At 57.1% G+C, this 56,953-nt stretch carries 54 protein-coding genes, 1 pseudogene and 1 riboswitch (2 of these 56 cut by a window edge); of the genes and pseudogenes, 33 read left to right on the top strand and 22 right to left on the bottom strand.

What is annotated here, in order from left to right:
- The 3 genes in view from CUN67_RS19130 to CUN67_RS19120 are tightly spaced (each overlapping or abutting the next) and all read right to left on the bottom strand, a layout consistent with a single transcriptional unit that may run on beyond the window.
- Positions 1–39 carry the start of an ABC transporter permease gene (locus CUN67_RS19130; protein WP_208716845.1) on the bottom strand. Its footprint begins 861 nt before the window's first position, so only the first 39 of its 900 coding nucleotides appear in the window; the start codon lies at positions 37–39; the stop codon falls past the left edge of the window.
- On the bottom strand, positions 36–1,046 hold the full coding sequence (locus CUN67_RS19125) for an ABC transporter permease (protein WP_208716844.1): 1,011 nt from the start codon (positions 1,044–1,046) through the stop codon (positions 36–38). The genes CUN67_RS19130 and CUN67_RS19125 overlap by 4 nt, the downstream gene beginning before the upstream one ends.
- Entirely contained in the window at positions 1,046–2,641 is a 1,596-nt protein-coding gene (locus CUN67_RS19120) for an ABC transporter substrate-binding protein (RefSeq protein ID WP_208716843.1), read from the bottom strand. Before CUN67_RS19120 ends, CUN67_RS19125 begins: the two co-directional genes overlap by 1 nt.
- A 201-nt stretch (positions 2,642–2,842) precedes the next feature.
- Here CUN67_RS19120 and CUN67_RS19115 point away from each other — a divergent pair, with 201 nt between their 5' ends.
- Together CUN67_RS19115 and CUN67_RS19110 are read left to right on the top strand one after the other, a co-directional pair.
- Complete coding sequence (locus tag CUN67_RS19115; RefSeq protein WP_208716842.1) at positions 2,843–3,907, top strand: dipeptidase; 1,065 nt, start codon at positions 2,843–2,845, stop codon at positions 3,905–3,907.
- 2 nt (positions 3,908–3,909) lie between these two features.
- Positions 3,910–4,824 carry a LysR family transcriptional regulator gene (locus tag CUN67_RS19110; protein ID WP_208716841.1) on the top strand — a complete coding sequence of 305 codons (915 nt, stop codon included), beginning with the start codon at positions 3,910–3,912 and terminating at the stop codon, positions 4,822–4,824.
- A 407-nt stretch (positions 4,825–5,231) separates the two neighbouring features.
- Here CUN67_RS19110 and CUN67_RS19105 read toward each other — a convergent pair whose 3' ends face one another.
- Positions 5,232–6,584, bottom strand: a complete 1,353-nt coding sequence (locus CUN67_RS19105) for an MFS transporter (protein ID WP_208716840.1) — start codon at positions 6,582–6,584, stop codon at positions 5,232–5,234.
- A gap of 173 nt (positions 6,585–6,757) precedes the next feature.
- Positions 6,758–7,660, bottom strand: a complete 903-nt coding sequence (locus tag CUN67_RS19100; RefSeq protein ID WP_208716839.1) for a GntR family transcriptional regulator — start codon at positions 7,658–7,660, stop codon at positions 6,758–6,760.
- Between the two features lie 135 nt (positions 7,661–7,795).
- On the opposite strand from CUN67_RS19100, the gene CUN67_RS19095 reads away from it, so the two are divergent.
- Positions 7,796–8,824 carry a zinc-binding alcohol dehydrogenase family protein gene (locus CUN67_RS19095; RefSeq protein WP_208716838.1) on the top strand — a complete coding sequence of 343 codons (1,029 nt, stop codon included), beginning with the start codon at positions 7,796–7,798 and terminating at the stop codon, positions 8,822–8,824.
- Between the two features lie 45 nt (positions 8,825–8,869).
- Here CUN67_RS19095 and CUN67_RS19090 read toward each other — a convergent pair whose 3' ends face one another.
- Positions 8,870–9,787, bottom strand: a complete 918-nt coding sequence (locus tag CUN67_RS19090) for a nucleoside hydrolase (RefSeq protein ID WP_208716837.1) — start codon at positions 9,785–9,787, stop codon at positions 8,870–8,872.
- A 133-nt stretch (positions 9,788–9,920) separates the two neighbouring features.
- Positions 9,921–9,996: riboswitch (Fluoride riboswitch) on the top strand.
- Between the two features lie 91 nt (positions 9,997–10,087).
- On the opposite strand from CUN67_RS19090, the gene crcB reads away from it, so the two are divergent.
- A complete protein-coding gene (crcB, locus tag CUN67_RS19085; RefSeq protein ID WP_208716836.1) occupies positions 10,088–10,465 on the top strand; it encodes a fluoride efflux transporter CrcB in 378 nt (125 codons plus the stop codon).
- A 107-nt stretch (positions 10,466–10,572) separates the two neighbouring features.
- On the top strand, positions 10,573–11,388 hold the full coding sequence (locus tag CUN67_RS19080; RefSeq protein ID WP_208716835.1) for a sugar phosphate isomerase/epimerase family protein: 816 nt from the start codon (positions 10,573–10,575) through the stop codon (positions 11,386–11,388).
- Here the strand turns inward: CUN67_RS19080 and CUN67_RS19075 are convergent.
- From CUN67_RS19075 to CUN67_RS19065, 3 genes are all read right to left on the bottom strand, one after another.
- Entirely contained in the window at positions 11,385–11,990 is a 606-nt protein-coding gene (locus CUN67_RS19075; protein WP_208716834.1) for an alpha/beta hydrolase, read from the bottom strand. The genes CUN67_RS19080 and CUN67_RS19075 overlap by 4 nt on opposite strands.
- An 11-nt stretch (positions 11,991–12,001) precedes the next feature.
- Complete coding sequence (locus tag CUN67_RS19070) at positions 12,002–12,943, bottom strand: glutathione S-transferase family protein (RefSeq protein ID WP_208716833.1); 942 nt, start codon at positions 12,941–12,943, stop codon at positions 12,002–12,004.
- Between the two features lie 99 nt (positions 12,944–13,042).
- Positions 13,043–13,942 (bottom strand): LysR family transcriptional regulator, encoded by a 900-nt coding sequence (locus tag CUN67_RS19065; RefSeq protein WP_208716832.1) that lies wholly within the window; start codon positions 13,940–13,942, stop codon positions 13,043–13,045.
- 125 nt (positions 13,943–14,067) lie between these two features.
- Here CUN67_RS19065 and CUN67_RS19060 point away from each other — a divergent pair, with 125 nt between their 5' ends.
- A complete protein-coding gene (locus tag CUN67_RS19060) occupies positions 14,068–15,183 on the top strand; it encodes a GNAT family N-acetyltransferase (RefSeq protein ID WP_208716831.1) in 1,116 nt (371 codons plus the stop codon).
- Here the strand turns inward: CUN67_RS19060 and CUN67_RS19055 are convergent.
- Positions 15,180–17,012, bottom strand: a complete 1,833-nt coding sequence (locus CUN67_RS19055) for an ABC transporter ATP-binding protein (RefSeq protein WP_208716830.1) — start codon at positions 17,010–17,012, stop codon at positions 15,180–15,182. The genes CUN67_RS19060 and CUN67_RS19055 overlap by 4 nt on opposite strands.
- Positions 17,013–17,074: 62 nt before the next feature.
- Here CUN67_RS19055 and CUN67_RS19050 point away from each other — a divergent pair, with 62 nt between their 5' ends.
- From CUN67_RS19050 to CUN67_RS18995, 12 genes are all read left to right on the top strand, one after another.
- Positions 17,075–17,572 carry a GNAT family N-acetyltransferase gene (locus CUN67_RS19050; RefSeq protein WP_208716829.1) on the top strand — a complete coding sequence of 166 codons (498 nt, stop codon included), beginning with the start codon at positions 17,075–17,077 and terminating at the stop codon, positions 17,570–17,572.
- 378 nt (positions 17,573–17,950) lie between these two features.
- Complete coding sequence (locus CUN67_RS19045) at positions 17,951–19,345, top strand: MFS transporter (RefSeq protein ID WP_208716828.1); 1,395 nt, start codon at positions 17,951–17,953, stop codon at positions 19,343–19,345.
- The gene (locus tag CUN67_RS19040) at positions 19,326–20,285 is read left to right on the top strand and encodes a 2-hydroxyacid dehydrogenase (RefSeq protein ID WP_208716827.1); all 960 of its coding nucleotides are present in this window, start codon (positions 19,326–19,328) and stop codon (positions 20,283–20,285) included. Before CUN67_RS19045 ends, CUN67_RS19040 begins: the two co-directional genes overlap by 20 nt.
- Positions 20,286–20,396: 111 nt before the next feature.
- The gene (locus CUN67_RS19035) at positions 20,397–20,705 is read left to right on the top strand and encodes a type II toxin-antitoxin system RelE/ParE family toxin (RefSeq protein WP_208716826.1); all 309 of its coding nucleotides are present in this window, start codon (positions 20,397–20,399) and stop codon (positions 20,703–20,705) included.
- A gap of 39 nt (positions 20,706–20,744) precedes the next feature.
- Positions 20,745–21,074, top strand: coding sequence for a HigA family addiction module antitoxin (locus CUN67_RS19030; RefSeq protein ID WP_208716825.1), 330 nt, complete (start codon positions 20,745–20,747; stop codon positions 21,072–21,074).
- An 87-nt stretch (positions 21,075–21,161) separates the two neighbouring features.
- Positions 21,162–22,328 (top strand): HD-GYP domain-containing protein, encoded by a 1,167-nt coding sequence (locus CUN67_RS19025; protein WP_208716824.1) that lies wholly within the window; start codon positions 21,162–21,164, stop codon positions 22,326–22,328.
- A 108-nt stretch (positions 22,329–22,436) separates the two neighbouring features.
- Positions 22,437–22,526: a K(+)-transporting ATPase subunit F gene (kdpF, locus tag CUN67_RS19020; RefSeq protein WP_084877689.1), complete on the top strand. Its 90-nt coding sequence runs from the start codon at positions 22,437–22,439 to the stop codon at positions 22,524–22,526.
- Positions 22,526–24,205, top strand: a complete 1,680-nt coding sequence (kdpA, locus tag CUN67_RS19015) for a potassium-transporting ATPase subunit KdpA (RefSeq protein ID WP_208716823.1) — start codon at positions 22,526–22,528, stop codon at positions 24,203–24,205. Before kdpF ends, kdpA begins: the two co-directional genes overlap by 1 nt.
- Positions 24,206–24,212: 7 nt before the next feature.
- Positions 24,213–26,261, top strand: coding sequence for a potassium-transporting ATPase subunit KdpB (kdpB, locus tag CUN67_RS19010; RefSeq protein WP_208716822.1), 2,049 nt, complete (start codon positions 24,213–24,215; stop codon positions 26,259–26,261).
- An 11-nt stretch (positions 26,262–26,272) separates the two neighbouring features.
- Entirely contained in the window at positions 26,273–26,845 is a 573-nt protein-coding gene (gene kdpC, locus CUN67_RS19005; protein WP_208716821.1) for a potassium-transporting ATPase subunit KdpC, read from the top strand.
- A gap of 113 nt (positions 26,846–26,958) precedes the next feature.
- Positions 26,959–29,634: a two-component system sensor histidine kinase KdpD gene (gene kdpD, locus CUN67_RS19000; RefSeq protein ID WP_208717273.1), complete on the top strand. Its 2,676-nt coding sequence runs from the start codon at positions 26,959–26,961 to the stop codon at positions 29,632–29,634.
- A 54-nt stretch (positions 29,635–29,688) separates the two neighbouring features.
- Entirely contained in the window at positions 29,689–30,186 is a 498-nt protein-coding gene (locus tag CUN67_RS18995) for a TIGR00645 family protein (protein WP_084877678.1), read from the top strand.
- A 45-nt stretch (positions 30,187–30,231) separates the two neighbouring features.
- Here the strand turns inward: CUN67_RS18995 and CUN67_RS18990 are convergent, their stop codons facing one another.
- Positions 30,232–31,161 (bottom strand): LysR family transcriptional regulator, encoded by a 930-nt coding sequence (locus tag CUN67_RS18990; protein ID WP_208716820.1) that lies wholly within the window; start codon positions 31,159–31,161, stop codon positions 30,232–30,234.
- 93 nt (positions 31,162–31,254) lie between these two features.
- Between CUN67_RS18990 and CUN67_RS18985 the strand changes: the two genes are divergently transcribed.
- The 4 genes from CUN67_RS18985 (at position 31,255) to CUN67_RS18970 (ending at position 35,311) form a co-directional block, all read left to right on the top strand.
- Positions 31,255–32,463, top strand: coding sequence for an MFS transporter (locus CUN67_RS18985; RefSeq protein WP_208716819.1), 1,209 nt, complete (start codon positions 31,255–31,257; stop codon positions 32,461–32,463).
- 53 nt (positions 32,464–32,516) lie between these two features.
- Complete coding sequence (locus tag CUN67_RS18980; RefSeq protein WP_208716818.1) at positions 32,517–33,860, top strand: cation:proton antiporter; 1,344 nt, start codon at positions 32,517–32,519, stop codon at positions 33,858–33,860.
- Positions 33,861–33,892: 32 nt separating this feature from the next.
- The gene (locus tag CUN67_RS18975; RefSeq protein ID WP_208716817.1) at positions 33,893–34,240 is read left to right on the top strand and encodes a hypothetical protein; all 348 of its coding nucleotides are present in this window, start codon (positions 33,893–33,895) and stop codon (positions 34,238–34,240) included.
- Positions 34,241–34,414: 174 nt separating this feature from the next.
- Positions 34,415–35,311, top strand: coding sequence for an alpha/beta hydrolase (locus CUN67_RS18970; RefSeq protein ID WP_208717272.1), 897 nt, complete (start codon positions 34,415–34,417; stop codon positions 35,309–35,311).
- Positions 35,312–35,319: 8 nt separating this feature from the next.
- Here the strand turns inward: CUN67_RS18970 and CUN67_RS18965 are convergent, their stop codons facing one another.
- Positions 35,320–36,234, bottom strand: a complete 915-nt coding sequence (locus CUN67_RS18965) for a bestrophin family protein (RefSeq protein ID WP_208716816.1) — start codon at positions 36,232–36,234, stop codon at positions 35,320–35,322.
- Between the two features lie 238 nt (positions 36,235–36,472).
- On the opposite strand from CUN67_RS18965, the gene CUN67_RS18960 reads away from it, so the two are divergent.
- Positions 36,473–37,117 (top strand): hydrolase, encoded by a 645-nt coding sequence (locus CUN67_RS18960; RefSeq protein ID WP_208716815.1) that lies wholly within the window; start codon positions 36,473–36,475, stop codon positions 37,115–37,117.
- Here the strand turns inward: CUN67_RS18960 and CUN67_RS18955 are convergent.
- Positions 37,105–38,007: a LysR family transcriptional regulator gene (locus CUN67_RS18955; protein WP_208716814.1), complete on the bottom strand. Its 903-nt coding sequence runs from the start codon at positions 38,005–38,007 to the stop codon at positions 37,105–37,107. The genes CUN67_RS18960 and CUN67_RS18955 overlap by 13 nt on opposite strands.
- 95 nt (positions 38,008–38,102) lie before the next feature.
- Between CUN67_RS18955 and CUN67_RS18950 the strand changes: the two genes are divergently transcribed.
- From CUN67_RS18950 to CUN67_RS18940, 3 genes are all read left to right on the top strand, one after another.
- Positions 38,103–38,924 (top strand): SDR family oxidoreductase, encoded by an 822-nt coding sequence (locus CUN67_RS18950; protein ID WP_208717271.1) that lies wholly within the window; start codon positions 38,103–38,105, stop codon positions 38,922–38,924.
- 45 nt (positions 38,925–38,969) lie between these two features.
- Positions 38,970–40,106 carry an epoxide hydrolase family protein gene (locus CUN67_RS18945; RefSeq protein ID WP_208716813.1) on the top strand — a complete coding sequence of 379 codons (1,137 nt, stop codon included), beginning with the start codon at positions 38,970–38,972 and terminating at the stop codon, positions 40,104–40,106.
- 71 nt (positions 40,107–40,177) lie between these two features.
- Entirely contained in the window at positions 40,178–41,194 is a 1,017-nt protein-coding gene (locus CUN67_RS18940) for a zinc-dependent alcohol dehydrogenase family protein (RefSeq protein ID WP_208716812.1), read from the top strand.
- A gap of 90 nt (positions 41,195–41,284) precedes the next feature.
- Here the strand turns inward: CUN67_RS18940 and CUN67_RS18935 are convergent, their stop codons facing one another.
- The 3 genes from CUN67_RS18935 to gorA all read right to left on the bottom strand — a co-directional run bounded on the left by CUN67_RS18935 (position 41,285) and on the right by gorA (position 44,969).
- Positions 41,285–42,064, bottom strand: a complete 780-nt coding sequence (locus tag CUN67_RS18935) for an L-threonylcarbamoyladenylate synthase (RefSeq protein WP_084877658.1) — start codon at positions 42,062–42,064, stop codon at positions 41,285–41,287.
- A gap of 321 nt (positions 42,065–42,385) precedes the next feature.
- Complete coding sequence (locus CUN67_RS18930; RefSeq protein ID WP_208716811.1) at positions 42,386–43,318, bottom strand: nucleoside recognition domain-containing protein; 933 nt, start codon at positions 43,316–43,318, stop codon at positions 42,386–42,388.
- A 298-nt stretch (positions 43,319–43,616) separates the two neighbouring features.
- Positions 43,617–44,969, bottom strand: a complete 1,353-nt coding sequence (gene gorA, locus CUN67_RS18925; RefSeq protein ID WP_208716810.1) for a glutathione-disulfide reductase — start codon at positions 44,967–44,969, stop codon at positions 43,617–43,619.
- A gap of 123 nt (positions 44,970–45,092) precedes the next feature.
- Here gorA and rnz point away from each other — a divergent pair, with 123 nt between their 5' ends.
- On the top strand, positions 45,093–46,004 hold the full coding sequence (gene rnz / locus CUN67_RS18920) for a ribonuclease Z (RefSeq protein ID WP_208716809.1): 912 nt from the start codon (positions 45,093–45,095) through the stop codon (positions 46,002–46,004).
- A 6-nt stretch (positions 46,005–46,010) separates the two neighbouring features.
- On the opposite strand, the gene CUN67_RS18915 is transcribed toward rnz, so the two are convergent.
- Entirely contained in the window at positions 46,011–46,853 is an 843-nt protein-coding gene (locus CUN67_RS18915) for a 23S rRNA (adenine(2030)-N(6))-methyltransferase RlmJ (RefSeq protein WP_208716808.1), read from the bottom strand.
- A 19-nt stretch (positions 46,854–46,872) separates the two neighbouring features.
- On the opposite strand from CUN67_RS18915, the gene CUN67_RS18910 reads away from it, so the two are divergent.
- From CUN67_RS18910 to rsmJ, 3 genes are read left to right on the top strand one after another with little or no spacing between them, the layout of a single operon-like run.
- On the top strand, positions 46,873–47,061 hold the full coding sequence (locus tag CUN67_RS18910) for a hypothetical protein (protein ID WP_208716807.1): 189 nt from the start codon (positions 46,873–46,875) through the stop codon (positions 47,059–47,061).
- Positions 47,058–49,100, top strand: a complete 2,043-nt coding sequence (prlC, locus tag CUN67_RS18905) for an oligopeptidase A (protein ID WP_208716806.1) — start codon at positions 47,058–47,060, stop codon at positions 49,098–49,100. The genes CUN67_RS18910 and prlC overlap by 4 nt, the downstream gene beginning before the upstream one ends.
- A gap of 8 nt (positions 49,101–49,108) precedes the next feature.
- Positions 49,109–49,858, top strand: a complete 750-nt coding sequence (gene rsmJ, locus CUN67_RS18900) for a 16S rRNA (guanine(1516)-N(2))-methyltransferase RsmJ (RefSeq protein WP_208716805.1) — start codon at positions 49,109–49,111, stop codon at positions 49,856–49,858.
- Between the two features lie 44 nt (positions 49,859–49,902).
- On the opposite strand, the gene uspA is transcribed toward rsmJ, so the two are convergent.
- Positions 49,903–50,340, bottom strand: coding sequence for a universal stress protein UspA (gene uspA, locus CUN67_RS18895; protein WP_208716804.1), 438 nt, complete (start codon positions 50,338–50,340; stop codon positions 49,903–49,905).
- 421 nt (positions 50,341–50,761) lie between these two features.
- Between uspA and uspB the strand changes: the two genes are divergently transcribed.
- Entirely contained in the window at positions 50,762–51,097 is a 336-nt protein-coding gene (gene uspB / locus CUN67_RS18890; RefSeq protein WP_208716803.1) for a universal stress protein UspB, read from the top strand.
- 46 nt (positions 51,098–51,143) lie between these two features.
- Here uspB and pitA read toward each other — a convergent pair whose 3' ends face one another.
- Positions 51,144–52,643 carry an inorganic phosphate transporter PitA gene (pitA, locus tag CUN67_RS18885; protein ID WP_208716802.1) on the bottom strand — a complete coding sequence of 500 codons (1,500 nt, stop codon included), beginning with the start codon at positions 52,641–52,643 and terminating at the stop codon, positions 51,144–51,146.
- A gap of 241 nt (positions 52,644–52,884) precedes the next feature.
- Here pitA and CUN67_RS18880 point away from each other — a divergent pair, with 241 nt between their 5' ends.
- A complete protein-coding gene (locus tag CUN67_RS18880; RefSeq protein WP_208716801.1) occupies positions 52,885–54,069 on the top strand; it encodes an NAD(P)/FAD-dependent oxidoreductase in 1,185 nt (394 codons plus the stop codon).
- 28 nt (positions 54,070–54,097) lie between these two features.
- On the opposite strand, the pseudogene CUN67_RS30425 reads toward CUN67_RS18880, so the two are convergent.
- From CUN67_RS30425 to CUN67_RS18870, 3 genes and pseudogenes are all read right to left on the bottom strand, one after another.
- Positions 54,098–54,199 (bottom strand): annotated as a pseudogene (locus CUN67_RS30425) (EamA/RhaT family transporter); the annotation flags it as partial.
- A gap of 16 nt (positions 54,200–54,215) precedes the next feature.
- Complete coding sequence (locus CUN67_RS18875) at positions 54,216–55,613, bottom strand: APC family permease (protein WP_208717270.1); 1,398 nt, start codon at positions 55,611–55,613, stop codon at positions 54,216–54,218.
- 149 nt (positions 55,614–55,762) lie between these two features.
- Positions 55,763–56,596, bottom strand: a complete 834-nt coding sequence (locus CUN67_RS18870) for a helix-turn-helix domain-containing protein (protein WP_208716800.1) — start codon at positions 56,594–56,596, stop codon at positions 55,763–55,765.
- A 178-nt stretch (positions 56,597–56,774) separates the two neighbouring features.
- On the opposite strand from CUN67_RS18870, the gene CUN67_RS18865 reads away from it, so the two are divergent.
- Positions 56,775–56,953, top strand: the start of a protein-coding gene (locus CUN67_RS18865; RefSeq protein ID WP_208716799.1) for a tyramine oxidase subunit B. It continues 961 nt past the right edge of the window; only the first 179 of its 1,140 coding nucleotides appear in the window; the start codon lies at positions 56,775–56,777; its stop codon lies beyond the right edge, outside the window.

Genomic DNA, 56,953 nt, shown 5'->3' with positions numbered 1-56,953 from the left:
GGTGTCATCCAGCAGCCAGTCACGAGAGAAAAAGATCATTTTACGCGCGGGTCCCAAAGTCGATAGAGAATGTCAGCCAGCAGATTGAGCAGCACATACACGGTGCCCACCAGAAGGGTCGAGCCGACCACCGGGTTCATATCGGCGTTCATTAGCGAGGTGGTGAGATACTGCCCAAGGCCCGGCCAGGCAAAGACGTTTTCCGTCACCACCGCGCCTTCCAGCAATCCGGCGTAGGTCAGCGCCAGTACCGTCACCAATTGCACCGCCACAGTGGGAAAAGCATGTCGCCAAATCACGCGGCGCGAAGACAAACCTTTGGCGCGCGCGGTGATGACAAACTCGCCGCTCAGGGCGTTGAGCATAAAGGTGCGCGTCATACGCGTGATGTAAGCCATGCTGAAATAGGCGAGGATCAATACCGGTTGCACCATATGCGCCAGCGCATCGCGGAAGGCGTCATATTCCCCCGCCAGCAGGGAATCAATGGTGAGGAAGCCGGTGACCTGCGGCACCATATCCTGCCAGATGATGTCCTGCCGCCCCGGCCCCGGCGCAATGCCCAGCACCGCGTAGAACACCAGCAGGCTCAGCAGCGCCAGCACGAACACCGGCAGCGAATGACCGGCGAGGCAAATCACGCGGATGGTCTGATCCACCCAGCTGCTCTGGCGCACCGCCGCCCAGACGCCAAGGGGAATGCCGATCAGCGCGGCGATAATAATCGCGGCGGTCGCCAGCTCCATGGTGGCAGGGAAGAAACGGGCGATATCGGTGGTGACCGGGTTGGAGGTCAGAATCGATTTGCCGAGATCGCCATGTAACAGCTGATTGAGGTAATGACCAAACTGGATGTAAAGGGGCTGATCCAGCCCCATCTCCGCACGCACGCGCTCCACCACCGACTGAGGTGCGTTATCACCGACCGCTGCCAGCACCGGATCGGTGGGCATCACGCGGCCAATGAAAAAGGTCAAAACCGACAGGCCAAACAGCGTCAGCACCAGGCTGCTCAGGGTGCTGACGATTTTCTTCAGTAACGGCATCAGGCTTTTTTCACCTGGTCATACGGCCACTGTTCCAGCACCGTCATGTGGACATCACTGATATTTTTGGTACAGGCAATGTTGCGCGTTCGCTGCATCATGTAGATAAACGGACTCTTCTCGCGTCCCAGTTGCTGAATCTGGTGATACAGGGCGATACGTTTGGCCGCGTCGGGTTCGTGCAGCGCCTGCTCGGTCAGCTTGTTGAACTCATCGTCAGACCAGCTGCAACGCCAGGCCAGGGTGCGGTTGCGTGCGTTGTCGCTGTTGTCGGTGTTGACGCAGAACGCTTCGGTGTTGGAATTGGGATCGAAATAATCCGCGCCCCACACGGTAAGGGCCAGCTGATGCTGACGGGCGCGCATCTTGGTCAGTACCTGGCGGTTTTCGGCGGCGATCAGCGACACTTTGATGCCAATCGCACCCAGCTGGGTCTGAATCGCCTGGGCGATATCCGGGTACGGCTGCACCGAGTAGTGATCAAGGGTGATTTCGAAACCATCCGGATAACCTGCTTCCGCCAGCAGCGCTTTGGCTTTGCTGAGATCTTTATGGAACGGGGTATCGTCCAGCGCTGCCGGGAAGCCACTTGGCAGGAAACTTTGGTGGGTGGTAAAACTCATCGACAGAATGTTTTTCTGGATGCTGTCATAATCCAGCGCCCATTTCAGCGCCTGCCACACCTGCGGCTTTTTCAGGTATTGGTTATTGGTGTTGCACGACATCAGCATAATCGCCGAGAGCGACTGATTGACCAGCGTCACTTTCGGGTCGTTTTTCACCTGCAACAATTGTTCGGTGGTCAGGTCATAGGCCGCATCCACATCACCTTTTTGCACCATCAGCGCCTGCGCTGCCGGGTCGGCGATATGTTTCAGGATCACGCGTTTGATTTTGGTCTCGCCAGTAAACTGCGGGCTGAGTTCCAGAATCACCGTTTCGCTGGCGTTCCAGGTGCGCAGGGTAAAGGCACCGGAACCGGCGCTGTGCTGTTTCAGCCAGCCGTTGCCGAAGTCATTGTTTTGCTGGTTCGCCAGACAGGCTTTCTTCGACACGATGCTGCCGACGGTGGCCGACAGGCAATACAACAGGAACGTCTCGGCGGCCGGCGCACCCAGTTTCATCTCCACGGTGTGGGTATCTTTCGCCGTCACCAACTGGGTGACGTTGTCTTTGGTGAAGCCAAACTGGTTGATAATAAATGCCGGGCTTTTATCCAGTTTTACGATACGTTCGATGGAGAAGGCGACATCTTCGGCGGTCACCGGTGAGCCATCGGCAAATTTTGCCGCCGGATCGAGATGGAAGGTGTAAACGCTATTGTCGCTGCTGGCATCCCAGCTTTTTGCCAGCGAGCCAATCACTTTGTCGGCCTGCTGCGGATCGGGCATCACCAGCTTCTGATAGAGGTTGCCGCAGATCTGGCCGCCGATGGCTTCAAAACTTTCGTGCGGATCGAGGCTGGTAATGTTGTCCAGCTGCATGGCCATGACCAGCATGCTGGGCGGGGTGGCACCGAAGGCAGAATTGAGGCTGAGATACGAAAGGAACGGTACGGCGGTGCATCCTGCAAGAAAACGTCTTCTGGTAACCATGCAAACTCCCAACTTGTTGATTATTAAAATAAAATATTCTATTTTTGCTGTTTTTTGTCTTGACTTTCCCGCCTGGCAGGGGGATTAATAACAGGCATTAAGCCTTTTGTTTCACGCCCAGGCGCTTGCCTTATTTTGGTGCATTTTGCTCCGCCAGCTGGCAGCGCTTGCGCTTTCTCCTGCACATGAAACGGGTACAACATGTCTGACTTGCGTAACGCCAACCGACTTTCCATCCCGGTTTTTGATGGTCATAACGATGTCCTGAACAAACTGTGGCAACACCATCAGCCTGACGCGGTAAATGCTTTCCTGAATGGCACCGAATCGGGGCAGATGGATTTTCCCCGCATCCGCCAGGGAAATATGGTAGGTGGGATTTTTGCCACCTGGGTGCCATCACACCCGCTAGTTGCAAGAAGTGCGCCAGACCTCTCAGAATTTCCTGAAGAAATTATTGGCACTGCGCGCGATGCCACCTTTTCCATGCTGGCGTTGTTACTGCGTATTGAGCAGGCGTCGCAGGGGCAGGTGAAGATTTGTCGCAGCGTGCGTGAGATTCGTCAGTGCATGGCCAACAACGTGCTGGCCGTGGTGATGCATATTGAAGGGGCGGAAGCGCTGGATACCCACGGCGAGCTGCTGGATATTCTTTACGCCAGCGGGTTGCGCACCCTCGGCCCACTGTGGAGCCGTCCTAATCAGTTTGGCGATGGGGTGCCGTTCCGCTATCCCTCTTCGCCAGATATTGGCAACGGCCTGACGGCGGCGGGCAAGCAGCTGGTGCGCGACTGTAATCAGCGCCGCATCATGGTTGACCTGTCGCACATGGATGAAAAAGGGTTCTGGCATACCGCCGAAATCAGCGATGCGCCGCTGGTGGCGAGCCACTCCAATGCTCATGTGTTAAGCGCCCAGTCACGTAACCTCACCGATCGTCAGCTGGCGGCCATCGCTGAAACCCAGGGGTTTGTGGGGGTTAACTTTGCGGTGCCGTTCCTGCGTGAAGATGGCGATCGCCATGCCCCGACCACGGTCGATGCCATCGTGCGTCATGTGGAGTATCTGCTGGAAAAAGTGGGTGAGGACGGAGTCGGTTTTGGTTCCGACCTCGATGGTGCAACCATGCCGGGCGATATGAAAGATGTGGCGGGTTTCCCGCTGCTGGTGGATGCCCTGGCGGCGCGAGGCTATTCGCAGGCGTTGCTGGAGAAAATTTGTTACGGCAACTGGCTGCGGGTACTCGAAGCGACCTGGGGTGAATAATCATGCGATTGCGACATATTGAGGTGTTTCAGGCGATAGTGCAGAGCGGCAGCATCAGCGGTGCCGCGCGCCTGCTCAATGTCTCGCAGCCGAATGTCAGCCGGGTGCTGAATCACGCCGAGCAACAACTCGGTTTTGCGCTGTTCGAGCGGCGGGCGCAGGGAATGATTGTCACGGCGGAGGGGCGGCGTCTGCTGCCGGAAGTGGAGGAGCTGTATCAAAGGTTGCAGGCGATTACGCAACTGACGGAGCAGCTGCGCCGTGGCGAGGGACAGACGGTACGCGTGGGAGCGGCTCATGCGTTTGGTCAGATGGTGCTGGCTCCGGCGCTGGTGACCTGGCGACAGCAGGCCGCATCGGTCAGCGTGGAACTGGTTACCGAACATTTCAGCACCCTGTGCCGTAGCATTCTCGAAAATCAGCTCGATTTCGCGCTGGTATTTGGTCAGCAGGTGGATGCCAACCTGCTGGCCGAGCCGCTGTTTCAATCCTCGATGGTGGCGTTGCTGCCACGGGATCACACCCACAACGAACCGGTCACGCTCGAATGGCTGTGTGCCAATAATCTGCTGATGATGCAAAGCCAGGACCCGCTGGGACGGGTGCTGCACCGGGCGCTGCGCGATAAGGGGCTGACACCGGCGGTATCGCTGTCGATCAAAACGTATTCCGTGATTGCCGATATGGTGCTGGCGGGCGGCGGCGTGGGGGTGGTGGATCTGTTCACTGCCTGTCGCTATGCCGACCAACTCAAGCTGCTGCCCGTGGCGCAGCCGTTGCCGTTTGAGGTGATGCTGATCAGCCGCCGCGACCGCCCGCAGTCACAATCCACCCTGCAACTGAAACAGGTGATTCGTGATAAGTTGTGGGAGATTGCACGGCAGTGCGAGTCGAGGTTTTTTACGGTGAAACCGTAGGGGGCGTTTCGTTCGCTACGAGGTTATTTCGTTCGCCACAGACTGAGGCAGTTTCAGTTCGCCGGTGCGGCGACCGAGCAAAGGGCGCCCTGGGCCGCGCCCTTTGCATTCCCTGGCCCTGCGCCGCCTTCCTCGCCGCTTCGCGGTGCCTTCGCTTACTCACGCTTCCGACGGACCGGCGTCGATTCGCTCCTGCTCAACGCCGCCTTTCGCCGCATCCATGCGGCTCATCCTGGAATCGTTCCCTCGCTCAGCGAGTTCGGATGGCGCTCCAGCCCCGCTGCACGACTTTTGCTTTCCGTTGATTTATCCATTGCTTTTTTGCGCGATTAATCTGCACGCTGTCGTAGCGGCGCGATTTATCGCGCAATTCAGATAGCACGGGGGCTTACGGACAGAACCTAAAATCATACCCCATCGGTAATCGGCTTACGCACCAGCAGCAGATACGCCAGCGCCCCCACTACCGTCACACCGGCACAAATCATCAGCGCCAGGCTGAAAGATTTCGTGGTATCCAGCACCCAGCCGGTGATCACCGGAGCAAACGAAGCAAACACAAAGCTGGCAAAGTTCTGGATACTGCCGACCGAAGCGGTCATACGGGCGGTAACGTTAGCGTGAATCAAACCCCAGCAGGATGTACCGGCAAAATGGATACAAAACAGCGCCATGCCGATTAACGTTACCGCACTGGTGGTGTCGGTAGCGCGGGTCACGAAGGCGGTGAATGCCGCAGACAGCAACATGCCGCAGACAATACTCACTTTACGCACCTTCACCGCGTCCATACCACGACGTACCAGCGCATCCACCACATAACCGTTCAGCAGCATACCCGCCGCACCGAACAGGAACGGAATCGCCGCCAGTAAACCGGTGCTTTTCAGGTCGAGGTTATAGGTGGATTGCAGGTAACCCGGCAACCAGGCGATATACAGCCACGCAGTGTAGTTGATGCCGCTGAAACCAATCATCATGCCCCACATGGTGCGCTGCTTAAACAGCCCGCGCCACTCGGCAAAGCTGATCGGTTCTTTACGTGACGCGACGCTGCCCGCCTGCAAATAGTGGATCTCTTCTGCGCTCAGCTTGCTGTTGTCACGGTTGCGATAAGCCAGATACCAGCCGATGGCGAGGAACATACCCAGCACACCGATAGTGACAAACATGCCACGCCAGCCCAGCACCAGCATCATTGCCGCCAGAATCGGCGGGGCGATAGACAGGCCAATCATCGACGCGGCGTTAAACATCCCCATCGGCATGCCGCGATCTTTAATGTTGAACCAGTCGTTAATCACCTTCACGCCGCACGGGTTCATCGGCGCTTCGCCAATGCCGAGGCCGATGCGCACCAGGATAAACTGGGTAAAGTTATGCACCATCCCCGCTGCCGCCTGGAACAGCGACCAGAAGAACATCCCCAGTGCCAGCATGATGCGTGGACCTTTGCGATCCAGCAGCGCACCACACGGCAGCTGCGCCAGACCGTAAGCCAGCGAAAACGCCGACAGCAGCACGCCAATCTCGGTGGCTGACAGACCCAGCTCACCGCGAATGGTCATATTGGCCACCGACAGCGAACTGCGGTCGAGATAGTTAATGACGGCGGCAAACAGCAGCAACAACATCGCTGTCACCTGAATCTTTTTGATGCGCGGTGAGCGCACCACATCGCCACGAGCGGGGACGAAATCACGTCTATCTGCGGCTGGGGCTGGCGCTGTCTCGCGACCACGCGCTGATGTATTTTCCATTGCAACCTCCCGGAGCTGGGTACTTATCGTTATCAGGCAGTGTGGGATTCTGTGGTCGCCAACTGATGCGACCTCAACAGATGGGTCCGAGACTAGAAGCAAAGGTGACAGGATGTTGCAAAGATGTTTCTGATTCGTGCGGGAGATAATGCTTTGTGGTTTTTAATCGGTTTTTAATTGTACTGACGGATTGAACGGATCATCGAGCTTTTCGCGGTGCCAAGGTGGGCGTGCAGGGCGCACAGGGCTTCCACATCCTGGCGGCTAATCAGCGCGGTGAGAATCGCCATATGTTCTTCGAGAGCCACAATGTTTCGCTGTTTCAGATCGCTTTCATCCCATTGATAATGCGAGTGAAAAATCACTGAGATAATCTCCAGTGACTGATTGAAAAACGGGTTATTAGCGGCGGAGAGGATCAGCGAATGCATCTCCTTATCCAGTGCAGCGAAGCGGCGATAATCGCTGGCGATGGTGTCACGCATCGCACGATGGCGGTCAAGTAAATCGCGCGCCTGAATCCAGCGCTCGTCATGCGACGCCAGATTGAGAAAGCGGTTCAGCGCGTGGGTTTCTAACATTTCCCGCAGTTCAAACAGTTTTTCCGCGTAATCCTGATCGAACTTCTTCATGCGCCACTGGCCGCGTTTTACCGGCTCCAGCAGGTTATAGCGCATAAACCGCAACAGAAATTCCCGCACCACCACCGGGCTGACTTTCACCCGCTGCGCCAGTTGCAACTCGGTAAAGGTATCGCCGGGCATCAGCAGCCGCTGGTTGATCAGATTAAAAAACGTCTGCTCAAATTGCGCTGCCTGTTGCTCGATGGGCGGAGTGAGGGCATTGAAACCGTCTTCGTCGCCGGGATCACGCACGATGACGTAAGTCTCATCCACCTTTTCCAGCACACCCCGTTGATGCAGGTAATGCAGGGTATGGCGCACCGTGGTGCGGCTGATATTGAACATTTCCGCCAGCGCCGCCTGCGGTGGTAAGGGCGAACGAATATGGCGCTGGGCAATGCCTTCCAGCATTTGGTTGATCACGTTCTGGCGCAGATTCTGGCTTCGGCTCATGGCAGGCTCCGGTTTTTTATTTATTAAAAACCATCGAAAGCCCAAAAAAATCGTGTTGCTTCACACTTCCGTGCGCGCAACAAGCCGTTAACATCGATTTTCGCCATAACTGCGACATCAGCACAGGAGAAACCTATGACAAGCATGAAAACCCTGGTGGTAATGGAACCCCGTAGCATGGTGTGGCAGCAGCGTCCCAGACCCACCCCCGCAGCACACGAGGTCCTGATCAAACCCATTACCGCCGGGATTTGCGGCACCGATATTCACGCCTGGGCGGGTAATCAGCCGTTCTTTAGCTATCCGCGCGTGCTTGGCCATGAGCTGTGTGGCGAAGTGGTGGCTCTGGGCAGTGGGGCCAGCGGTTTTACCCCCGGACAGCGTGTGGCGCTGATCCCTTATGTTTCCTGTCAGCAGTGCGATGCCTGCCAGAGCGGCAAAACTAACTGCTGTGAAAACATCTCGGTGATTGGCGTGCATCAGGATGGCGGCTTCTGTGAATTTCTGAGCGTGCCGCAAAACAACTTACTGGCGGTGGATGATGTGGCGGTGGAAGCGGCAGCGTTGATTGAACCTTTTGCCATCAGCGCCCACGCGGTGCGTCGTGCGGCAGTGGCGGCAGATGAACAGGTGCTGGTGGTTGGAGCCGGGCCGATTGGTCTCGGGGTTGCCGCCATCGCCGCCGCTGCGGGGGCACAGGTGGTGGTCGCCGATACCAGCGAGCAACGTCGGGCGCATGTCACGCAACATCTTAATCTGACCACCATCAACCCGCTGGACGCAGATTTCGACGCCAGCCTGCGCGCGCAGTTTGGTGGCCGACTGGCGGCAAAGGTGATTGACGCCACCGGCAGCCCGGCGGCGATGAACGGTGCGGTGAAACTGATTCGTCACGGTGGCACCATCGTGTATGTCGGCCTGCACAAAGGCGATTTGGTGATCCCGGATACCGAGTTCCACAAAAAGGAAACCACGCTGATGGGCAGCCGTAACGCCACACGCGAAGATTTCGATAAAGTGCGCGAACTGATGGCAACCGGTCAGCTACGTGCCGACATGATGCTCAATCGTCATTACGATTTCTCCACCCTGGCGGAAACCTTTGAACCTGACGTGATCAACAACCGCGAGTTAATCAAAGGCGTTATCCACTTCGCGCGTTAAGCCAGGTCGGCATAAAGGTACAAACCGGGCACCTGGGATCCGGGATTATGCCTGCAAGGTGGCGAAAAAATGCTGGCGCACCGCGTCAGCTTCTACCCCCAGACACAGGCGCTGCGCGCGCAATCCGGCGAAAGGATCGTGGCGTGAGGCGAGGGCGTTCAGGCGACGCAACGTCTGGCCGCTGCTGATGCCCTCGGTCACCACCCGTACCGGTGCTTCCGTCAGGTGGAAAGCATGCGGCAACGCCAGCCAGGAAAGGGTCAGCGTGTCGTGCAGCGCCATACCATCAAATCCTTCTTTCTCCAGGCTATACGCCAGATACGGTCGGCAGATGGCGCTCAGTACCGGCTGATTAAGCTGGTGCACTTCTGCGCCGGTAATCAACACCTTATGGGTGACATCCAGCGGCACCATCACCACTGGCAGCTTTGACGCCAGCACCTGATCAGCGGCATGTGGGTCTTTCCAGATATTAAATTCCGCGAAAGGCGTCACGTTACCGCTGTGACCGTCGGTGCCAAAAGCGCCACCCATAATCACCAGTTCTTTCACCAGCGGAATAATATCCGGGGCCTGGTTAATCGCGCAGGCGATGTTGGTCAGCGGGCCAATCGCCACCAGGGTGATGGCGTGAGGACGGGCGCGCACGCTATCGATGATGAACTGCACCGCGCTGGGGGCCTGGTCGCTATGGTTATTGGTAAAGGCATCCCCCAGACCATCTTCACCATGCAGACGCGCCGGTGCCGATGGGGCCAGCGCCAGCGGACGTGAGCAGCCGCGATAAACCGGTGCATCAATCCCCATTTTCTCGCAAAACAGCCGGGCATTTTTTACCGCCTGGCCGACCGCCACATTGCCAAACACCGTGGTGATGCCCAGCAAATGCTGGGTGCGCGCGGCATAGGCCAGCGCAAAGGCGTCATCCACGCCGATATCAGTATCAAAAATCAGGCTGCGCATTGGGATCTCCCGTTCGTTTCTGGCAAGGTAAAACAAAAATGGGTGATTGCGAAGGCGCTATTTACGTGGCGTTTTATCTAACACCTTGTTGCCGGTCACATATTGTCTGCCAGCAACAGCCAGCGTATTATCATCCGCCTAAGGTGATGGCGTGCCACCTTTCCCAACCGCCGTTCTGGTAACAGACGGCTGATGACGCCTGACAACACTCGTATCCCTGCGCGGGAGACGGCGGTGTGTCAGGCGTTTTTCTGTCCTGCCGCGGCCCTGCGCGTTCCACATCTCAGGAGCTTCATAAATATGTTTAAGTCGTTGTTGGCAGTTATGCTCGGCGGTGCCGTTGGTTGTTCATTACGCTGGCTGATCTCGCTTCGTTTTAATACTTTGTTCCCGAATCTGCCGCCTGGCACCCTGCTGGTTAACCTGGCGGGTGGATTTATCATTGGCGCAGCGATGGCGTATTTTATCCGCAACCCACATCTCGACCCGACATGGAAGCTGCTGATTGTTACCGGCCTGTGCGGCGGCCTGACCACGTTTTCAACCTTCTCAGCAGAGATTGTGGTGCTGCTGCAAAGCGGTAAATACCTGTGGGCGATGTCGAGTGTGATGGTGCATGTGATCGGCTCCCTGTTGATGACCTTCGCCGGTTTCGCCGTCGTCAATCTGCTGGGATAAACGGGACGCTTGAAATAACCATTAAGAGGTAGATACTGGTCAGAGTTCTGTGCGCGTGACGCACAGAATTTGTCACCGATTTATCCGGACGATTAAGGAGCCCGTTGATGAGTAGTCACCCCAAATTCCTTAACCTGGTGTTGTTAAACGGTGAGCCAGAACAGAAATTGCGCGCGGCGCGTGCGGCTGGCTTTGATCAGGTTGAAATCTGGCGTGAAGATGTACAGGCCAGCGCGCAGGGGACGCTGGCGCTGGCGCAATTGGCCGCAGAGCAGCAACTCCGGTTTACCAATTTGCAGGTATTACGCGATTTCACCGGTGCACCGGATCGCGAACGCCAGCAAAAGCGCGAAGAATTGCGTCAGTTTATTCAGATTGCCCAGGCCCTGGGCTGCGACACCATTCAGGCTCCGGCCACCACGCGGGAAGATTGTCTGGCTGAGCGTATTGATGAAGATCTGCGCTGGATGGCCTCGGAAGCGGCACGTCACAAGATGCGCATCATGTATGAGCCGATGGCGTGGTGCAGTGTCGATAACACCCTGCCGCTGGCGTGGGAACGGCTGCAACGGCTGGATCAACCCAATATCGGCCTGGTGGTCGATTTGTTCCACATCTGCGCCCTGGGGGGCGACGCTGCCCAGCTCGATGGTATCCCCGCCGATCGCATCTATGAAGTTCAGCTGTGTGATATGGCGGCGCTGCCGCCGCCGAATAAAGACGCCATTATCGATATGGCACGCCACCAGCGTTTACTGCCTGGCGACGGTATCATCGAGGTGGAGCGTTTTGTCGATAAGTTGAAAAGCGCAGGCTATAACGGCCCGGTCGGCATTGAAGTGTTTAACGATACGCTAAAAGCGCAGCCACCGGGCGTGGCTGCACAACAGGCCTGGGCAGCGCTGAATCGCTACTGGCCTTAATCCTGCAGGCATTGGGCGATAAACGCAGCTGCTTCCATCGCGCCCTGTGACGAAATGGTATGGCCGGTGGTCGGTTCGAAGCGGGTTTCGATTGTCACCCCTGCGGAGCGCAGGCGCTGTGCGGCAGATTCGCTTTCGGTCCACGGAATCACGCCGTCAGCATGGCCGTGGATCAGCAGGGCTGGCGTCTGCGGCTGCGGCGTTAACGCGCCATCGAACGCCAGGCGGCCAGAAAATGCCACCACGCCCGCCAGCGGATGACGGCCTGATGCCAGCGCATCGAGTGCCATGATCGAACCCTGCGAGAATCCCACCAGAATCACTTTATCCCAGGCATCGGTAAACCCATGCTGCGCCATCAGCGGTTGCAGCGTGGCATCAAACGCGGCCCGTGCTTCGCGCACTCGCGCCGGACGATTTTCCGTGGTAACGCCGTTCAGGCTGAACCACTGATAACCCATTCCGTGTTCGAACGGCATCGGGGCATTCGGCGAGGCGAACGCCACATCCGGTAACACGCTGGCCCAGTGCTGGCCAAGTCCCGCCAGGTCAGCACCATTGCTGCCAACGCCGTGGAGAAAAATCACTAACGCTTTTGCCATCTTGCGGCTCCTTAAAAACCGTATTCCGCCATATCCGGGCCAGCCGGCACAATACCATTCGGATTCAGTGCCTTGATTGAATAGTAACCCTGTTTGATATGGTCGATATTCACTGTCTGACGCACGCCTGAAACCGCCAGCATACTCTTCAGGTAACGATTGAGCTGTGGATAGTCGCGCAGGCGACGCAGGTTGCATTTGAACAGCCCGTGGTAGGCGGCGTCAAAACGGATCAGCGTGACAAACAGGCGGATATCCGCTTCCGTCAGCTGCTCGCCCAGCAGGAAGGTACGCCCGTCGCTCAGCCGTTCTTCCAGCTCATCCAGCTGGCTGAAGACATCATGAAACGCCTGTTGGTAGCTGATTTGCGTGGTGGCGAACCCCGTGCGATAAACGCCGTTATTCAGACGTGGATAGATCGATTCGTTCAGGGCGTCGATCTCGCTTTGCAGATCCGCCGGATAAAGATCGATGCTGTTATCGGCCAGGGATCCAAAGCCGCTGTTCAGCATACGCAGAATATCGGCGGATTCATTATTCACGATGGTCTGCGTCTTTTTATCCCACAGCACCGGTACGGTGGCGCGGCCAGTGAAATCGGCAGCGGCGCGGGTATAGAGTTCGTGCAGATATTCGGCGTTGTTCAGGGTATCGCGGTTGGCACCGGGATAATCGCCGAAATGCCAACCCTGCTCACCGAGCTGCGGTTCCACCACCGAGACGCTAATCACCTGCTCCAGCCCTTTCAGGCTGCGGGCAATCAGGGTGCGTGAGGCCCACGGACAAATCAACGCCACATACAGATGGTAGCGATCTGGCTCAGCGGCAAACCCGGTCGAGCCATCGCTGCTGATCCAGTGACGAAAACTGGATGTCTGACGGACAAAGCCGCCCTGTTTATCGGTGGCCTGAACCGGGTGCCACTCTGCGCTCCACTTACCGTTTACCAACATCGCTCTGCTCCTCTGTGGTGATGCTGGTTAGCTTACTCTCTGAGCGGATGGGTGATAATCCGGGCAAACTGGCTTTGATTACTTCCATATTGGAAGGAATCAGCCCGGTGGATGATGGCGGAAATGATCGGCCAGGAAGTCGATCAACAGGCGGATTTTCTGCGCCAGATGGCGGGCGGACGGGTAAAGGGCAAACAGGCCGAGCGGTGGAATGGCGAAAGCATCCAGCAGCGAGACGATCTCACCACGTTGTAATGCGGGCGCAGCGATAAAACCCGGCAGGCGCGCAATGCCCAGCCCGGCCAGCGCGGCCTGCATACAGGCTTCGGTATTGGAAAAACACAGCCGTCCGCGAATCGGCATATTGACGCTATCACCGCACGGCGTGACGAACGGCCAGTGCCAGGGATCGCGGAAATTGGTGTCGCTGATGCATTGATGGGCCGCCAGATCGCGCCAGTGCTGCGGCGTGCCATGCTGTTGCAGATAGCCGGGTGAAGCCGCTATGCGTACCGGCACATCACCGAGGCGACGGGCAATCAGGCTGCTGTCGTCCAGCTTACCGATGCGAATCGCCATATCGAACCCTTCATCGACGATATTCACGGCACGATCGGAGAAGTTCACATCCAGTTCAATCAACGGGTAGGTTCGGGCAAACTCCACCAGTACGCTGGCGAGCACGGCGGTGCCAAAGGTGCCTGGCGCACTGATTTTCAGGCGACCAGTTGGGGTGGTGGCGCTTTCACGCACCGTAGCATCCAGCGTATCAAAGGCTTCCAGCAGGCTTTTCACCCGTTCGTAATAGGCCCGGCCCACTTCGGTGGGAGACAACGCACGCGTGCTGCGTTTGAACAGCTGCACGCCAAGCTCCTGCTCCAGTCTGGAAACCAGCTTCGAGGCCTGGCCGCTGCTGGTACCGAGCCGTGCGGCGGCACCGGCGAAACTGCCCACTTCCAGCACGGCAACAAACATGCGGTCACAATCAAGACGATCCATGGCGCTTCCTGACGACATAAAGAGCCTGAGTATAAAACGGTTGGCATTCGGTGCGCTGCACCTTTTCCCCGTCAGCAAAACCTGTTTGACTACAGGTTCGCCTTAAATCTGGCCGGGAGCCGTGGATGTCTTTGCTTCACCTGTCATCGCTGGCGGACGTCAGCGCCGCTACCTGGGATGCGTTATTACCTGATGATCAACCGTTTTTACGCCACGCTTTTCTGCTCACGCTGGAAGAGAGCGGCAGCGTGCGGCCGGAAAGCGGCTGGCAGCCGGATCATCTTATCTGGCGTGAACAGGGAGAAATCCGTGCAGCGCTGCCGGGTTATCGCAAACGCAACTCCTGGGGCGAATACGTGTTTGACCACGCGTGGGCCGATGCCTGCCAGCGGGCGGGTATTGCTTATTATCCCAAATGGCTTGGCGCGATTCCGTTCAGCCCGGTGACCGGCGCTCGGCTGCTGGGCGATGCCGCCAGCGTAATTGCCCAATTGCCGGATTATCTGCATCAGCACGGGCTCAGCAGCGCCCATATCAACTTCACCACGCCGCACGCCAATGGGCTGCTGGAACAGGCTGAGGACTGGTTGCCGCGTCTGGGTATCCAGTATCACTGGCACAATCGCGGCTACCGTGATTTCCAGGATTTTCTCGATACCCTGATGTCGCGCAAGCGTAAACAGCTGCGCAAAGAGCGCGAGCAGGTTGCCAGCAGTGGTTTCGCCTTTGAGTGGTATCGCGGCGATCAGCTGCGCGAAGATCAGTGGGACTTTGTCTACACCTGCTACGCCAACACCTATGCGGTGCGCGGCCAGCGGCCTTACCTGACGCGTGATTTCTTTAGCCTGCTTGCGGAACGCATGCCGCACAGCATCCGCGTGTGCATCGCCTCATTACAGGGGCAGCAGGCGGCGATGGCGTTCTGTCTGGTGGATAACAACACCCTGTATGGCCGCTACTGGGGCTGTCTGGCGGAGTTTGATCGGCTGCACTTCGAAACCTGTTTTTATCAGGGCATGGATTTCGCCATCGCGGAAGGGTTACAGCGTTTTGATGCGGGTGCGCAGGGCGAGCACAAGCTGGTCCGGGGCTTTGAGCCACAGCTGACCCACTCCTGGCATTATCTCAGCCATCCGGGGTTGCGTGCTGCGGTGGATGATTTTCTGCAACAGGAACGGGCAGGGATGCGCGCCTGGGCGGTTGAGGCGCGAGAATCCCTGCCATACCGGCGCGGCGATTAATCCACGCCGACAAAACCACCGGTCTGATGTTGCCATAAGCGCGCATACAAACCCTGCTGGGTCAGCAATTCGCGGTGGTTGCCCATCTCGACAATTTCACCTTTCTCCAGCACCACCAGGCGATCCATTTTGGCGATGGTGGAGAGGCGGTGGGCGATGGCAATCACCGTTTTGCCCTGCATCAGGGTTTCCAGGCTCTCCTGAATCGCTGCTTCCACTTCGGAATCCAGTGCCGAGGTGGCTTCATCCATAATCAGAATCGGTGCATCTTTCAGCAGCACCCGGGCAATGGCGATACGCTGACGCTGGCCACCGGACAGTTTCACGCCGCGTTCACCGACATGCGCATCCAGCCCGGTGCGGCCCTGTGGGTCAGACAGCAGCGGGATAAATTCGTCGGCACGCGCGCGGTGAATCGCCTGGATCAGCTCCGCTTCGGTGGCATCCGGTCGGCCATAGAGCAGGTTTTCCCGGATGGAACGGTGCAGCAGCGAGGTATCCTGGGTGATCATGCCAATCTGGCCGCGCAGGCTTTCCTGGGTCACGTTGGCGATGTTCTGGTCATCAATCATAATGCGACCGCCGTTAAGGTCGTACAGCCGCAACAGCAGATTCACCATGGTCGATTTCCCGGCACCCGACGGGCCGATCAGACCAATTTTCTCGCCTGGTTTGATATTGAGGTTGAGGCGATTGATCACCTGTCGACCGCCACCATAATCAAAACGCACATCTTCATAGCGGATCTGCCCGCGCGTCACCTGAAGTTTCTTCGCGGCGGGCGCGTCCTGCACGCTGAGCGGCTGAGAGATGGTGTTCAACCCATCCTGCACCATGCCGATATTTTCGAAGATGCCATTCACCACCCACATGATCCAGCCTGACATATTCACCAGACGAATCACCAGGCCGGTCGCCAGCGCAATGGCACCGACGCTAATCAGCGACTGGCTCCACAGCCACAGCGCCAGCCCGGAGGTGCTGACAATCAGCAGGCCATTCAGGCTCGACAGCGTGATATCCATGCTGGTGACCATCCGGCTGGCCTGCTGGGTTTTGTCGGTTTGCTCCTGAATCGCCTCGCGCGCATAACGTTTTTCGAGGTCGTTGTGGGCGAATAACTTGATGGTGGCAATGTTGGTATAGCCATCGACAATGGTGCCCATCAGTTTGGAACGTGCTTCCGATGAGGCCACGGAACGTTGCTTCACGCGTGGCACGAAATAACGCAGCGACAGGCTGTAAGCCACCAGCCAGATAATCAGCGGGATCATCAAACGCCAGTCGGCTTCGGCGAACAGCACCAGCGATGTGACGGCATAGATCAGCACATGCCAGATGGCGTCCACCAGTTGCACCGCAGAATCACGCAGCGAGTTGCCGGTTTGCATAATGCGCTGGGCGATGCGCCCGGCAAAATCGTTCTGGAAGAAATTCAGGCTCTGGCGCAGCACGTAGTTGTGATGCTGCCAGCGAATCATGCTGGTCATGCTGGGGTTGATGCTCTGATGCACCAGCAGGTCGTGGACGGCAATAACGATGGGCCGCAGAATCAGCGCCACGACGCCCATCCACAGTAAAATCGGCCAGTTGTCGCTAAACAACGTGGCGGGGGTCGAATGGTTCACCAGATCGATAATACGGCTGAGATAGCTGAACAGCGCCACTTCGATCAGCGCCTGCGCCAGCCCGACAACCAGCAGAGCGATAAAACTCGGCCACACCTGGCGCAGATAGTAGAGATAAAACGGCCAGACAGTGGAAGGGGGCGAATCCGTTGGTGCATCCTGGAAAATATTGATAAAACGTTCAAAACGGCGATACAGCATAGCGTCACTCTTTCCGTCTCATAGAGTCTTTCAGCTTAGTGCAACTTAGGGAGAAAACCGATATGGAATTGCTTATCCGTGGTCGTGAACCGCGCGATGCGGCAGCTTACCAGCGCCTTTACAGCCAGCCGGAGGTCTATCAATGGACCACGCAATTGCCCTATCCCAGTGTGGCGACCTGGGAGAAAAAGTTCGAGAAAATGGATGCGGACGGTTTTATTGCCTTTGTGGCCGAAATCGACGGCACCATGGTGGGAGAACTGACGTTGTTTGTCGAGCATCGCCCCCGCACCCGCCACGGCATCAGCTTTGGTATCAGCGTTGACCCGGCTTTCAGCGGACGCGGTATCGGTGAGCAACTGATTCGTACCGGCATTGATTACGCCTTTAACTGGCTGGGCGTGCAGCGCATCGAGCTGGAAGCGTTTCATGATAATCACCGCGCGCTGCGTCTCTACCAGCGTATCGGTTTTGAGCATGAAGGGGTACGGCGCAAAGCCTGTCTGCGCAATGGCGAATATCACGATATCGTGATGATGTCGCTGCTGCGCAATCCCTGATTTTTTTGCGCGATAAATCGCGCCGTTACGGATGGTGCGGGTCGTAGCGGCGCGATTGTGCGGGTTGTAGCGGCGCGATTTATCGCGCATCTGTTTTCATTCAATTAGTTCCCACATAGTTATCTAACGAAGTATTTTCCTCGACCTGGCGCACACTCCGTTACTTTGCTGCATGGAAATTCAGGGTTCTGTGCAGCACCGCACTCCCCTTTGTGGCATGCGCCAAATATGGCGCGAAATTCACCGTGCAATTCCCCCATCCGCACAATGACCTCTACCTGCCTGGCTCTCTATATTTTCTGCACAGGGAAAATTAAGCGGTATTCCTGAAAACATCATTTCGGGGCAGGAGGCTCCCACAGCCAGGGAATTCACCTTATGTCGCAAGCAAAAAATCTTAACCGCACCAGTCATGTCCGCATCTGGATGCTGATGTTGATCCTGTTTCTTTCGGTGGTGGCCTATGCCGACCGCTCGATCCTGTCGATCTCCGGATCGGCAATCAAAGAGGAATTTGGCCTGTCGGCGATCCAGCTGGGTCTGATCCTCTCCGCCTTTAGCTGGGCTTATGTGATCGGCCAGATCCCCGGAGGCTTGTTTCTCGACCGCTTCGGCACCAAAAAAGTCTACGGTGTGACGCTGGCGCTCTGGTCGCTCTCCACCATTGCGATGGGCTTTGTCGGCGAGTTTTCCAGCGGGATGACGGCGGCGCTGGTGCTGATGTTTGGGCTGCGATTTGTTCTCGGCCTGATTGAAGCCCCCAGCTTTCCGGCCAACGCGCGCGTGGTGATTATGTGGTTCCCCAGCGCAGAACGTGGGCGGGCATCGTCGCTGTTCAGTTCGGCGCAATACTTCGCTGTGGCCATCTTCTCACCGCTGTCGGGCTGGCTGGTGTCGCGTTATGGCTGGGAGTGGCCGTTCTTTGTGCTCGGCGGTATTGGCGTGCTGGCGGTGTTTGTCTGGTCGGCCTTTATGCGCAGTCCGAAGCAGCACCCACAGGTGTCGGCCAACGAACTGCGTCATATTGTTGATGGCGGCGCGCTGGTGGATATCGATTCCGCGCAGACACTCAAGGCACGCCCGGCGCTGAGCAAAGCCATGTTCAAAAAGCTGCTCAGCAACCGCATGTTGTGGTGTGCCTATATCGGCCAGTATTGCATCATCGCGCTGAGCTACTTTTTTATTACCTGGTTTCCCATCTACCTGGTACAGGCGCGGGGCATGAATATTCTGGATGCCGGGTTTGCCACCATCGCCCCGGCGTTGTTCGGCTTTGCGGGAGGGATTTGCGGCGGATACATTTCGGACAAACTGCTGGCGCGCGGCTGGAGCATCTCCTGGGCGCGCAAAACGCCTTATATCGTCGGAATGCTGATGGCGGCGACCTTAATCCTTGCCGCCGTGATCCCGAGCAATGCGGGCATTATCGCCATCATGTCATTTGCCTTCTTTGGCAAAGGCGTGGCGGCCGGGGCGGGAACCTGGACGGTAGTCAGCGATACCGCCCCGAAAGAAGCGGTGGGCCTGGCAGGCTCCATCTTTAACGGCATCGGGAATATCGCCGGTTTCCTTACCCCACTGCTGTTTGGCATCATCGTGGGTGTGACCGGCAGCTACAGCATCGGCCTGGTGTTTGTTGGCGCGCACTGCGTGGTGGCCGCCTTGCTGTTCTGGCTGGTGATGGGACCGATTGAGCGTGTCGGTGAGGAGCAGGAATCAACCGCCACATCCTATAAAAAACAGGGGAAAGAAGATGGTATCAAAGCAGTTTAACGTGCTGATGAAGGGGCCGTTATTACCCGCGCGTTTACAGGACAATCTGGATGCGCAATTCACCACTTATCGCCTGTGGCAGCAGGATGATCAGGCCGCCTGGCTGGCGCAGCACGGTGCGGAAATTGACGCGCTGGTCACCAGCGGTAACGCCCTGATGGGGGCCAATGCTGAATTGATCAATCAACTTCCCAACCTGAAAGTGATTTGCAGCAATGGTGTCGGGTATGACGCCATCAACACCGCTGCGGCGCAGGCGCGTGGCATTGTGGTGACCAACACCCCTGGCGTGCTCAATGCCTGCGTCGCCGACACCGGCATGGCGTTGTTGCTGGATGTCGCCCGCCGCATCAGCGCGGCAGACCGCTACACACGTGCCGGAAAATGGCAGAGCGAGGGGCGCTATCCGCTGTCAACGAAAGTAGGCGGCAAAGTGTGCGGCATTGTCGGGCTGGGTGGCATTGGCAAAGATCTGGCGAAGCGCGCGCAGGCGTTTGATATGGACATTCATTACTACAACCCGCGTTCACGCCCGGATGTGCCTTATACCCGTCATGATTCCCTGTTGTCGCTGGCACAGCGGGCAGATTTCCTGGTGCTGACGCTGCCAGGCGGTGCCGCGACGCATCATCTGGTGAATGCTGAGGTGTTGCGCGCGCTGGGGCCGCAGGGTTTTCTGATCAACATCGCGCGTGGCAGCGTGGTGGATGAGCAGGCGCTGATCGCCGCGCTGGAGGCTGGTGAGATCGCCGGAGCCGGGCTGGATGTCTTCGAACAGGAACCTGCGGTGCCGGAAGCGCTGCGCCAGCGTGATGACGTGGTGATCACCCCCCATCTTGCCAGCAGCACCCATGAAACCATGGCGGCAATGGCGGACCTGGTGTTCGAAAATCTGCTGGCGTTTGCTCAGGGCGAAGCGGTGCTGACGCGGGTAGTGTGAAGGAAATCTGGAATCCATCTCGACAATTCGCTATGATGTTAAATGTTGCACTTGTGCACTGTGCGTGAGTGCAATAAATTCCTGCCAGGTTTGCACAAAGCAGGGATTAACATGGCGGGTTCAATTCAGAATTTCAGGGACGAATGGCTGCAATTATTTTTTGTGTATGGGACTTCGCACAAATGTATTCCCGCCAATATTGAGACTGCGCTCGCGCGCAAACTCGACATCATCCATGCAGCAAAAAGCCATCTGGATTTACGCGCACCGCCAGGTAATCGTTTTGAAATGCTGCAACCTCCGTTGCAGCGGTATGCATCGATTCGTATCAACGGGCAGTATCGCCTCATTTTTCAATGGACTGATGGGAAAGCATGGGATCTGTATCTCGACCCGCACCGTTATAAACATCATCGATAAACGCTGGGGCAGGCCAGGCGTGATGGAGAGAGGAATGCAATGAAACAGGCAATGCGTAAACCAACCAGCGTAGGTGATGTACTTCAGTACGAATTCCTTGAACCTCTGGGCCTCAGGGTAAATGATTTGGCTGATATGCTGAATGTGCACCGCAACACGGTGAGTGCTTTGGTGAATAACAATCGCAAGCTGACTACGGAGATGGCCTATCGGCTGGCGGTGGTTTTTGCCACCTCGGTTGATTTCTGGCTGAATCTGCAACGTCACCTTGATCAGTGGGAAGTCGAAAACGATGCGCGTACTCAGGAAGAATTGAGTCGGGTCACGCCACTGGAAACCTTTCTCGCGCAACGACATCAGGTAGCGTGACGCTACAAATCGCACAAAACCGCCTGAAGAAATTTTGTTCAGCTGCCGATATCTCTCTACCACCCACTGATATTAAGGAGAGATATCGTGATAAAGCTGATTACCGTTGACGAACTGCGGCCGGGGATGTTTGTCCACAAACTGGAGGTTTGGTGGATCAAAGACAAACGCATTCGCAACCAGATGCTGATCACTGATAAACGCCAGATCGCCTGGATCCGCAACGAAGGGATCATTGAGGTATGGATCGATCTTGATAAATCGGTGCAGGCACCGCAAAAGCCCCCTGAACCGAGAAAAGCGATCCCGCAAACCCCCTATTTTCAGGAAATTAACCAGGCACAGGCCATCTTCACTCAGGGCAAACCCCGGGTGCTGGCGATGTTTAACGAAGCGCGCCTCGGGCAAGGCCTTGACCTCAACTCGACCATTAACCTGGTGGATGAAATCGCCGGGTCACTCACCCGTGAACCCACGGCACTGCTCAGCATGGCACGGCTGAAGAATCATGATGATTATACCTACCTGCATTCGATGGCGGTGTGTGGCCTGATGATCTCGCTGGGCAAAAAACTGGGGCTGGATGAACACCAGCAACGGCGGGTCGGCATGGGCGGTTTGTTGCATGACGTTGGCAAAGCGGCGGTGCCACTGGAAATTCTCAATAAGCCGGGCAGACTCACCCCGGAAGAGATGACGATCATGCGCCAGCACCCGATTGTCGGTGCGCAAATGCTGATGGAAGCCGATGCCGATGAGGATTTGCTGGATATCACTCTGCATCATCATGAAAAAATGGACGGCAGTGGCTATCCGCATGGCTTGAAAGGTGAGGAGATCACCCTTTACTCGCGCATGGCTGCGGTGTGCGACGTGTATGACGCCGTGACCTCAGACCGACCCTACCGTAAAGGCTGGACCCCTGCCGAAGCGATGCACAAGATGCTGAGCTGGCACGGTCACTTCGATAAAAAATTGCTGCAAACCTTTGTTCGATCCATCGGCATTTATCCGGTGGGATCGCTGGTGCGACTGGCTTCCGGACGGGTGGCGTTGGTGGTGCAGGCGGGAGAACAATCGCTGCTGAAGCCAAAAGTCCATGTCTTCTGGTCACTGCATGCGCAGCGCGAAATCAAGCCAGAAGAACTCGATCTCGGCAATAGCTTTTGCACTGACAGCATCACCGGTGCGGAAGACAGCGGCCTGTGGCAAAACGTCGATCTTAATCGTATCTGGGCGCTGCAAAGCGCCTGATTTTCGACCATTTTTATACTTTTTTTACGCCCGACATCCGCCTTTTTACCCCTTCTTTATATCGCCACGCGCATGCTTGCAGCACAACCAAATCCTCTGGAGGTCGCTGTGAGTGTGGGCGTGATAACCGGCATCGTGCTGGTATTTATCTTACTGGGCTATCTGTTCTATGCCCTGCTTAACGCGGAGGCATTCTGATGGCTGCCAACGCATTTCTGCTGATTGCGGTTTACCTGCTGGTGCTGATGGTGCTGGCACAACCGCTCGGACGCTTTATGGCGCTGATGATTGCCGATAAGCCGCTGCTGCCGCGCACCGAGCGTGCGCTGTGGCGGTTTGCCGGTGCCGATGGTGAGGCCATGCGCTGGCCGCATTACCTGCTGGCAATTCTGCTGTTTAATGCGCTGGGTTTTGTCGTGCTGCTGGTGATGCTGCTGATGCAGGGCACGCTGCCACTCAATCCGCAGCATCTGCCGGGACTCAGCTGGGACCTGGCACTGAATACCGCCATCAGCTTTGTCACCAACACCAACTGGCAGGCTTACAGCGGCGAAAGCACCCTCAGTTACTTTAGCCAGATGGCCGGATTAACGGTGCAAAACTTCCTGTCGGCAGCCACCGGTATCGCCGTTGCCTTTGCGCTGATTCGTGGTTTTGCCAATCGCTCGCTGGCAACGCTCGGTAACGCCTGGCGCGATCTGACCCGCATCACCCTTTACCTGTTGTTGCCGATCAGCCTGCTGATCGCGTTGTTTTATGTCAGCCAGGGCAGCATCCAGAGCTTTGAACCTTACCATGCGCTCACCACGCTGGAAGGCGCGCAGCAGACGCTGCCGCTCGGCCCGGTGGCTTCGCAGGAAGCGATCAAAATGCTGGGCACCAACGGTGGTGGTTTCTTTAACGCTAACTCAGCGCATCCGTTCGAAAACCCCAATGCCCTGACCAACTTTGTGCAGATGCTGAGTATCTTCCTGATCCCGGCGGCGCTGTGCTTCGCCTTTGGGCAGCAGGTGGGCGATCGTCGTCAGGGTCATATGTTGTTGTGGGCGATGACGCTGATGTTTGTGCTGGCGGTGGTGACGGTGATGTGGGCGGAGCTGCGCGGTAACCCGCATTTCCTCAGTCTCGGCGCGGACAGTGCTATCAACATGGAAGGCAAGGAGACGCGTTTCGGCATCCTCAATTCCAGCCTGTTTGCGGTAATCACCACGGCAGCCTCCTGCGGTGCGGTGAACGCGATGCATGATTCCTTCACGGCGCTGGGCGGCATGGTGCCAATGTGGCTGATACAGCTGGGCGAAGTGGTGTTCGGCGGCGTGGGTGCCGGGTTGTACGGCATGCTGCTGTTCGTGCTGCTGGCGGTGTTTATCGCGGGCCTGATGATCGGTCGCACCCCGGAATTTCTCGGTAAGAAGATCGATGTGTGGGAGATGAAAATGACCGCGCTGGCGATCCTGGTGACACCGACGCTGGTGCTGATCGGCACCGCGCTGGCGATGATGACCGAGGCAGGCCGCGCCGGTATGGCGAACCCCGGCACGCACGGCTTCAGCGAAGTGCTGTACGCCGTCTCTTCTGCCGCTAACAACAACGGCAGCGCCTTTGCCGGTTTAAGCGCCAACACGCCGTTCTGGAACCTGTTGCTGGCGGTGTGCATGTTCGTCGGTCGCTTCGGCATCATCATTCCGGTGATGGCGATTGCCGGTTCGCTGGCGGTGAAAAAAGTGCAGCCAGTGGGCAACGGCACGCTGCCGACACACGGCCCGCTGTTTGTCGCCCTGCTGATTGGCACTGTGCTGCTGGTAGGCGCGCTGACCTTCATCCCCGCACTGGCACTCGGTCCAGTGGCGGAACATCTGCAATTAATTCAGGGATAACGGAATCATGAGTCGTCAACAACTGGCCCTGTTTGATGCGGCATTGACCCGCACCGCGATACTGGATGCGGTGAAAAAACTCGACCCGCGTGTGCAGTTTCGCAACCCGGTGATGTTTCTGGTGTGGCTCGGTAGCGTGCTGACCAGCGTGCTGGCGATCGGCATGGTCGCGGGTCAGCTCAGCGGTAGCGCCGGTTTTACCGCCGGGGTCGCGGTGTGGCTGTGGTTTACCGTGCTGTTTGCCAACTTTGCCGAAGCGCTGGCGGAAGGGCGCAGCAAAGCGCAGGCCAACAGCCTGAAAGGGGTGAAAAAGAGCGTCGATGCGAAAAAACTGGCGGAGCCGCATTACGGTGCTGCCTGGAAAAACGCCTCCGCGGATAGCCTGCGCAAAGGCGATGTGGTGCTGGTGGAAGCCGGTGACATTATCCCGTGCGATGGCGAGGTGCTGGAAGGCGGCGCGTCAGTGGACGAGAGCGCTATCACCGGCGAATCGGCACCGGTGATTCGTGAATCCGGCGGTGACTTTGCGTCCGTGACGGGCGGTACCCGCATCCTTTCCGACTGGCTGGTGATTCAGTGCAGCGTCAATCCAGGGGAAACCTTCCTTGACCGGATGATCGCCATGGTGGAAGGCGCTAAACGCCGTAAAACCCCGAATGAAATCGCCCTGACCATTCTGCTGGTGTCGCTCACCATCGTATTCCTGCTGGCGACGGTGACGCTGTGGCCGTTCTCCGCCTGGGGCGGCACCCCGGTCAGTATCACCGTGCTGGTGGCGCTGCTGGTGTGCCTGATCCCCACCACCATCGGCGGTTTGTTATCTGCCATCGGTGTGGCAGGGATGAGCCGGATGCTGGGCGCGAACGTTATTGCCACCAGTGGCCGTGCGGTGGAAGCCGCGGGTGACGTCGATGTGTTGATGCTGGATAAAACCGGCACCATCACCCTGGGTAACCGCCAGGCGACGCAATTTCTGCCGGCACCTGGCGTTAGCGAACAGCAGCTGGCCGATGCGGCACAGCTGGCGTCGCTGGCGGATGAAACGCCGGAAGGACGCAGCATCGTGGTGCTGGCGAAGCAGAAATTTAACCTGCGTGAACGCGATCTCAGCAGCATGGGGGCCAGTTTTATTCCGTTCTCAGCGCAAACCCGCATGAGCGGCGTCAACGTGCAGGACCGCCTGATTCGTAAAGGGGCGGTGGATGCAGTTCGTCGCCATATTGAAGCCAGCAATGGCCGTTTCCCGGCGGAGGTCAATGCGGCGGTGGAAGAGGTGGCACGCGCCGGTGGCACGCCGCTGGTAGTGGCGGAAGGCGCACAGGTGCTGGGCGTGGTCGCGCTGAAAGATATCGTGAAAGGCGGCATCAAAGAGCGTTTTGCCGAGCTGCGCAAAATGGGCATCAAAACCGTGATGATCACCGGCGATAACCCGTTAACCGCGGCGGCAATTGCCGCAGAAGCGGGCGTCGATGATTTTCTTTCGGAAGCGACACCGGAAGCCAAACTGGCGCTGATTCGTCAGTATCAGGCGGAAGGACGTCTGGTAGCGATGACCGGCGATGGCACCAACGATGCTCCGGCACTGGCGCAGGCCGATGTGGCGGTAGCGATGAACTCGGGTACCCAGGCGGCGAAAGAGGCGGGCAACATGGTCGACCTCGACTCCAACCCGACCAAGCTGCTGGAAGTGGTGCATATCGGTAAACAGATGCTGATGACGCGCGGCTCGCTGACCACCTTCAGTATCGCCAACGATGTGGCGAAATACTTCGCCATCATTCCGGCAGCGTTTGCGGCGACCTATCCGCAACTGAATATGCTGAACGTGATGCAGCTGCATTCACCCAACTCCGCCATTTTGTCGGCGGTGATTTTTAACGCGCTGGTGATTGTGTTCCTGATCCCGCTGGCGCTGAAAGGGGTGAGCTACCGTCCACTGAGCGCCGCGGCGTTGCTGCGTCGTAACCTGTGGATTTACGGCGTGGGTGGGCTGGTGGTGCCGTTTATCGGTATTAAAGCGATTGATGTGCTGCTGACCGTATGCGGTCTGGCGTGAGGAGAAGAGAGATGAGTCAGTTACGTCCGGCTATTGTATTGTTAGTGCTGCTGACCGTGCTTACCGGTGCGGTTTATCCCCTGCTGACCACCGGGCTGGCGCAGTGGTGGTTTCCGGCGCAGGCCAATGGTTCGCTGCTGGAACAGGATGGCGCGGTGCGCGGTTCAGCGCTGATTGGGCAGAGCTTCAGCCAGCCCGGCCATTTCTGGGGCCGTCCATCGGCCACCGGTGACAGCGCTTATAATGCCCAGGCCTCCAGCGGCAGCAATCTGGCCGGTAACAACCCGGCGCTGGATAAAGCGGTGGCGGAGCGCGTTGCGGCGCTACGTGCGGCTAACCCGCAGGCACCGACGGCGGTGCCGGTGGATCTGGTAACCGCTTCCGCCAGCGGCCTCGACCCGGATATTTCACCCGAAGCGGCGCTGTGGCAGGCTCCGCGTATTGCGGCGGCGCGTCAGTTACCGTTGCAGCAGGTGGAGGATTTGATTACGCGCCACACTCAACGTCCGCTGCTGCCGTTTATCGGTGAAGAAACGGTGAATGTGCTGCGATTGAATATGGCGCTGGATGCGTTAACTAACTGACACTCTGGCACATACCGTAGCGGCGCGATTTATCGCGCAGGTTTTCTGGCACGATGCACGGCATAGCGCGATAAATCGCGCCGCTACGGGATCGGAGAATGAATGGATTGATGATGAACGACGAACTGCCTCGCCCCGATCCGGATGCGTTGCTGTTGAACCACAGTGACAGCCATCGCGGCAAACTCAAAATCTACTTTGGTGCCTGTGCGGGTGTCGGCAAAACCTTCGCGATGTTGCAGGAGGCACAGCGCCTGCGCGCCCAGGGACTCGATGTGCTGGCGGGCGTGGTGGAAACCCACGGACGCGATGAAACCGCCGCCTTGCTCAAAGGCCTGGCGGTTTTGCCACGTCGGGCCACCGGTCGTTCACGCCATGCGGAGTTTGATCTGGATGCGGCGCTGGCACGCCATCCGGCGGTGATCCTGATGGATGAACTGGCGCATACCAATGTGCAGGGTTCGCGCCATCCCAAGCGCTGGCAGGATATCGAGGAATTGCTCGAGGCCGGTATTGACGTCATCACCACCGTTAACGTGCAGCATCTGGAAAGCCTCAATGATGTGGTGGGCGGCGTCACCGGTATCCAGGTACGCGAAACCGTGCCGGACCCCTTTTTTGATGCGGCCGATGAAGTGGTTCTGGTAGACCTGCCTCCCGACGACCTGCGTCAGCGGCTGAAGGAGGGCAAAGTTTACGTCGGCGATCGCGCCGAACGCGCCATCGAAAACTTCTTCCGTAAAGGCAACCTGTTTGCGCTGCGTGAGCTGGCATTGCGCCGCACCGCAGACCGGGTGGATGACCAGATGCGTGCCTGGCGCGATCAGCAGGGGCGCGACAAAGTCTGGCACACGCGTGACGCCATCCTGCTGTGCATCGGCGATGACACCGGCAGTGAAAAACTGGTACGTACCGCTGCGCGGCTGGCAGCGCGTCTCGGCAGCGAGTGGCATGCGGTATACGTTGAAACGCCACGCCTCAATCGCCTGCCGGAAGCGCGGCGGCGCGGCATTTTACGCACGCTGCAACTGGCACAAGAGCTGGGGGCAGAAACCGCTACCTTGTCCGACCCCGATGAAGCGCGTGCGGTGTTACGTTACGCGCGCGAGCACAATCTCGGCAAAATCGTCACGGGTCGTCAGCCACAGCGACGCTGGCGGCGCGACAGTTTTGCCCAGCGTCTGGGCGAGCTGGGGCCGGACCTCGATCTGCTGGTGGTGGCGCTGGATGAGCCGGTGCGTGATGCGCCCGCCGCGTTGAACGGGCAGCGCGCCAGCGCGGAAAAATGGCGTATGCAGTTACGCGGCTGCCTGATGGCGCTGGTGCTGTGCATTCTGGTCACCTCAGCCGGGCGCTGGCTGTTGGTGGAGTTCGATCCCGCTAACGGCGTGATGATTTATTTGCTGGCGGTGGTGATTGTCGCGCTGCGCTTCGGTCGCTGGCCGTCGGTGTTTGCCACGGTAATCAATATTCTCGCCTTTGACCTGTTTTTCGTCGCCCCCACCGGCACCGTGGCGGTGTCGGATCTGCAATATCTGGTGACGTTCGCGGTGATGCTGGCGGTCGGCGTGATCGTCGGCAATCTGACGGCGGGCGTGCGTTATCAGGCGCGGGTGGCGCGTTATCGTGAACAGCGCGCGCGTCATTTGTACGAAATGGCGAAGTCGCTCGGCAGCGCGCTGACGCCACAGGACATCGCCAGCACCAGCCAGCGGGTGATTGAGGTGACGTTGCAGGCGCGCAGCCTGCTGCTGCTGCCGGATGAGCAGGGCGAGTTGCAGACCGTGGGTGACAGCAGCATGGGTACGCCGCCGGATCTCGCCATCGCCAAATGGAGCTACAGCAAAGGCCAGCCGGCCGGGGCAGGCACCGACACCTTACCGGCGGTGCCGTACCAGATTCTGCCGCTGAAAAGCGGTAACCACTGTCGTGGCTTGCTGGTGGTGGAACCGGAAAATCTGCGTCAGTTGATGATTCCGGAACAACAGCGACTGGTGGAAACCTTTACCGTGCTGATTGCCAACGCGCTGGAGCGAATGGCGCTGTCGCAGAGTGAAGCGGCATCACGGCTTTCTGCCGAACGTGAACAGCTGCGTAACGCGCTGTTGTCGGCGCTGTCACACGATTTGCGCACGCCGCTGACGGTGCTATTTGGTCAGGCGGAAATGCTGATGCTCGACCTCGCCAGCGAGGAGTCAAAATATGTCCCGCAGGCGAATCAGATCCGTGAGCAGACGCTGAGCACCATCCGGCTGGTGAGCAATATGCTGGATATGGCGCGCATTCAGTCCGGTGGGCTGAATCTGCGTGAAGAGTGGGTGGCGCTGGATGAGGTGATCGGTGGCGCGCTGAGCAGCATGGGTCCTTCGCTCAAGGGCCATGATTTCACCCTCGATCTCCCTGATGAGCTGGTGCTGATCAAAGGTGACAGCAGCATGCTGGAACGGGTGTTTACCAATATCATCGAAAACAGCCTGAAATATGCCGGTAACGCGGCGCAGCACGGTATCCATGCCTGGCGTGAACATGACCGGCTGGAAATCGCCATCTGGGACAGCGGCCCCGGTATCGCGCCGGAGGCGTTGACGCGCATCTTTGATAAATTCGCCCGTGGCGATAAGGAATCGGCGGTGCCGGGCGTTGGCCTCGGTCTGGCGATCTGTAAAACCATTATTGAATCCCACGCAGGCCGCATCTGGGCAGAGAACCGTCCTGAAGGTGGCGCGAGTTTCCGTCTTTCCCTGCCGCTGCCGCCAGCTCCTGAAATTTCTGAAGATGGGCTGAAATAACTTCACACTTGTTCGGTTATAATCGCGGGCTTGTCAGTTGATTAATGGGAAATTATGGAACGTTTTACCGAAAACCTGATGTATGCATCGCGCTGGCTGTTGGCACCGGTTTACATTGGACTTTCGCTGGGATTGCTGGCGCTCACCATCAAATTTTTCCAGGAAGTGTTTCACATGCTGCCGGATATCCTCAGCATCGGGGAAAACGATCTGATCCTGCTGCTGCTGTCGCTGGTGGATATGACACTGGTCGGTGGCCTGCTGGTGATGGTGATGCTGTCGGGCTATGAGAACTTTGTGTCCAAACTGGATATCGCCGAGCACAAAGAGAAACTGAGCTGGCTCGGTAAGATGGACTCCGGCTCGCTGAAGAACAAAGTGGCGGCGTCGATTGTGGCGATTTCCTCGATTCACCTGCTGCGGGTGTTTATGGAAGCGCGCAATGTCGAAAACGACAAACTGATGTGGTACGTGATTATCCACCTGACGTTTGTACTGTCGGCGTTTGTCATGGGATATCTGGACAATATGTCAAAAACGGAAAAGAAATAATTTTCCGTCCCGTAACGGCGCGATTTATCGCGCCGTTACGGGATATCATCTGGCGGGTTGTGCCCCTGCCAGCTGCGGCATCACTTCACGAATCATGGCAAAAAACTTCTGCAATCTCGCCGGATAATAACTGGCCCACGGATAGGTTAACCACACCGGTAGCGGCGGTGCCTGCCACTCTGGCACCAGCTGAATCAAATCGCCGCGCGCTAAATCGTCCAGCACCACCCACGACGACACCACAGCCGCTCCCATTCCTGCCAGCGCCGCCTTGCGCACCGCATACAGGCTGTCACTTGCCAGACGCGGGTTAATCGCCAGATTCAGCGGCTGTCCGTCGCTGAGGCGTTGCAGGGCAATCTCGCCGTGATAAAAACTGGTCAGCGCCAGCCACGGCAGAGACGTCAGTTGTTCCACCCGTTCTACCGGCGGATGCGCTGCCAGTAACGACGGGGCAGCCACCACAAAACGGGGGACTTCCGCCAGCAAAATCGCCACTACCGAGGGATCGGTGGGTGGGCCGACCTGAATGGCGCAATCGACGTTTTCAGCGACAAAATCAGGTGTGCGGTCATTCAGCATCCACTCCACATTCAGACGCGGATAGCGTTGCAGATAATCCACCAGCGGCGCGACCAGCTGATCCTGACCAAACGCATGGGGCGCACGTACGCGCAGGGTGCCCACCGGATCGTCGCTCGCGCCGGTCAGTTCATCCTCCAGTGCATACCAGGTGGCAAGCAACTGACGCGCCTGCTGATAGCAGCGTTCACCGTCATCGGTCAGTTTCAGTGCGTGGGTGGTGCGCAGAATTAACTTCAACCCCAGCCGTTGCTCCAGCGCCTGCAAACGACGGCTGATGGTCGGCTGGGTGGTGCCAAGCTGTGCGGCGGCGGCGGATAACGATCCGCTCTCCACGATGCGGATAAAGGTTTGCATCAGTTCGATGCGGTCAACGCTGGAAGAATGGCTCATACGTACCACGTATAATGGTTTTGTCTTTCATCAGTCTACCGCGTATGGCGGCGACGCGCTTTAATAAGCGCACTTTCACGGGGAGAAATGAATATGTCTGCCATGACGCAATCTTCAGAACGGGTCACTGAATCACTACCCGCACCGCTGGTCTTCACACTGGCGGCGGGCGCAGGTCTCAGTGTCGCGTCGATTTACTACAGCCAGCCGATGCTGGATATCATCAGCAAACAATTTAATGCCAGCATTGGCAGCGTCGGCATGGTACCGATGCTGACGCAGGCCGGTTATGCGCTCGGCATCCTGCTGCTGGCACCGCTGGGTGACCGCCACGATCGCCGCACCATCATCCTGATTAAAGGTTTGCTGCTGGTGGCGGCGCTGTTGCTGTGTGGCTTCTCCGGCGGCCTGAATGCGCTGCTGATCGCCAGCTTTGTCACCGGCTTAACCGCCACCGTGGCGCAGGATATCGTTCCGGCATCGGCCGCGCTGGCACCGGAACGCAGCCGGGGGAAAACCGTTGGCACGGTGATGACCGGCCTGTTGGTCGGCATTTTGCTCTCCAGGGTGGTCAGTGGGGTGGTGGCTGAATATTTCGGCTGGCGCACCATGTATCTGGTGGCGGCGGGGGCGGTGTTGCTGATCAGTCTGGCGCTGTGGCGTGTGCTGCCCCGTTTCCAGCCAGGCACGTCGGTGAGCTATCCGCGTCTGCTGTTGTCGCTGGCGCATCTGTGGCAGCACCACCAGACACTGCGTCGTGCGGCGCTGGCCCAGGGCTTGCTGTCGGTAGGTTTTAGCGCCTTCTGGTCAACCCTGGCGCTGATGCTGAGCGATCGTTTCCATCTCGATAGCGCCGTGGCGGGAGCATTCGGCCTCGCCGGTGCCGCCGGTGCGCTGGCTGCACCACTGGCGGGCAGTTTTGCCGACCGCATTGGTCCGGCACGTGTCACCCAGTACGGCGCCACGCTGGTGATGGTGTCCTTTGCGCTGATGTTTCTGCTGCCGGTGTTGCCGGTATCCGCCCAGCTTGGGCTGATTATCATCAGTACCGTGGGCTTTGATTTAGGGGTACAGGCGACGCTGGTGGCGCATCAGACGCTGGTCTACAGCCTGGCACCGGAAGCGCGTAGCCGCCTGAATGCTCTGATGTTCACCGTGGTGTTTATCGGTATGGCAACCGGTGCCGCGCTGGGCAGCCTGGCGCTGGCCCACTGGGGCTGGACCGGCGTGGTTGCGTTGTCTACCCTGGCTGCGGCGCTGAGCCTGATGATTCGCCTGGCGAGCCGTCACCTGAAAAACTGATTGTCATATCCTGTGCCAGGCTTAAAGAAGATCCCTGATAAAAACGGAGCGTTATGGATTTTCTTGCCTGGACGGCAGCAACCGGTGGTTTGTTGCTGCTAATGTCACTGGCTTCCGGCTGGATTCACCGGGGGCCAGTGACGTCATTTGGTCTTTACCTGTTTGCGGGTGTCCTTTGCGGCCCGTGGATGCTCAATCTGCTGCAAATCGATATTCTCGGGCACGCTGATCTCGCCGCCCACATCACCGAAATCACTATGGCCGCCTCGCTGTTTATCACCGGCCTTAAGCTGCGTCTGCCGTTGCGCGCCCATGCCTGGCGGGTGGGGGTGCGGCTGGCGTTTCCGGCGATGTTGCTCACCGTAGCGGGCATGACCTTGCTGGTGCGCTGGCTGACCGGTTTTGACTGGCCGCTGGCGCTGGCCTTTGCCGCGATTGTCGCGCCTACCGACCCGGTGCTCGCCAGCCTGATTTCCGTCAACGACGCGCGTGACGACGACGCACTGCGCGTGGCGCTTTCCAGCGAAGCCGGGATGAATGATGGCTCGGCGCTGCCATTGTTGATGCTGGCGCTGCTGATGCTGCATCATCCCGCGCTCACCTTGACCGATATTAGCCTGTGGGCCGCCAGAGATGCCGTCTGGGCGATGGGGGGTGGGATGGTTATCGGTTATGTCATTGGCCGCGTAATCGGCCAGCTGGCGACCCATCTGCGCAGCGCTCATCAGGATGTGGCACCGAATGATATTCTCGCGCTGGCCCTGATTGCCCTGAGCTATGCGGCGGCGCAGTCACTCGATGCCTCCGGCTTTCTGGCCACCTTCGCGGCGGGCGTGGGTTTACGCCGTGCCGAGCTGCGGGTGGTGAAGCGTTTTCCCCCGCAGGATGTGCCGGAAGAGGAGCATCTGCTACCGGCTGAAGCACGCGTCAATCCTAACCAGCGGCTGGCCCACGGTGGCAGCGGCATGGTGAAATCGGTGGGGTTGGTGGTCGGTGATGCGCTGTCGTTTGGTGATACTATCGAGCGCCTGCTGGCGGCGGCGATGATGGTGGTGCTGGGCGTGACGCTGGCGCACCACTGGAATCTGACCGGCATTGGCCTGGCGATGCTGTTGTTTGTGCTGGTGCGGCCACTGGCGGTGTGGATCACCACGCTGGGCTGTGGCCTGCCATTCGCACGGCGTTTGCTGATTGGCTGGCTGGGGATTCGCGGCATCGGCAGTATCAATTATATTGCTTACGCCTGGGTGCACGGTATGCACGGCCCACAGGCAGAACAGATGGCGGATATGGCGTTGACGTTAGTGGTGTGCAGCATTGTGTTGCATGGCGTAACGGTGACGCCGTTGCTTAACTGGCGTGCGGCCCGTCAGGCTTCACGCACGCAACACGACTGACTACGATTTTCTGGAAACAACAGGAGCCTGTTATGAAAGTTTTATTACTTGCCCTTTTCGGGCTTTCGCTGTCGGCCAGCGCGCTGGCGGATGACGCAAACGCGGATAGCGAACAAAACGTCTATGCCAGCCAGCTGTGCCATCTGGTCAGCAATGAAAAAAGCACCGGAACCATGGACAGTTATGTGGCAAAAATGAAGTCACAAATGGCGGCCAGCCAGTCACCCTCGGCGTTAAGCCCAGCGGAATTTGATGAAGAGACGGCACAGGAAGTGATCAATGCCTGGCTGCAACTGGGTGACGATGAGCGCAGCCAGTTACGTCATAACCAGCAGCAATGCGAGCAAACGGTGATGACACAATTTCAGCAGGAAGATTAAATCTTTTTATCGTCCGCTTTAACCATAAAATACGCGCCTTTTTCGGCGCGTTTTTTTATAGCTTTTTTGTACAGATTGCGTACATAATCGCCAGCGTTTGGCATTGACCTTGCATCACCATAACGAGACACAGCCTGAAGGCTGTCCCTTTTCTGACAGTGGCTTCACAGCATGATGATAACGCGTCGCCGCCTTTTGCTGGCAACCGGGGCAACGGTACTTTCAATGACCACAGGCAAATTGTTTGCCCGTGATGACATTATTCCTCTCTGGCCGGACGATCCGCCCGGCGGCGGTGGCCCATCCGGTTTATTACGTATCAGCGCCAATGGTTCCTGGTCCAATGTTGTCTCACCGGCGATTCAGCGTTTTCGCCCGGAAAACCCCAATGGTGAAGCGGTGCTGATTGCCGCCGGTGGCGGGTATAAATGGATCGGCATGGGGCGTGAAGCCTGGCCGGTGGCACGCTGGCTCAACGCCAACGGCTACACCGCCTATGTGCTGAGCTATCGCTTACCGGGTGAGAAGTGGCAGGCGGGCCATCTGGCACCGTTGCAGGATGCGCAGCGTGCCATTCGGCTGGTGCGTTCGATGGAGCGCAAAGTTCATCTGCTGGGCTTTTCTGCCGGTGGGCATCTGCTGGGCATGGCGGCGGCGCGGCCTGATTTCGACTCGTATCCGGCACAGGACCCGCTCGATCAGGTGGTGCCGAAGGCGGATAGCGTCGGCCTGATCTATCCGGTCATCACGCTGGAAGCGCCATATCAACACACCACGACCCATTTAATGATGGTCGGTAACAACGCTACGCCAGCCGAAGAGGCTAACTGGTCGGTGCAGAATTATGTTACCCGCAACTACCCGCCGACTTTCCTGGCGCAGGCGGAAGACGATCACACCTCCAATCCACACAATACCGAACTGATGCGCGATACCTGCCGCCGTATGCGGGTGCCGGTGGAACTGATCGAGCTGAGCCGCGGTGGTCACGGTTTTGGCCTGGGTCAGGCGGGAACGCCAGCGGCCCTGTGGGATCAGGCTTATACGCGCTGGCTGGATCACCTGAGCTAATCGGCTGCCTACGTCAGATTAAAGTATTTATCCGGCTGCAACGGTTCCGGCAGCGGATCGCCATTCATTGACTTCAGGTTACGTTCAATCGCCACACAGATGGCATCCAGCGGCAGGTCGTTCGGCGCAGTGCCAAACGGGTCTTCCAGTTCTTCCGCCAGCGATTCCAGCGACAAAAAGGTGTAGGAGATAAACACCGACACCAGCGGCGTCATGGCGTGTAAATCCGACACCAGCGCAAACGGCAGCAGGGTACAGAACAGGTACACGGTACGATGCAGAATCAGGCTGTAGGCGAACGGAATCGGCGTGCCAGCGATACGATCGCAGCCCCCCAGCACGGTGGAAAGATGGTTCAGGTTTTCATCCATGCTCTGCCAGACAATGTCCGAGATATGTCCTTCATGCCGCTGTTGCGCCAGCCATTCCCCCATCCGCAGCAAAATCTGCGTAGTAGGTAGCGGATTGCTTAACACCTGATCACGGAAGCCTGGCGGCAGCGTGCGCTGCAAATCTGCGGTCGGGTCGGTATGACGCAGCTGATGCTTCATGCTCAGGTTGAAGGCGATTTGCAGATTGGCAAATTCACGCGCCTGCTCAAGGCTGAGGGTGGGGATGCTTTTCACCTGGCGCAGCAACGAACGCTGGGTAATCAGCAGCGTGCCCCACAGGGTGCGGGCTTCGGTAAAACGCGCATAGCTGGCGTTATTACGAAAGCCAAGGAAGATCGCGATCGACACACCAATCAGGCTGAAGGGCGCGGTGGTCAGATGGATGCCGAGGGTTTCATACCAGGGAAAACCGAGGATGGCGATTAACGACATCAGCAGGTTGAGTGATAAACGAAACAGAATGCTGGTAAGCACCGAACCGTGCCAGTCGAACAAGCGCAGGAACCAGTGCTGATGTGGGCGAACAATCATTTTTGCGATGGTGAGTTTTTGATTTTGTGATCACAGGTTACGCCTGTCTTCACTGACTGATCAACGCTGTTTCGTGGGTTTTCTTCGGTGTGAAGGGTGTTTTTTTCTGTTAAATCAATCTTCTAAAATCGTTTTGAACAACTTATAAAATTCTTTCCGTTATCTCTTCCGCGCGGCTTTTCTTAAAGTTCATCTCAACGACACAACACATAAAACCCATACCGCTGAGGAAATAACCATGTCTAAACTTGACCTGCTCGACCCGCAAAACTCTACCCTGATCTTCATCGACCACCAGCCGCAGATGGCGTTCGGCGTGGCCAATATTGATCGCCAGCAGCTCAAAAATAACACCGTTGCCCTGGCAAAAGCGGGCAAGATTTTCGACGTGCCGGTGATTTACACCTCGGTGGAAACCGAAAGCTTTAGCGGCTACATCTGGCCGGAACTGCTGGCGGTGCACCCGGAAGCGAAGCCGATTGAGCGCACATCAATGAACTCCTGGGAAGATGCAAAATTCGTCGAAGCGGTGGAAAAAACCGGTCGTAAAAAGCTGATTATCTCTGCCCTGTGGACGGAAGTTTGTCTGACGTTCCCGGCGCTGATGGCGCTGAAAGCCGGTTATGAAGTGTATGTGGTGACAGATACCTCAGGTGGCACCAGCGTTGATGCCCATGAACGTTCGGTACAGCGGATGGTGCAGGCGGGTGCCGTACCGGTGACCTGGCAGCAGGTGCTGCTGGAGTACCAGCGCGACTGGTCACGTAAAGAGACTTACGATGCGGTGATGGATCTGGTGCGCGAGCACAGCGGTGCCTACGGTATGGGTGTCGATTATGCTTACACCATGGTACACAAAGCCCCGCAACGTCAGGCTTTATAGGGTAAAAGGGTTTTCAGGGCATCGATAAACAGCCGCAACGCCATCGACTGATGGCGGTTAGGCGGGAACCATAAGGCGATGCCCGCCGACTGCACCCGCCACTCAGCCAGCAGTTCCACCAGCTGGCCGCTTTCCAGTCCCTTGCTGGCATAGGGCAGGGGCAGATAAGCAATCCCCAGATGATGGATGGCCGCTTCGGCCATCAATGCATTGCTGTCCAGCGTAAGCGAACCCGGCACATCAATTTCCAGCGCCTCGTCCTGACGTTGATACTCCCAGCGATAGCGTTTACCGCCCGGCAACCGTTGCCGGATACATTGCTGCTGGTGCAAATCCAGCGGGTGATGTAAGGGCGGATGCCCGGCGAGATAAGCCTTTGATGCCACGGTGACAAAGGTCAGCGGACCTCCCATCGGTATCGCCACCATATCCTGCGGTACATCCTCAATCAGCCGGATACCGGCATCAAATCCTGCTGCGGTGATATCCACCAACGCACCCTGCGCGGCCAGATCCAGTTCGATATCGGGATATTGTGCGCTGAAGGTCGGAATGACCCGGGTCAGCAGCAAACTGATCGCCGCATCGCTGGCGCTGATGCGCAGCGTGCCGTAATGCTGCTGGCGGTGGGCGCTGACATCATTCAGCACCTCATCCATCTCGTCGAGTAACGGGGCCAGCCGCGTCAGCAACTGCTGGCCCGCCTCGGTCAGCGCTACGCTACGCGTTGTGCGCTGAAACAATTGCACGCCGAGATTGTGTTCCAGCCCTTTTACCAGATGGCTAAGCGAGGAGCGTTTCAGGCCAAGCCTTTCGGCGGCATGACGAAAGCTGCGTTGTTCTGCCAGCGTCTTAATGGCCTGTAACTCATGCCAGGAAGGTCGTCTCATTGGTGGTTTTTCCTCACCAGGTCATGCGTGATTAGGGAGATTATGACCACCAGTAAAGCGATCTACTATCAGGTTTTCAACCGGAGGAAACGATGATGAAAACCTGGTTAATTACCGGAGCCAGCAATGGGCTGGGCCGACTGATGAGTGAACGTTTACTGGCGCGTGGCGATACGATCATTGCCTGTGTCCGCCGCAGCGCGGCGATGGATGATCCGCAACAACGCTACGGCGCACGGTTGCAGGTAGTCACCCTCGATCTGGCGCAGACAGCCACCATTGCGCCCGCTGTGGCCCAGGCCTTTGCCGCGGTGGAACGTATCGACGTGGTGGTCAGCAATGCCGCCTATGGCCTGTTTGGTGCGGCTGAGGAGTTGAGTGATGCGCAGATTGAGCGTCAAATTGCTACCAATCTTACCGGCTCCATCCAGCTGATTCGCGCCGTGATCCCGTTGCTGCGTCAGCAGGGCGGCGGGCGTATTGCGCAGTTATCGTCGGAAGGCGGGCAGGTGGCTTATCCCAACTTCAGTCTCTACCACGCCACCAAATGGGGCATTGAAGGATTTGTTGAGGCGGTGCGCCAGGAAGTGGCGAACTTTGGCATCGACTTTTTGCTGGTCGAACCCGGCCCGACCGCGACCAACTTCGGTGCGGGTCTCGATGTGGCTGAGGCACTGGATTGCTACCGCGATACCGCCTCGGGCGAGTTACGCCGCATGCTGCTGTCGGGGGAGTTCGCTATCCTCGGTGACGCGGAGAAATGTGTCAGTGCGATGATCACCACCCTTGAGCAACCGAAGATGCCGCTGCGGCTGGCGCTGGGCAGCACCGCGTATCAGCATATCGATGCGGCGTTACAAAGCCGCCTGGTGGAATTGCATGGACAGAAGGCGCTGGCCTATGGCGCAGATGCCTGATCAGGCTACAGTAGAGGCAGCGTCTGCTTAAACTGAGGAGTGGTTATGTCTGTGCAATCGTTTCAGATTGATATCGCGCAGTCGCAGTTAGATGACCTGGAGTGGCGGTTGCGCCAGACGCGCTGGGCGGCACCGCTACCGGGCGCAGCATGGCAAAAAGGCACCGCCATTGATGAGCTGAAAGCGCTGGTGGATTACTGGCTGCACCAGTATGACTGGCGCAAGCAGGAGCATGAACTCAATCAGCTGGCGCATTTTTACTGGCAGCAGGGCGAAACGCCGGTGCATTTTATTCATCAACGTGGCAACGGGCCAAATCCGCTGCCGCTGCTGCTGACCCACGGCTGGCCCGATTCGTTTCTGCGTTACCAGAAAATCATCCCCCTGCTGACCGACCCAGCGCGTTTTGGCGGTCAGCCCGAGGATGCGTTCGACGTTATCGTGCCGTCGCTGCCGGGCTTTGCCTTCTCTCCCTGTCCGCCGCAGGGGATACACAACGCGCAAATTGCTGACCTGTGGGCGCAGTTGATGACGGAGCTGGGCTATGCGCGCTTCGCTGCTGCTGGCGGGGATATCGGCTCTGGCGTGACGCGTTATCTGGCTGTGCAGCATCCTGACAGGCTGGTGGGGATTCACCTTACCGATGTCGGGCTGATACGCCCGCTGATGCAGGCGACAGGCGACGATCTCACTGACGAAGCGCGTGATTATCAGGCGGTGGCGCTGAAGTGGATTGCCCAGGAAGGGGCTTATATGGCGCTGCAATCGACCAAGCCGCAAACCCTGGCGTTCGCGCTCAATGATTCGCCGGTCGGACTGGCAAGCTGGATTATGGAAAAATTCCGCAGCTGGGGCGATTGCCAGGGCGATCTGTTCGGCCACTTTAGCAAGGATGAGTTGCTCAATAACATCATGCTGTACTGGCTCACCGGCAGCATCGGCAGTTCGGCCAACCTTTACTATGAGAACAGCCATTCGCTGCCGCCGATGAGCGATATTCGCGTGCCGACCGGGCTGGCGCGTTTTCCTCATGATCTGGTACCACCACCACGGCGCTGGGCGGAGCAGCATCTTAATATTCAGCAGTGGACTGAGATGCCGCGCGGCGGGCATTTCACCGCGATGGAAGAACCGGAGCTGCTGGCGCAGGAGATCAGAACTTTTTATCGCGCGCTGCGCTAAGCACCATCGGCGAAGGCAGCGATTCGCCATCGCTGCCACACTTACTTTTTTGCTGATGAGGATGACAGACAATGCAAGCGATGATCTTAAAAAGCCCTGGCGGGCTGGAGAATTTGCAGCTGGTGGATCTGGCGGATCCGGGTAAGCCGGGGCCGGGTGAGATCCGGGTGGCGATCCACGCCACCTCCCTGAATTTTCACGATCTGCTGGTGGCAAAAGGATCCATTCCCACTGCCGATGGCCGCATTATGATGGCGGACGGTGCCGGTGTGGTGGAAGAAGTCGGTGCGGGTGTCAGTGAATTTAAGGCTGGCGACCATGTGGTGTCCGGCTTCTTTCCGCAGTGGCAGGATGGTTTGCCTGAGCAGCAGGTCGGCAATTTCACCCAAACCCCTGGCGATGGTGCCCACGGCTTTGCCGCCGAAGTGGTGGTGCGTCCGGCCAGCCATTTTACCCTCGCGCCTCGTGGCTGGCGTCATGCCGAAGCAGCCACCATCACCACCTCCGGTCTGACGGCCTGGCGGGCGCTGGTGGGTGATGCGCAGATCAAAGCAGGCGATACCATTCTGACGCTCGGTACGGGTGGCGTTTCCATCACCGCGCTGCAAATCGCCAAAAGCATGGGTGCGCGGGTGATTGTGACCTCATCCTCGGATGAAAAGCTGGAGCATGCGCGTGAGCTGGGGGCTGATGAGGTGATTAACTACCGCAGCACACCCGAGTGGGGCAAAGCGGTGCAGCAGCTGACCGGGGGTAAAGGCGCGGATGTGGTGATTGAGCTGGGCGGGCCTGGCACCATGGCGCAATCCATTGAGGCGGTACGTGTCGGTGGACATATTGCCTTAATCGGCGTGCTGACCGGCTTTGAAGGGGTGATCCCGACAGCCGGGTTGATGGCTAAGCAGGCGCGGATACAGGGCCTGGTCGTCGGTCATCGTCGCCAGCAGCAGGATTTTGTCCGTGCGCTGGAGCAGACCGGGATTCGCCCGGTGATCAGCGATAGTTTTGGTGCACTGAGTGATTTACCGGCGGCGTTCCGCCATCAGGAAAATGCCGGACACTTCGGCAAGATTACGGTGGAATGGTAAGGGGTCGCTTTCAGGTGCGCATGAATGCGCACCCTACGGTTGTAGGGTCGGCATTTATGCCGACCTGGTTAAAACTGGATTGTCAGGAACTCAATAATAATCGCCGTGGCGGTAATCCCATGACGGGAAAATATCCGACAGCAGCGACATGATCTTATCAACATCAAGACCTTTGCGGATCAGCACCGGACAGGGTGTGATTTTACGCTCGCCTTTTTGTTCCGGGATCAAACGGCCTTCACTATCCACCATTGACACCATCACACCCTGCTCATAACGCACTTTATTTTCGTCGTTTGGCTGAATGGATTTCACGTAATCGTTGGCGGCAATAATTAAATCAGCACGGGATTCAATACGTTCGCCAATACCTTCCACCAGACCGCGGTTGCCCTGACCCGATGGATTTGCGGAGCTGGCAAAGGAGAATTTACCGTGCTTTTCCCACAATTCTTTTGCCAGTATTTCGCCCGGCTTGCCAAACTTAATCACGAAGCAGCTGGTCTGGCGACCATCCATCATGAGTTCTTTGGAACCGTCGTCAGGAATACGTGATAACGCCTCTTCACGCCATGGCAAAATGCAGCCCAGCAGAATATCCTGATCCCAATGACGTTGATACAGTTCGTCAATTTCCGGGTTGAGTTGAGCCAGCGAGCGCAGCTGTTCCAGCGAGCCGCACAGCACCACGCCGGGCTTGTTACGCTTGCGGTTCTTCGCTTCAAACTTGCGTTCAAGGCCAGCTTTATCTGAGGTCATGATAATGTAGCCGACTTTGGTCGGGCTGACGATCATGCCGCCCTCTTTGGCCAGAATGTCGATGGCTTCGTGTTGCAAACCGCCATTCCAGGTTATTTTCTTACCGTTCATGGATCTACCCTATCTTGGTGTTCAATTAGACGCGCAGGAATATTACCTGCGATAAAATTAAGGGATTAGGTAATTAACCTGATATTTCCCTGATATGTATGGAGACATATTCCCTTTGCAATAAAACCTTCGTAGTTATGAGGGTTAATTACATATGCCGTGATGATGTTCCTCAGATAATAATACTAAAAATATCAGAAGTGCAATCGATGAAAATAACAATGGAATTGAAAGGGTTAATCTTAAATAACGCCTGAAAATTATGGTGTTATTTTAAGAAGTAAAAACGCTAAACAGATTGTTACCTGTTTAGCGCAATATTTAGAAAAGGAGGCTATGCGAAACGGCGCGCAGGGCGATGCCCAGCAGTATGCCCGGTACAGCAAAACGAAACAGGCGCGGGAAACGGCTGGAAAGCCCAAGGAAAATCCCGATGCCGGGCAGGTCAAAGGTCTGAATCAGCAGGCCCGCAGAGGCGTTAATATTATGGGCGCTGTACAGGCCTTTGGCGATCAGGTCAGATACCACACCGTAATAAGCGGTACCACCGGCCAGGCATTTGGTGAGCGCAGGCAGAATGTAGACCTCGGAAATGTTGAGCCGCACCAGAACTGGCGAGAGCATCCGGCTCAGCAACTCGACACCTCCCGCCTCTTTCAGTATGCCAACCACGGATAACGAGAGGATCAGCATCGGCAGCGAACCCAGCGCCAGGCGAATCGCATCGGAACCGGCGTTATTAATGATAGTAATCAGACCGGGCTTCGCCTCGCTATGGCTGATCCCTTCGTCTTCATCACGCAGTGCTATGCCCGACAGTTTACGGCCAAACAGGTGATAAGTGCTGGCCGCCGCCAGTATGCCGCCACAAATGGAGATCAGAATCGCCGCCCCCCAATGCAAGCCAGCGGGAATCAGGGGATAAAAGGCGTTAGCCTGACCCATGGCAAATAACATCGCCAGCGTGGCGGCCATATGTCGATCGGAGGTGCCGCGTTTTTCCATGATGGCCAGTGCAGCCAGCGGTGCGGCAAAACTGACAAAATTGAGTTGAATGAGGGCAAATAACGCCAGCCCGGTAATGCCCAGCGGTTTTAATAACGGCGTGGTATGACGCACAATAAAATCAAGTACGCCTTTGGCCTCCAGATATTTCATCACACATAGCATGACCACCATGATGGGAATCAACGTATACAGCGCAACATCCACCGAGGCTTTGCCCGCTGACATAATGATGCTGATAATATTCATGCCCGATCCTTACTGCCTGACCACCGACGCGCAAAACAGAGATTCACGCCAGCCTCCCTCATTTAAGTTGTGAGTTATCCGTAACGGCGCGATGTATCGCGCTTATCTCAGGCCATTTGCAACATGCTGAAACCCGCGCGATAAATCGCGCCGCTACCAAAATGCCAGCGCACCCGCGTCAGCAAAGGGGGAAATGTTATCCCTGTCAGAGGGGATTGAGTAGTGAATAAACAGGTTTTTATCTTGCAGGAAATGGGAGGGGGAGGAGCCAGCATGTAATAACATGCTGGCCTGATAATTAACGCATCGTCACAAATTCTTCTGCCGCCGTTGGGTGGATAGCGACGGTATTATCAAAGTCTTTTTTGGTGGCACCCATTTTCAGCGCGACCGCAAAGCCCTGCAGCATTTCATCCATACCGAAACCAATGCCGTGAATACCGACGATTTTCTCTTCCGCACCGACACATACCAGCTTCATGCGGCACGGCTGGCGATGCTGGGTGACGGCGGTGTACATGGCGGTGAAGGCAGATTTATACACCTTCACCTGGTCGTCTCCGTACTGCTCGCGCGCCTCGGGTTCCGTCAGGCCGACGGTGCCAATCGGCGGGTGGCTGAACACCACGGTCGGGATGTTGCTGTAATCCAGATGCTCGTCCGGCTTGTTGTTAAACAGACGCTCTGACAGGCGACGGCCCGCAGCGACCGCGACTGGCGTCAGCTCCACCGCACCGGTGTTATCACCCACCGCGTAAATGCCCGGCACGCTGGTGTTCTGGAACTTATCGACCTTGATATAGCCTTTTTCATCCAGCGCCACACCGGTGACGGCCAGATTGAAGTTGTCATTGGCGGGTTCACGACCAATCGCCCACACCAGGCAATCCACGGTCTGCGCGTGACCGTTTTCCAGTTGCAGCGTCAGGCTGCCGTCGGCGTTTTTGATCACCGCTTGCGGGATGGAGTCGGTATGCAATGACGGGCCTTCAGCCTGCATCACTTCCACCAGCGTATCGGTGATCAGCGGATCAAAGCTGCGCAGCGGCGCGTGTTTACGCACAAACAAATGGGTTTCCGCGCCGAGTGCGTTGACCACACCGGCCAGTTCAACGGCGATATAGCCAGCACCGACTACCGCAACGCGCTTCGGCAGGGCGTCCAGTTCGAAGAAGCCGTCAGAATCGATACCGTATTCTGCACCAGGGATGTGCGGGTGGCTCGGACGGCCACCGGTGGCAATCAGAATATGATCGGCGGTGATGGTTTCGCCGTTCACTTCTACCGTGTGCGCATCAACAAAACGTGCGAATCCTTTAATGACTTCCACGTTGTTTTTGCCCAGCACGTTGTCGTAAGAGGTGTGGATACGATCGATATAGGCGCTGCGATTTTTCACCAGCGTTGACCAATCGAAACGGTTTACCGTGGTGTCGAAACCATAATCCGGGCCATAAAGATGGATAGCTTCAGCGATTTGCGCCGCATGCCACATGATCTTTTTCGGTACGCAGCCAACGTTGACACAGGTGCCCCCCAGCTCTTTGGCTTCAATCAGGGCGCATTTCTGGCCGTGCATCGCCGCGCGATTAATTGAGGCGATACCGCCGCTGCCGCCACCAATGGCAAGGTAGTCAAAATGTCTGGTCATCAGATGTGTCCATTTGCAGGAGGAAAATTGGGTTAGAGTGTAACGCTGACAGGGGAAAGGGCGCAAAGATTGCGCCTATGATTGTAATAGCATTGAATCGAATCCATTTTCACGGAAGCAAGCATGCAACTGACTTTTCTGGGTACTGGCGCAGGCGCACCCAGCCTGCAACGTAATGTCACCGCCATTGCGCTGACGCTGTCCAAACGTGGTGAAACCTGGCTGTTTGATTGTGGTGAAGCGACGCAGCATCAGTACATGCGTTCAGAACTCAAGCCGGGCAAGCTGGAAAAAATCTTTATTACCCATCTGCACGGCGACCATATCTTTGGCCTGCCGGGGCTGTTAACCAGCCGCTCGATGGCGGGACTCAAAGAACCGCTGACGATCTATGGCCCGCAGGGACTCCGGCAGTTTGTTGAAACGGCACTCAGCCTGAGTGGTTCCTATACCAGCTTTCCGCTGGAAATTGTGGAGATTGGTTCCGGGCTGGTGTTTGACGATGGTGCGTTTCGCGTCACGGCCTGGCCCATGAACCACGTTGTTGAATGCTACGGCTACCGGATTGAGCAGCATGATAAACCCGGCTTCCTCGACGCGCCGCGCCTGAAAGCCGAAGGGGTGCCGCGCGGCCCCTGGTATCAGCAGCTGAAGCAGGGCGAGCGTATCCGGCTGGAGGATGGACGCGAAATTAATGGCGCGGAGTATCTCGGCCCACCCACCAAAGGCAAGGTGCTGGCGATTTTTGGCGATACCGGACCAACGGAAGTGGCGTTGCAGCTGGCAGCGAATGTGGATGTGATGGTACACGAAACCACGCTGGAGGCGGCGCTGGCGGAGAAAGCCAACAGTCGCGGCCATTCCACCACCGTCCAGACGGCGCAGGTGGCAAAACAGGCAGGCGTGAAAAGGCTGATCGCCACCCATTTCAGCTCACGTTATTTGTCGCAGGATCGGGAGAGATTACTGGCGGAGTGCCAGTCCGTCTTTCCGCAGACGGCGCTGGCACATGATTTCGCGGTGTTCGAGGTTTAGCGCGCCTTATTCCGGCGTAATCCACTCCACACGGGTATGTCCGATGCCGGTGGGCACCAGCTTCTGATGCAGCCACGGCAGCAGTTCTTTCATCTGCTGCTCCAGCTTCCACGGCGGGTTAATCACGATCATGCCAGAGGCCGTCATGCCGCGTTGATCGCTGTCCGGGCGCACCGCCAGCTCAATCTGCAAAATGTTGCGAATGCCGGTGGCCTGCAAATCTTTGGTCATATGTTTGATTTGCTGACGCAGCACCACCGGATACCACAAGGCGTAGATACCGGTGCCGAAGCGTTTGTGGCCTTCCTGAATACCTTTCACCACCGCCTGATAGTCGCTTTTCAGCTCATACGGCGGATCGATCAGAATCAGACCACGGCGCGTTGGCGGTGGCAGCTTCGATTTCAGCTGCTGATAGCCATCTGCACGCTCGACGCGGGCGCGGCTGTCTTTGCTGAATTCATTGCGCAGCAGCGGGTAATCGCTGGAGTGCAGCTCGGTAAGTTGCAATTTATCGTCCTGACGCAGCAAATGGCGTGCAATCAGCGGCGAGCCTGGATAGTAGCGCAGCGTGCCGTTGGGGTTCAGGTTACGAATCGCAGAGAAATAAGGTTTCAGCAATTCCGGTGCGTCGGGCTGCTGCCAGATGCGCGCGATGCCTTCCAGATATTCACCGGTACGCTCGGCGTGCTCTCCGCTCAGCTGGTAACGTCCGGCACCGGCGTGGGTATCCAGATAGAGAAAAGGCTTCTCCTTCTCCATCAGGGCAGTCAGGATCAGGCTCTCAACGGTGTGTTTGAGCACGTCGGCATGGTTGCCGGCATGAAAACTGTGGCGATAACTCAGCATAAAAAAGAGGGGTCCGCGGTTGGATCAAAGAAGTCAGAACATCGTGTCTGGCGCGATTATAGCCGCGCTGGATAAAAATTGCTGGCGTTTCGGCATCAGGCTGTTCCTTCGCGGCATTGATTTTCCGCCGATCAGGCCGCATGTTAATACGATTGCGTTGCGCGACCCGGTCGCGCCCCACACCCCAATGAAAGGACTGCGCTTATGACCAATCCGTTACTCACGCCTTATACGCTACCGCCATTCTCCGCCATCAAACCCGAGCATGTGGTTCCCGCTGTCACCGCAGCGCTGGACGACTGCCGTGCGGCGGTGGAACGCGTAGTGGCACAGGGCGCGCCTTATAGCTGGGACAATCTGGTGCAGCCGCTGGCTGAAGTTGATGATCGTCTGGGACGTATTTTCTCGCCGGTCAGCCATCTGAACTCGGTAAAAAACAGCCCGGAGCTGCGCGAAGCTTATGAGCAGACGCTGCCGCTGCTGTCAGAGTACAGCACCTGGGTCGGTCAGCATGAAGGGTTGTATCAGGCCTATGTCAACCTGAAGCAGGGTGACAACTATGCTGCTCTCGATATCGCGCAGAAAAAAGTGGTGGATAACAGCCTGCGTGATTTCGAGCTGTCCGGTATCGGCCTCGATAAAGAAAAACAGAAACGCTACGGTGAAATCGCCGCACGCCTGTCTGAACTGGGGTCAACCTATAGCAACAACGTGCTCGACGCCACCATGGGCTGGAGCAAGCTGATTACCGACGAAGCTGAGCTGGCGGGGATGCCGGAAAGCGCGCTGGCAGCGGCCAAAGCCCAGGCGGAAGCCAAAGAGCAGGAAGGCTGGTTGCTGACGCTGGATATCCCGAGCTATCTGCCGGTGATGACCTACTGCGACAACGCGGCGCTGCGTGAAGAGTTGTACCGCGCTTACTCAACGCGTGCGTCCGAGCAAGGCCCGAATGCCGGTAAATGGGACAACGGCCCGGTGATGGCCGAGGAACTGGCGCTGCGTCACGAGCTGGCTCAGCTGCTGGGCTTCGACTCCTTTGCTGACAAATCGCTGGCCACCAAAATGGCGGAAAGCCCGTCTCAGGTTATCGACTTCCTGACCGACCTGGCGAAACGCGCCCGCCCGCAGGGTGAAAAAGAACTCGCCCAGCTGCGTGCCTTCGCCAAAAAAGAGTTTGGTGTGGACGAAATGAACCCGTGGGACCTGACGTACTACGGCGAAAAACAGAAACAGCACCTGTACACCATCAGCGATGAGCAGCTGCGTCCGTACTTCCCGGAAGAGAGGGCGGTGAGTGGCCTGTTTGAAGTGGTCAAACGCATCTACGGCATCAGCGCGAAAGAGCGCAAAGACGTGGATGTTTACCATCCGGACGTGCGTTTCTTCGACCTGTTCGATGAAAGCGGCGAACTGCGTGGCAGCTTCTATCTTGACCTGTATGCCCGCGAACACAAACGCGGTGGTGCCTGGATGGACGACTGTGTCGGCCAGATGCGCAAAGCCGATGGCAGCCTGCAAAAACCGGTGGCTTATCTCACCTGTAACTTCAACCGTCCGGTGCAGGGTAAACCGGCGCTGTTCACCCATGATGAAGTGATCACCCTGTTCCACGAATTCGGTCACGGTCTGCATCATATGCTGACGCGTATTGAAACCCCAGGCGTCTCCGGTATCAGCGGTGTGCCGTGGGATGCGGTAGAACTGCCGAGTCAGTTTATGGAGAACTGGTGCTGGGAGCCGGACGCGCTGGCGTTTATCTCCGGACACTATGAAACCGGTGAACCGCTGCCGAAAGACCTGCTGGATAAAATGCTGGCGGCGAAAAACTATCAGGCCGCGCTGTTTATCCTGCGTCAGCTGGAGTTCGGCCTGTTCGATTTCCGTCTGCATACCGAGTTCAATCCTGAACAGGGTGCGCAAATCCTCGAAACCCTGCGCGAAGTGAAAAAGCAGGTTGCCGTGGTGCCCAGCCCGGAATGGGGCCGTTTCCCGCACGCCTTTAGCCACGTATTCGCTGGCGGCTATGCCGCAGGTTACTACAGCTACCTGTGGGCCGACGTGCTGGCTGCCGATGCTTACTCACGCTTCGAAGAAGAGGGTATCTTCAACCGCGAAACCGGTCAGTCGTTCCTCGACAACATCCTGACGCGCGGCGGTTCTGAGGAGCCGATGGAGCTGTTCAAACGCTTCCGTGGTCGTGAACCGCAGCTGGATGCGATGCTGGAACATTACGGGATTCAGGGATAAACCTGCCTGTGAAAATCGGTTTAGTTGACGAAACAGGCACCGGAGACGGTGCCTTATTACTTCTGGCGCAGCGCTGGGGCCTGGAGCAGGATGAAGATTCCCCGCTGGCACTGGTGCTGACGGCCAGCCATCTTGAACTGCGTAAACGCGACGAGCCAAAACTGGGCGGCATTTTTGTCGATTTCGTTTCTGGCGCGATGGCGCACCGCCGTCGCTTTGGCGGTGGACGTGGTGAGGCAGTAGCGAAAGCGGTGGGTATCAAGGGCGACTACCTGCCGGATGTGGTCGATGCCACCGCAGGCTTAGGGCGCGATGCCTTCGTGCTGGCGGCCCTGGGGTGCCGGGTGCGCATGCTGGAACGTCATCCGGTGGTGGCGGCGTTGCTGGAAGATGGTTTACGCCGTGGCTATGACGATCCTGAGATTGGCGGCTGGCTGCGTGAGCGATTAACGCTGCTGCATGTGGTGAGCCAGCAGGCGCTGAGCGAGATTACGCCTGCGCCCGATGTGGTGTATCTCGACCCGATGTATCCGCACCGGCAGAAAAGCGCCATGGTGAAAAAGGAGATGCGGGTGTTTCAGTCGCTGGTCGGGGCGGATGAGGATGCGGATGCGTTGCTGGAACCGGCACGCCGTCTGGCGAAGAAACGCATTGTGGTGAAACGCCCGGATTACGCACCGCCGTTAGCGGGCGTGGTGACGCAGTCGGCCGTGGTAACCAAAAGCCATCGTTTTGATATCTATCCGCCGCTGGCCTGATTGAAAAAAATATGCCGGCGAAGCCGGCATATTTTTTATGATTATTATTCGTCTTCGTCGTCATGCAACGGCACAATCAACATATCGATATGTACCGTATTAATCAGCTGACGCGCTGACGACATCAGTTTGCTCCAGAAGTCCTGATGGTGGCCACAGACCACCAAATCCACGTCATATTTTCTAATCGCATCCACCAGCACCTGGCCGAGATCGCCGCTACCGCTCAGGGTTTCACTGATGGGATAACCGGCGTTGGTCGAAAGCTCTTTCAGTGCGGTATGCGTCTCTTCAGAAATGCGTTTCTGCATGTCACCCAGATTGACGTCAATCAGCCCGGTGTAGAGGTCTGAATAGTTCACATCAACGTGGATAAGGGAGATTTTCGCATCGTAAGGACGAGCCAGTGAGACCGCTTTATCAACCAGCAACTGGCTTTCCGGGGAAAGGTCTACTGCAATCAGGATGTGTTTATAAGCCATGATATAACTCCTTTCACAAGATTCTGGGGGCAACCCGAATTCCTGCCACGTCACGGCTGGCGAAATCCTTTGCGCATAACGGCGATAAGCGCCACCCATCGAGATTTATGCCCTGCAGGCGGTTTGTTGTTATGTTTTCAGTATAGCCAGAGTTGTTAACAAATGCTGCAAGGCGCGGTGCGCCTGTGAGGCAGATCAAGTGTTATCTCTTTTTTCTCTCGCTGTGAACGAAAATCATCGCTGGAAAAATTTTTACCAGATCTCCTACACTGAAAATGGCGGTCACACTGTTGCTGGTACTGACTGCACGGCTCGCAAAAAAACAATGCAATTCGATTCATTCAGTGGAAGGCTTTCTCGTGGGGCGTTGTCAGCGTTACCCCGCTGTGCGCGTCTCTGCGGCTCCAGCCGGGAGGGGATCATGATCAGCACTATCGCGCTTTTTTGGGCTCTGTGTGTGGTTTGTCTGGTGAATATGGCGCGCTACTTCTCTTCTCTGCGCTCGTTACTGGCGGTGTTACGCGGTTGCGACCCGTTGCTGTATCAATATGTGGATGGTGCCGGTTTCTTTACTTCGCACGGCCAGCCCAGCAAACAGGTGCGCCTGGTGCGTTATATCTGGGAGAAACGTTATCGCGATCATCATGACGATGAATTTATCCGCCGCTGTGAACGGGTGCGCGGGCAATTTATCCTGACCAGCGGGCTATGTGGTTTGGTGGTGGTCAGCCTGGTCGCGATGGCCATCTGGCAATAAAAAAGGGCGACATTGCTGTCGCCCTTCAGAACCTGGCCCGGTGTGATTACACCAGTTTCAGGGCAAGCCAGTACAGCGAACCGGAAAGCAGAATACACACCGGCAGGGTGAACACCCACGCCATCGCGATATTCTTAATGGTGCGGCTTTGCAGGCCACCGCCATCAACCAGCATGGTTCCGGCAACCGACGACGACAAAATATGCGTCGTGGAGACCGGCATCCCGGTGTAGCTGGCAATGCCAATGGACACGGCGGCCGTCACCTGCGCCGACATGCCCTGGGCATAGGTCATGCCTTTTTTACCAATTTTCTCACCGATGGTGGTGGCAACACGACGCCAGCCAATCATGGTACCGATACCCAGCGCCATCGCCACGGCCATGATGATCCAGATCGGCGCATACTCGACCGTACCCAGCAGGTCGCCTTTCAGCTTGTTCAGGAAACGCTGATCGTCAGCGCTGGTTTCCGGCAGCTTCGCGGCTTTATCGGCAGTATCGGAGATACACAGCAGCAGGCGGCGCATCTGGCTACGCTGGTCAACCGTCAGCTGATCGTAGCTTTGCAGGTTGTTCAGCAAGCCCTGTGCACGCTGAATCGCTGGCAGCGCACGGGTACTGTCGCAATGAAACTCATGCGGGCCACTGGTGGTTTCTTCCGGAGCAGGCACAGCCGGTGGTGCCATCTGCACGATGTGCGTCAGCGCGTCGTTGTGCTGCTGATAGAACTGCTCCAGATGATTCACCGCATCACGCGTGCGTGAGATGTCATAACCGGACGCATTGATGTTCACCACAAAACCAGCGGGCGCGACGCCAATCAGTACCAGCATGATCAGGCCAATGCCTTTCTGGCCATCGTTCGCACCGTGTGAATAACTTACGCCAATGGCGGAAACAATCAGGGCGATACGGGTCCAGAACGGGGGCTTTTTCTTGCCGTCGATTTTCTCGCGTTCCGCCGGTGTCATATGGGTGCGTGAGCGTTTCTTGGTACCGCTCCAGTAGCGCCGTAACAGGAAAATCAGGCTACCGGCAATCACCATACCGACAATCGGCGACAGGATCAGAGAAAGGAAGATATTCAGAACTTTAGGCAGGTTGAGCGCATCAACTACCGACGTTCCGGTCATCAGGGCATTGGTGAGACCAATACCAATAATGGCACCAATCAGGGTGTGGGAGCTGGACGCCGGCAGACCCAGATACCAGGTACCGAGGTTCCAGATAATCGCAGCCAGCAGCATGGAAAACACCATGGCGAGGCCGTGAGCTGAACCAACATTTAATAGCAGATCGGTGGGAAGCATATGAACGATGGCATAGGCCACACTCAAACCACCCAGCAAAACACCTAAAAAGTTGAAAACCCCCGCCATCACAACCGCCAGCTGCGCCCGCATCGCACGGGTGTAGATAACTGTCGCGACCGCGTTGGCTGTGTCGTGGAAACCGTTGATTGCTTCGTAAAACAATACAAACAGCAGAGCAAGAACCAATAACAGGCCGGTACTTAGGTCAAGACCAGCAAACAGATGTAGCATAAACGTTACGCCATTTAGGAGGACATGAACGCGGCGCATTATCCGCGACAACGTGCTGTATGGGAAAGGGAAATATAGTCTTTTTTTGACTTAAGGTTGTCATCTGCACGGTAATTCAAGGGAAAAAGGTCGAAATATTAGTCGGTTACAATATGACATATTTACGGCAATTTTTTGACACTGGCGTGCCTGTGCACAGATCACTACAATCAGCGCCTTTCGGGTTAAATGGGTAAAAGCAGTGGAAAAGTTTGACGTTATCATTATTGGTGCAGGCGCTGCGGGTATGTTCTGTGCTGCGCAGGCCGGTCAGCGTGGCCGCCGTGTGCTGCTGCTCGATAACGGCAAAAAAGCCGGTCGCAAGATTTTGATGTCGGGCGGTGGACGCTGCAATTTCACCAATATGTACGCCGAACCTGCTGCTTACCTGTCGCATAACCCCCACTTCTGTAAATCCGCGCTGGCGCGTTATACCCAGTGGGATTTTATCGACCTGGTCAATCGCCACGCCATTGCTTACCACGAGAAAACGCTTGGGCAGTTGTTCTGCGACGACTCGGCACAGCAGATTGTCGATATGCTGCTGGCGGAGTGCGAATCCGGGCAGGTCACGTTGCGACTGCGCAGCGAAGTGCTGAGCGTGCAGCGTTATGAGCAGGGTTACACCTTGCAGCTGAACGGTATGACCGTGCAGGCGGAAAAACTGGTCATCGCCAGTGGTGGCTTGTCGATGCCCGGGCTGGGTGCTTCACCCTTTGGCTATAAAGTGGCGGAGCAGTTTGGCCTGAAGGTATTCCCGACGCGCGCGGCTCTGGTGCCATTTACCCTGCATAAGCCACTGCTGGAGCAACTGAATACGCTGTCTGGTGTGGCCTTACCCACCACCATCACCGCGCAGGATGGCACGATCTTTAAAGAGGCGATGCTGTTCACCCATCGCGGGCTATCCGGCCCGGCGGTGTTACAGATATCCAGTTACTGGCAACCGGGCGAGTTTGTCACGGTGGATCTCTCTCCCGCCACGCCGCTGGATGATTTCATCAATGTGCAGCGCGAGGCACATCCTAACCTCAGCCTGAAAAACAGCCTGGCGAAAATCCTGCCGAAGCGCCTGGTGGAAGTATTGCAGGCGCTGAATCAGCTACCAGACGTCACCCTGAAGCAACTCAACAGTAAGCAGCAGAACGAACTGGTGCAAACGCTGCATCAGTGGCGCGTGCAGCCAAACGGCACTGAAGGTTATCGTACCGCGGAAGTGACGCTGGGCGGGGTGGACACCACCCAGTTGTCGTCCAGGACCATGGAAGCGCGTGATGTGCCCGGGTTGTATTTTATTGGCGAGGTGGTGGACGTCACCGGCTGGCTGGGCGGTTATAACTTCCAGTGGGCGTGGAGTTCCGCCTGGGCCTGTGCGCAGGCGTTGTAATATCGGCGTTTAAACAAGTACATGGCGGGGTGCCAGCCAGACCGCGAATAAAATGACCGCGCACATTTTGCGTCTGGATACCCGCCAACACACCGCCTTGCAACTTGAGCCAGAGTAGCAGGGGATTCAGCGGCGCAAAAGGCAGATTATTTTTTTATTGCTGCGAGTTTCATCCCGCGCTTCAGAGACATACCGTAACCCGCCAGCGCACAGGCGGCGATGAACCACGGAATCATCTTCACCACGCTGGAATCGCTGCCGCTCAGTGATTGCAGGTTATTCACCACCAGGATGATGGTGATGGTCATGCAGATAATCGACAGCAGCGGTGCCCAGAATACCTGCAAGCGACTGTCATCGGTGGCTTTGCTGCGGAAGAACAGCACCACCGCAGCGGATACCCCGAGTTGCAGAATCAGGATACACAGAGTCGCCACCGCAGAACCGATAGCAAAGATATGCACCATCGGGTCGAGTCCGGCGCTGCCCATACCGGCCAGCAACATCAGCAGGATCACGCTGTGTACATGGCTGGCATTATGCGGTGTCCCGTTGGTTGGATGGGTGCGGCACAGTTCCTTCCAGATCAGGCCATCACGGCTGATGCTAAAAATGTAGCGCGAAATGTTGTTGTGAAACGCCAGTGTGGCCGCGAACAGGCTGGTGATCAGCAGCACCGACATGGTATTCACCGCCCACTGGCCGACATACTGGCGGGTAATGTTGAAAACAAAATTGCCGGGATCTTTACTGGCGATAGCGACGATCTCATCAAAACCGTAGGCCTGCACCAGCGACCAACTGGTGAAGCAGAAAAAGGCGGTAATCAGCAACAGGGCGCAAATCGTGGCGCGTGGCACGGTTTTCTGCGGGTCGCGACACTCTTCGGCGTAAATTGCGGTGGATTCAAAACCGATAAAGGCGGCGATGGTGAATATAAACGCGATGCCGAGATTACCCTGCATAAATACCGCAGGTTCAAAGGACTGGAAGGTGAAGGGGCCGGTTTTTTTCACCAGCAACATCACATCAGTCAGCAGCACGATAGCGACCTCAGCCAGCATCAGCACGCCCAGCAGCTTGCCGCCCACCTCAACCCGTTTGATGCCCAGTATCCAGGCAATGATGGCAAACAGCATACTCAGCGCCCACCAGGGAACATGCGTACCGAGGTGTTCCTCCAGGAATAGCTGAGTGAAGAAACCCAGCATGGCAACAATGGCGATCTGGATGGAGAAGTAAGCCATCAGGGCCAGCACCGAGGCGGAGGCTCCCCAGTTATCGCCCAAACCTTTGGAGATATAGGTGTAGAACGCCCCGGCGTTATTGACGTGGCGGCTCATGGCGATGAAGCCCACCGCGAACAGCATCAAAATGACGCACGACAGGATGTAAAACACCGGGATGCCACCTCCGTTGCCGGAGATAATCGCCACCGGCAGGCCGCCGACCACACCGGTCAGCGGGGATGCCGCAGCAACCACAAAAAAGACCAGAGAAAACAAGCCCAACGTATTTTTGCGTAAACCGGTATCGTTGTTCATCGCCAGCGCCTCTATGGAGAGAGTGAAATTTCTCAGGCGCTCTGCGTCGCCTGAAGCAGGTAACTTCGCTGCATCATTTCTCAGCGACGGCGACGGCGGATAGAAAAAATCGGACAGAGCCACGGTGCAGCGCTGCACCGTTTTAGTGCTCAGTGATAGCGCAGACGATGGAACAGCGCATCATGGGCAATGCGTCGTTGATAATCGCACGGTGTGGTGCTGACGAACTTTTTAAACTCGCGCAGGAAGTGCGACTGGTCGCTGAATCCGAGGTCAAATGCCAGATCGCTAAAGGAAATATCCCCCAGCGCATGGATGCTATTCAGCGCCGACTGGCAGCGCAGAATGCGGCTAAAGGCCTTTGGCGACAAACCGGTATCCTGGCGGAACTGCCGCTGAATGGTGCGGCAGGTGTAACCGGTCAGCGCTTCCAGTTGATCAACGCGAATATTGCCCTTTTGTTGCTGCATCGCGCGGATAATTGACGCCGTTACCGATGAGGCTTTGCGCACCAGCCGTGGCGTGAAGTGGGCGTTAAATAACGAAATTTGCTGTGAAAAGCTGTGGCTTTGCACAATTTGTTCAAACGCCAGTCGGGCATCAGGTACCACATCAAGAAAGCTGAATTCATGGTCGGGGATCTCCTCTGCCATCACATCAAGAAAATCGGGGATAACGCCCGGCGCGAACCGCACGCCGAAATAATGATGGTTATGCAACATGTCGGCACCGCGCGCTTCCAGCGTGGTGCCGCACACGCGACCTTTGGGGTTGAGCGGATCGCAATCAAACACGATATCCACGCAGCCATCCGGGACAGCCAGCGTCATATCTGCCGATTGCGCGACGTCGAAGCTGTAAAAGTGTGAAATCGCCGGGTTTTCTGACGCGATGACCGAGTAATGTTGCGCGGCATTCAGCACGAACCACGGCTGTTCCGGATGAAAGCTGCCGCCATGACGATAAAAGGGATTCTCAGACATCGCGCGCTCCGCTACAGGCTGAACAGGGGTAAACAAATCATGCAAGCCCTGTGCCACGCGCATGTCGCAAATATTCAATACAGCCCCATCGTCGTCACGTATTCCTAAAGGCATCACCTGCACGCCGGACGCACTGCGTCGGCGGGAATACGTAATAAGACTGAAAAGGGCATACACCATGACTGATTCAACCCGGATTGATTTTATCTACCTGTCGGAGCAGGACATGATCCGCGCCGGCGTGACCGACATGCCCGCCTGCGTGAACACCATGGAGGAAATGTTCGGCCTGCTGTACCAGGGCGACTACCGGATGGCCGGTGCCAACAATGATTCGCACGGCGCAATGGTCACCTT

This window comes from Pantoea cypripedii (assembly GCF_011395035.1).
Classification (GTDB): domain Bacteria; phylum Pseudomonadota; class Gammaproteobacteria; order Enterobacterales; family Enterobacteriaceae; genus Pantoea; species Pantoea cypripedii_A.
This window is presented reverse-complemented; position numbering and strand designations above follow the sequence as displayed.

Bases quoted from the DNA above. Each gene is read 5' to 3' on its own strand.
- CUN67_RS18990 (WP_208716820.1), bottom strand. From the start codon at position 31,161: ATGAGCCATTCTTCCAGCGTTGACCGCATCGAACTGATGCAAACCTTT.
- crcB (WP_208716836.1), top strand. From the start codon at position 10,088: ATGTTTAAGTCGTTGTTGGCAGTTATGCTCGGCGGTGCCGTTGGTTGT.
- kdpD (WP_208717273.1), top strand. From the start codon at position 26,959: ATGAACGACGAACTGCCTCGCCCCGATCCGGATGCGTTGCTGTTGAAC.
- CUN67_RS19095 (WP_208716838.1), top strand. From the start codon at position 7,796: ATGACAAGCATGAAAACCCTGGTGGTAATGGAACCCCGTAGCATGGTG.
- CUN67_RS19035 (WP_208716826.1), top strand. From the start codon at position 20,397: ATGGCGGGTTCAATTCAGAATTTCAGGGACGAATGGCTGCAATTATTT.
- CUN67_RS19110 (WP_208716841.1), top strand. From the start codon at position 3,910: ATGCGATTGCGACATATTGAGGTGTTTCAGGCGATAGTGCAGAGCGGC.
- CUN67_RS19090 (WP_208716837.1), bottom strand. From the start codon at position 9,787: ATGCGCAGCCTGATTTTTGATACTGATATCGGCGTGGATGACGCCTTT.
- CUN67_RS18875 (WP_208717270.1), bottom strand. From the start codon at position 55,613: ATGAACAACGATACCGGTTTACGCAAAAATACGTTGGGCTTGTTTTCT.
- CUN67_RS19100 (WP_208716839.1), bottom strand. From the start codon at position 7,660: ATGAGCCGAAGCCAGAATCTGCGCCAGAACGTGATCAACCAAATGCTG.
- CUN67_RS18965 (WP_208716816.1), bottom strand. From the start codon at position 36,234: ATGATTGTTCGCCCACATCAGCACTGGTTCCTGCGCTTGTTCGACTGG.
- CUN67_RS18940 (WP_208716812.1), top strand. From the start codon at position 40,178: ATGCAAGCGATGATCTTAAAAAGCCCTGGCGGGCTGGAGAATTTGCAG.
- CUN67_RS18985 (WP_208716819.1), top strand. From the start codon at position 31,255: ATGTCTGCCATGACGCAATCTTCAGAACGGGTCACTGAATCACTACCC.
- rnz (WP_208716809.1), top strand. From the start codon at position 45,093: ATGCAACTGACTTTTCTGGGTACTGGCGCAGGCGCACCCAGCCTGCAA.
- gorA (WP_208716810.1), bottom strand. From the start codon at position 44,969: ATGACCAGACATTTTGACTACCTTGCCATTGGTGGCGGCAGCGGCGGT.
- CUN67_RS19065 (WP_208716832.1), bottom strand. From the start codon at position 13,942: ATGGATCGTCTTGATTGTGACCGCATGTTTGTTGCCGTGCTGGAAGTG.
- CUN67_RS18980 (WP_208716818.1), top strand. From the start codon at position 32,517: ATGGATTTTCTTGCCTGGACGGCAGCAACCGGTGGTTTGTTGCTGCTA.
- CUN67_RS19080 (WP_208716835.1), top strand. From the start codon at position 10,573: ATGAGTAGTCACCCCAAATTCCTTAACCTGGTGTTGTTAAACGGTGAG.
- kdpB (WP_208716822.1), top strand. From the start codon at position 24,213: ATGAGTCGTCAACAACTGGCCCTGTTTGATGCGGCATTGACCCGCACC.
- CUN67_RS18960 (WP_208716815.1), top strand. From the start codon at position 36,473: ATGTCTAAACTTGACCTGCTCGACCCGCAAAACTCTACCCTGATCTTC.
- CUN67_RS19030 (WP_208716825.1), top strand. From the start codon at position 20,745: ATGAAACAGGCAATGCGTAAACCAACCAGCGTAGGTGATGTACTTCAG.
- CUN67_RS18945 (WP_208716813.1), top strand. From the start codon at position 38,970: ATGTCTGTGCAATCGTTTCAGATTGATATCGCGCAGTCGCAGTTAGAT.
- CUN67_RS18995 (WP_084877678.1), top strand. From the start codon at position 29,689: ATGGAACGTTTTACCGAAAACCTGATGTATGCATCGCGCTGGCTGTTG.
- CUN67_RS19070 (WP_208716833.1), bottom strand. From the start codon at position 12,943: ATGTTGGTAAACGGTAAGTGGAGCGCAGAGTGGCACCCGGTTCAGGCC.
- CUN67_RS18950 (WP_208717271.1), top strand. From the start codon at position 38,103: ATGAAAACCTGGTTAATTACCGGAGCCAGCAATGGGCTGGGCCGACTG.
- CUN67_RS19050 (WP_208716829.1), top strand. From the start codon at position 17,075: ATGGAATTGCTTATCCGTGGTCGTGAACCGCGCGATGCGGCAGCTTAC.
- CUN67_RS19120 (WP_208716843.1), bottom strand. From the start codon at position 2,641: ATGGTTACCAGAAGACGTTTTCTTGCAGGATGCACCGCCGTACCGTTC.
- CUN67_RS18935 (WP_084877658.1), bottom strand. From the start codon at position 42,064: ATGAACGGTAAGAAAATAACCTGGAATGGCGGTTTGCAACACGAAGCC.
- CUN67_RS18930 (WP_208716811.1), bottom strand. From the start codon at position 43,318: ATGAATATTATCAGCATCATTATGTCAGCGGGCAAAGCCTCGGTGGAT.
- CUN67_RS19075 (WP_208716834.1), bottom strand. From the start codon at position 11,990: ATGGCAAAAGCGTTAGTGATTTTTCTCCACGGCGTTGGCAGCAATGGT.
- CUN67_RS19060 (WP_208716831.1), top strand. From the start codon at position 14,068: ATGTCTTTGCTTCACCTGTCATCGCTGGCGGACGTCAGCGCCGCTACC.
- CUN67_RS19115 (WP_208716842.1), top strand. From the start codon at position 2,843: ATGTCTGACTTGCGTAACGCCAACCGACTTTCCATCCCGGTTTTTGAT.
- CUN67_RS18870 (WP_208716800.1), bottom strand. From the start codon at position 56,596: ATGTCTGAGAATCCCTTTTATCGTCATGGCGGCAGCTTTCATCCGGAA.
- CUN67_RS19045 (WP_208716828.1), top strand. From the start codon at position 17,951: ATGTCGCAAGCAAAAAATCTTAACCGCACCAGTCATGTCCGCATCTGG.
- uspB (WP_208716803.1), top strand. From the start codon at position 50,762: ATGATCAGCACTATCGCGCTTTTTTGGGCTCTGTGTGTGGTTTGTCTG.
- uspA (WP_208716804.1), bottom strand. From the start codon at position 50,340: ATGGCTTATAAACACATCCTGATTGCAGTAGACCTTTCCCCGGAAAGC.
- CUN67_RS19105 (WP_208716840.1), bottom strand. From the start codon at position 6,584: ATGGAAAATACATCAGCGCGTGGTCGCGAGACAGCGCCAGCCCCAGCC.
- CUN67_RS18970 (WP_208717272.1), top strand. From the start codon at position 34,415: ATGATAACGCGTCGCCGCCTTTTGCTGGCAACCGGGGCAACGGTACTT.
- CUN67_RS19055 (WP_208716830.1), bottom strand. From the start codon at position 17,012: ATGCTGTATCGCCGTTTTGAACGTTTTATCAATATTTTCCAGGATGCA.
- CUN67_RS18915 (WP_208716808.1), bottom strand. From the start codon at position 46,853: ATGCTGAGTTATCGCCACAGTTTTCATGCCGGCAACCATGCCGACGTG.
- pitA (WP_208716802.1), bottom strand. From the start codon at position 52,643: ATGCTACATCTGTTTGCTGGTCTTGACCTAAGTACCGGCCTGTTATTG.
- CUN67_RS18975 (WP_208716817.1), top strand. From the start codon at position 33,893: ATGAAAGTTTTATTACTTGCCCTTTTCGGGCTTTCGCTGTCGGCCAGC.
- kdpA (WP_208716823.1), top strand. From the start codon at position 22,526: ATGGCTGCCAACGCATTTCTGCTGATTGCGGTTTACCTGCTGGTGCTG.
- CUN67_RS19040 (WP_208716827.1), top strand. From the start codon at position 19,326: ATGGTATCAAAGCAGTTTAACGTGCTGATGAAGGGGCCGTTATTACCC.
- kdpC (WP_208716821.1), top strand. From the start codon at position 26,273: ATGAGTCAGTTACGTCCGGCTATTGTATTGTTAGTGCTGCTGACCGTG.
- CUN67_RS19125 (WP_208716844.1), bottom strand. From the start codon at position 1,046: ATGCCGTTACTGAAGAAAATCGTCAGCACCCTGAGCAGCCTGGTGCTG.
- prlC (WP_208716806.1), top strand. From the start codon at position 47,058: ATGACCAATCCGTTACTCACGCCTTATACGCTACCGCCATTCTCCGCC.
- CUN67_RS18955 (WP_208716814.1), bottom strand. From the start codon at position 38,007: ATGAGACGACCTTCCTGGCATGAGTTACAGGCCATTAAGACGCTGGCA.